46 protein-coding genes and 3 pseudogenes are annotated in these 57,671 nt (G+C 64.3%); 15 read left to right on the top strand and 34 right to left on the bottom strand.

Annotation, left to right across the window (positions count from 1 at the left end; translation table 11 throughout):
* The first annotated feature begins 88 nt into the window (after positions 1-88).
* Positions 89-958, top strand: coding sequence for an SDR family oxidoreductase (locus tag IE116_RS16840; protein ID WP_189614086.1), 870 nt, complete (start codon positions 89-91; stop codon positions 956-958).
* Positions 959-1,016: 58 nt separating this feature from the next.
* On the opposite strand, the gene IE116_RS16835 is transcribed toward IE116_RS16840, so the two are convergent.
* Complete coding sequence (locus IE116_RS16835) at positions 1,017-2,339, bottom strand: cation:proton antiporter (protein ID WP_189614085.1); 1,323 nt, start codon at positions 2,337-2,339, stop codon at positions 1,017-1,019.
* 255 nt (positions 2,340-2,594) lie between these two features.
* Here IE116_RS16835 and IE116_RS16830 point away from each other — a divergent pair, with 255 nt between their 5' ends.
* Positions 2,595-4,145 (top strand): CYTH and CHAD domain-containing protein, encoded by a 1,551-nt coding sequence (locus IE116_RS16830; RefSeq protein ID WP_189614084.1) that lies wholly within the window; start codon positions 2,595-2,597, stop codon positions 4,143-4,145.
* A gap of 58 nt (positions 4,146-4,203) precedes the next feature.
* On the opposite strand, the gene IE116_RS16825 is transcribed toward IE116_RS16830, so the two are convergent.
* From IE116_RS16825 to IE116_RS16810, 4 genes are all read right to left on the bottom strand, one after another.
* Entirely contained in the window at positions 4,204-5,859 is a 1,656-nt protein-coding gene (locus IE116_RS16825) for a thiamine pyrophosphate-binding protein (RefSeq protein WP_189614083.1), read from the bottom strand.
* Positions 5,856-7,304 (bottom strand): UbiD family decarboxylase, encoded by a 1,449-nt coding sequence (locus IE116_RS16820; RefSeq protein WP_189614082.1) that lies wholly within the window; start codon positions 7,302-7,304, stop codon positions 5,856-5,858. Before IE116_RS16820 ends, IE116_RS16825 begins: the two co-directional genes overlap by 4 nt.
* Positions 7,305-7,369: 65 nt before the next feature.
* On the bottom strand, positions 7,370-8,377 hold the full coding sequence (locus IE116_RS16815; RefSeq protein WP_229828231.1) for a Bug family tripartite tricarboxylate transporter substrate binding protein: 1,008 nt from the start codon (positions 8,375-8,377) through the stop codon (positions 7,370-7,372).
* Positions 8,378-8,404: 27 nt separating this feature from the next.
* On the bottom strand, positions 8,405-9,394 hold the full coding sequence (locus IE116_RS16810) for a Bug family tripartite tricarboxylate transporter substrate binding protein (protein ID WP_229828230.1): 990 nt from the start codon (positions 9,392-9,394) through the stop codon (positions 8,405-8,407).
* Positions 9,395-9,527: 133 nt separating this feature from the next.
* Between IE116_RS16810 and IE116_RS16805 the strand changes: the two genes are divergently transcribed.
* A complete protein-coding gene (locus tag IE116_RS16805) occupies positions 9,528-10,421 on the top strand; it encodes a LysR family transcriptional regulator (protein WP_189614081.1) in 894 nt (297 codons plus the stop codon).
* Between the two features lie 10 nt (positions 10,422-10,431).
* Here IE116_RS16805 and IE116_RS16800 read toward each other — a convergent pair whose 3' ends face one another.
* The gene (locus tag IE116_RS16800) at positions 10,432-11,205 is read right to left on the bottom strand and encodes a hypothetical protein (protein ID WP_189614080.1); all 774 of its coding nucleotides are present in this window, start codon (positions 11,203-11,205) and stop codon (positions 10,432-10,434) included.
* 143 nt (positions 11,206-11,348) lie between these two features.
* Complete coding sequence (locus IE116_RS16795; RefSeq protein ID WP_189614079.1) at positions 11,349-11,645, bottom strand: acylphosphatase; 297 nt, start codon at positions 11,643-11,645, stop codon at positions 11,349-11,351.
* Positions 11,646-11,806: 161 nt separating this feature from the next.
* Between IE116_RS16795 and IE116_RS16790 the strand changes: the two genes are divergently transcribed.
* Both IE116_RS16790 and IE116_RS16785 read left to right on the top strand, forming a co-directional pair.
* Entirely contained in the window at positions 11,807-12,724 is a 918-nt protein-coding gene (locus tag IE116_RS16790) for a cysteine hydrolase family protein (RefSeq protein WP_189614078.1), read from the top strand.
* Between the two features lie 15 nt (positions 12,725-12,739).
* Complete coding sequence (locus IE116_RS16785; RefSeq protein WP_189614077.1) at positions 12,740-13,801, top strand: bifunctional nicotinamide-nucleotide adenylyltransferase/Nudix hydroxylase; 1,062 nt, start codon at positions 12,740-12,742, stop codon at positions 13,799-13,801.
* On the opposite strand, the gene IE116_RS16780 is transcribed toward IE116_RS16785, so the two are convergent.
* The 4 genes and pseudogenes from IE116_RS16780 to IE116_RS16765 all read right to left on the bottom strand — a co-directional run.
* A complete protein-coding gene (locus IE116_RS16780; protein WP_189614076.1) occupies positions 13,786-14,823 on the bottom strand; it encodes an alpha/beta hydrolase in 1,038 nt (345 codons plus the stop codon). The two genes, IE116_RS16785 and IE116_RS16780, sit on opposite strands and share 16 nt — an antisense overlap.
* Before the next feature lie 115 nt (positions 14,824-14,938).
* Positions 14,939-15,916, bottom strand: coding sequence for an alpha/beta hydrolase (locus IE116_RS16775; protein ID WP_189614075.1), 978 nt, complete (start codon positions 15,914-15,916; stop codon positions 14,939-14,941).
* A gap of 114 nt (positions 15,917-16,030) precedes the next feature.
* On the bottom strand, positions 16,031-17,692 hold the full coding sequence (locus IE116_RS16770) for a UdgX family uracil-DNA binding protein (RefSeq protein WP_189614074.1): 1,662 nt from the start codon (positions 17,690-17,692) through the stop codon (positions 16,031-16,033).
* Positions 17,693-18,055: 363 nt separating this feature from the next.
* Positions 18,056-19,312: pseudogene (locus IE116_RS16765) on the bottom strand (putative DNA modification/repair radical SAM protein); the annotation flags it as partial.
* Between the two features lie 254 nt (positions 19,313-19,566).
* Here IE116_RS16765 and IE116_RS16760 point away from each other — a divergent pair.
* On the top strand, positions 19,567-20,430 hold the full coding sequence (locus IE116_RS16760) for a dioxygenase family protein (protein WP_189614072.1): 864 nt from the start codon (positions 19,567-19,569) through the stop codon (positions 20,428-20,430).
* Between the two features lie 91 nt (positions 20,431-20,521).
* Complete coding sequence (locus IE116_RS16755; RefSeq protein WP_189614071.1) at positions 20,522-21,181, top strand: bifunctional 4-hydroxy-2-oxoglutarate aldolase/2-dehydro-3-deoxy-phosphogluconate aldolase; 660 nt, start codon at positions 20,522-20,524, stop codon at positions 21,179-21,181.
* Between the two features lie 47 nt (positions 21,182-21,228).
* On the opposite strand, the gene IE116_RS16750 is transcribed toward IE116_RS16755, so the two are convergent.
* From IE116_RS16750 to IE116_RS16725, 6 genes are all read right to left on the bottom strand, one after another.
* Positions 21,229-21,624, bottom strand: coding sequence for a tautomerase family protein (locus IE116_RS16750; RefSeq protein ID WP_189614070.1), 396 nt, complete (start codon positions 21,622-21,624; stop codon positions 21,229-21,231).
* Between the two features lie 49 nt (positions 21,625-21,673).
* A complete protein-coding gene (locus IE116_RS16745; protein ID WP_189614713.1) occupies positions 21,674-22,090 on the bottom strand; it encodes a MarR family winged helix-turn-helix transcriptional regulator in 417 nt (138 codons plus the stop codon).
* A 162-nt stretch (positions 22,091-22,252) separates the two neighbouring features.
* On the bottom strand, positions 22,253-24,046 hold the full coding sequence (locus tag IE116_RS16740; protein ID WP_229828490.1) for an ABCB family ABC transporter ATP-binding protein/permease: 1,794 nt from the start codon (positions 24,044-24,046) through the stop codon (positions 22,253-22,255).
* A gap of 148 nt (positions 24,047-24,194) precedes the next feature.
* Positions 24,195-25,088 (bottom strand): LysR family transcriptional regulator, encoded by an 894-nt coding sequence (locus tag IE116_RS16735; RefSeq protein WP_189614068.1) that lies wholly within the window; start codon positions 25,086-25,088, stop codon positions 24,195-24,197.
* 29 nt (positions 25,089-25,117) lie between these two features.
* Positions 25,118-25,924 carry a DODA-type extradiol aromatic ring-opening family dioxygenase gene (locus tag IE116_RS16730; protein WP_189614067.1) on the bottom strand — a complete coding sequence of 269 codons (807 nt, stop codon included), beginning with the start codon at positions 25,922-25,924 and terminating at the stop codon, positions 25,118-25,120.
* A gap of 165 nt (positions 25,925-26,089) precedes the next feature.
* Positions 26,090-26,881, bottom strand: a complete 792-nt coding sequence (locus IE116_RS16725) for an AraC family transcriptional regulator (protein WP_229828229.1) — start codon at positions 26,879-26,881, stop codon at positions 26,090-26,092.
* A gap of 141 nt (positions 26,882-27,022) precedes the next feature.
* Here IE116_RS16725 and IE116_RS16720 point away from each other — a divergent pair, with 141 nt between their 5' ends.
* Complete coding sequence (locus tag IE116_RS16720) at positions 27,023-28,312, top strand: MFS transporter (RefSeq protein ID WP_189614065.1); 1,290 nt, start codon at positions 27,023-27,025, stop codon at positions 28,310-28,312.
* Here IE116_RS16720 and IE116_RS16715 read toward each other — a convergent pair whose 3' ends face one another.
* Positions 28,313-29,209 carry a LysR family transcriptional regulator gene (locus tag IE116_RS16715; RefSeq protein WP_189614064.1) on the bottom strand — a complete coding sequence of 299 codons (897 nt, stop codon included), beginning with the start codon at positions 29,207-29,209 and terminating at the stop codon, positions 28,313-28,315.
* A 348-nt stretch (positions 29,210-29,557) separates the two neighbouring features.
* On the opposite strand from IE116_RS16715, the gene IE116_RS16710 reads away from it, so the two are divergent.
* Both IE116_RS16710 and queC read left to right on the top strand, forming a co-directional pair.
* Entirely contained in the window at positions 29,558-31,120 is a 1,563-nt protein-coding gene (locus IE116_RS16710; protein WP_189614063.1) for an MFS transporter, read from the top strand.
* 156 nt (positions 31,121-31,276) lie between these two features.
* The gene (gene queC / locus IE116_RS16705; protein WP_189614062.1) at positions 31,277-31,972 is read left to right on the top strand and encodes a 7-cyano-7-deazaguanine synthase QueC; all 696 of its coding nucleotides are present in this window, start codon (positions 31,277-31,279) and stop codon (positions 31,970-31,972) included.
* A 33-nt stretch (positions 31,973-32,005) separates the two neighbouring features.
* Here queC and IE116_RS16700 read toward each other — a convergent pair whose 3' ends face one another.
* The 4 genes and pseudogenes from IE116_RS16700 to pcaB form a co-directional block, all read right to left on the bottom strand.
* Entirely contained in the window at positions 32,006-32,926 is a 921-nt protein-coding gene (locus tag IE116_RS16700; protein ID WP_189614061.1) for an Abi family protein, read from the bottom strand.
* A gap of 347 nt (positions 32,927-33,273) precedes the next feature.
* A pseudogene (locus IE116_RS16695) lies at positions 33,274-34,530 on the bottom strand (malic enzyme-like NAD(P)-binding protein); the annotation flags it as partial.
* A 243-nt stretch (positions 34,531-34,773) separates the two neighbouring features.
* Positions 34,774-35,964, bottom strand: a complete 1,191-nt coding sequence (gene pcaDC, locus IE116_RS16690) for a bifunctional 3-oxoadipate enol-lactonase/4-carboxymuconolactone decarboxylase PcaDC (protein ID WP_189614059.1) — start codon at positions 35,962-35,964, stop codon at positions 34,774-34,776.
* Between the two features lie 16 nt (positions 35,965-35,980).
* Positions 35,981-37,339 (bottom strand): 3-carboxy-cis,cis-muconate cycloisomerase, encoded by a 1,359-nt coding sequence (pcaB, locus tag IE116_RS16685; protein ID WP_189614058.1) that lies wholly within the window; start codon positions 37,337-37,339, stop codon positions 35,981-35,983.
* Positions 37,340-38,223: 884 nt separating this feature from the next.
* Between pcaB and IE116_RS16680 the strand changes: the two are divergent.
* Together IE116_RS16680 and IE116_RS16675 are read left to right on the top strand one after the other, a co-directional pair.
* Positions 38,224-38,910, top strand: a pseudogene (locus IE116_RS16680) (response regulator transcription factor); the annotation flags it as partial.
* 441 nt (positions 38,911-39,351) lie between these two features.
* Positions 39,352-40,005, top strand: coding sequence for a response regulator transcription factor (locus tag IE116_RS16675; RefSeq protein WP_189614056.1), 654 nt, complete (start codon positions 39,352-39,354; stop codon positions 40,003-40,005).
* 218 nt (positions 40,006-40,223) lie between these two features.
* On the opposite strand, the gene IE116_RS16670 is transcribed toward IE116_RS16675, so the two are convergent.
* The 12 genes from IE116_RS16670 to IE116_RS16615 all read right to left on the bottom strand — a co-directional run bounded on the left by IE116_RS16670 (position 40,224) and on the right by IE116_RS16615 (position 52,880).
* Positions 40,224-41,477 carry a glycosyltransferase WbuB gene (locus tag IE116_RS16670; RefSeq protein ID WP_189614055.1) on the bottom strand — a complete coding sequence of 418 codons (1,254 nt, stop codon included), beginning with the start codon at positions 41,475-41,477 and terminating at the stop codon, positions 40,224-40,226.
* A complete protein-coding gene (locus IE116_RS16665; RefSeq protein ID WP_189614054.1) occupies positions 41,474-42,034 on the bottom strand; it encodes a putative colanic acid biosynthesis acetyltransferase in 561 nt (186 codons plus the stop codon). Before IE116_RS16665 ends, IE116_RS16670 begins: the two co-directional genes overlap by 4 nt.
* Positions 42,031-42,930, bottom strand: a complete 900-nt coding sequence (locus IE116_RS16660; protein ID WP_189614053.1) for a glycosyltransferase family 2 protein — start codon at positions 42,928-42,930, stop codon at positions 42,031-42,033. The genes IE116_RS16665 and IE116_RS16660 overlap by 4 nt, the downstream gene beginning before the upstream one ends.
* 1 nt (position 42,931) lies before the next feature.
* Positions 42,932-44,077, bottom strand: coding sequence for a glycosyltransferase (locus tag IE116_RS16655; protein ID WP_189614052.1), 1,146 nt, complete (start codon positions 44,075-44,077; stop codon positions 42,932-42,934).
* Entirely contained in the window at positions 44,070-45,335 is a 1,266-nt protein-coding gene (locus IE116_RS16650; protein WP_179582907.1) for an O-antigen ligase family protein, read from the bottom strand. Before IE116_RS16650 ends, IE116_RS16655 begins: the two co-directional genes overlap by 8 nt.
* A complete protein-coding gene (locus IE116_RS16645) occupies positions 45,332-46,264 on the bottom strand; it encodes a glycosyltransferase family 2 protein (protein WP_189614051.1) in 933 nt (310 codons plus the stop codon). Before IE116_RS16645 ends, IE116_RS16650 begins: the two co-directional genes overlap by 4 nt.
* A gap of 6 nt (positions 46,265-46,270) precedes the next feature.
* Positions 46,271-47,629: an oligosaccharide flippase family protein gene (locus IE116_RS16640; RefSeq protein ID WP_189614050.1), complete on the bottom strand. Its 1,359-nt coding sequence runs from the start codon at positions 47,627-47,629 to the stop codon at positions 46,271-46,273.
* A gap of 2 nt (positions 47,630-47,631) precedes the next feature.
* Positions 47,632-48,585, bottom strand: coding sequence for a GDP-L-fucose synthase (fcl, locus tag IE116_RS16635; RefSeq protein ID WP_189614049.1), 954 nt, complete (start codon positions 48,583-48,585; stop codon positions 47,632-47,634).
* Positions 48,586-48,591: 6 nt separating this feature from the next.
* Complete coding sequence (gmd, locus tag IE116_RS16630) at positions 48,592-49,704, bottom strand: GDP-mannose 4,6-dehydratase (RefSeq protein ID WP_189614048.1); 1,113 nt, start codon at positions 49,702-49,704, stop codon at positions 48,592-48,594.
* A gap of 179 nt (positions 49,705-49,883) precedes the next feature.
* Positions 49,884-50,978, bottom strand: a complete 1,095-nt coding sequence (locus IE116_RS16625; protein WP_189614047.1) for a sugar phosphate nucleotidyltransferase — start codon at positions 50,976-50,978, stop codon at positions 49,884-49,886.
* Entirely contained in the window at positions 50,975-51,481 is a 507-nt protein-coding gene (locus IE116_RS16620) for a GDP-mannose mannosyl hydrolase (RefSeq protein WP_189614046.1), read from the bottom strand. The genes IE116_RS16625 and IE116_RS16620 overlap by 4 nt, the downstream gene beginning before the upstream one ends.
* Positions 51,471-52,880, bottom strand: coding sequence for an undecaprenyl-phosphate glucose phosphotransferase (locus IE116_RS16615; protein ID WP_308428241.1), 1,410 nt, complete (start codon positions 52,878-52,880; stop codon positions 51,471-51,473). The genes IE116_RS16620 and IE116_RS16615 overlap by 11 nt, the downstream gene beginning before the upstream one ends.
* 100 nt (positions 52,881-52,980) lie before the next feature.
* Between IE116_RS16615 and IE116_RS16610 the strand changes: the two genes are divergently transcribed.
* The 3 genes from IE116_RS16610 to IE116_RS16600 form a co-directional block, all read left to right on the top strand.
* Positions 52,981-54,291, top strand: coding sequence for a polysaccharide biosynthesis/export family protein (locus tag IE116_RS16610; protein WP_308428240.1), 1,311 nt, complete (start codon positions 52,981-52,983; stop codon positions 54,289-54,291).
* Between the two features lie 95 nt (positions 54,292-54,386).
* Positions 54,387-56,630, top strand: coding sequence for a polysaccharide biosynthesis tyrosine autokinase (locus IE116_RS16605; protein WP_189614045.1), 2,244 nt, complete (start codon positions 54,387-54,389; stop codon positions 56,628-56,630).
* Between the two features lie 258 nt (positions 56,631-56,888).
* Positions 56,889-57,671, top strand: a 783-nt coding sequence (locus tag IE116_RS16600) for a response regulator transcription factor (RefSeq protein ID WP_189614044.1), incomplete at its 3' end; no start/stop codon positions are given.

Here is a 57,671-nt window from a genome sequence, read left to right as displayed (position 1 = left end):
CAAATATACCGTCTATCGGCGCATGCGTGGGACGCCTACGATGCAAGCGTCAACCCCGCATTCAACCGACTTTCCAGGAGTGAACATCATGACCATCCTCGTTACCGGCGCCACCGGCACCATTGGCCGCACTGTCGTCGACCAGCTCGTCAAGCGCGGCGCCCACGTCCGCGCGCTGGTTCGCAAACCCGAGACGGCCAACCTGCCGGCAGGTGTGGACGTCGTCCAGGGCGACCTGCTCGACGTCGATGCGCTGCGCGCCGCCGTCAATGGCGTGTCGACCCTGTTCCTGCTCAACGCCGTTGTCCCGGACGAGTTCACGCAGGCATTGATCGCACTGAACGTCGCCCGGCAGGCAGGCGTCACCCGGGTCGTCTACCTCTCGGTGATCCACAGCGACGTGTATGTGAACGTGCCGCACTTTGCCGGCAAGTTCGGCGTCGAACGCATGATCGAACAGATGGGTTTTTCCGCGACGATCCTGCGCCCCGCGTACTTCATCCAGAACGACCTGACGGTCAAGGACGTCGTGTTCCAGCACGGCGTCTATCCGATGCCCATCGGCAGCAAGGGAATTGCCATGGCCGACGCCCGCGACATTGCCGAAGTCGCCGCCATCAAGCTGATCGAGCGCGGCCAGGCCGCGCAGCCCTTGCCGCTCGAACGCATCAACATCGTCGGCCCCGACACCCTGACCGGCGCCGATGTCGCGCAGATCTGGACGGACGTGCTGAAGCGGCCGATTCAGTACGGTGGCGACGACACGGTGCAGTTCGAACAGACCCTGCGCCAGTACGCGCCAGGCTGGATGGCCTACGACATGCGCCTGATGACCGAACGGTTCCTGAGCGACGGCATGGTGCCCGAGGCGGGAGATGTCGAGCGGCTGACCACAATTCTGGGCCGGCCGTTGGGATCGTATCGGGCGTTTGCGGAGGGGCTTGGCAAGACGGGGTAAGCCGGTCACCGTCGATGGCAGGATGGCGTCGTTGACCGCGGTGTTCTGATCACCTCGCCTACGTTTCCGACTGCGCCGCCTTCCCCTGCAATCCCGGCGGCGGGGTGGCGTCGTCGGCATCCGGATCCCGGCCCTGGCTCCGGTCAAAGTTGCGCATGATCGGTGTCACGGTCATGCCGTGTATCAGGATCGACACCAGGATGACCAGGCCAACGATGGACCACAGGCGTCCGGCATCCTGCACGTTCTCCATGTAGTTCAGGCCATATGCCAGGTAATAGATCGAGCCGACGCCGCGGATGCCGAAGAACGACAGGGTCAGCCGTTCCTGCCAGTCCGCCTTGTGTCCGATCAATCCAAGCAGGCCGGCAACCGGGCGCACGACCAACAGGATGACGATTACCGCCACCGCGTCGGTCCATTGCAGCGCGGACAGCAGGCCGCTGACCAGTGCGCCGCCGAACAGGATCAGCAGCACCATCATTGCAATGCGTTCGACCTGTTCGGTCAGGGCATGCATTTCGAGCTGGAATTCGTGGTCGCGATGGGCGTGGCGAAAGGTCAGGGCGGTGACGAAGACGGCCAGGAAACCGTAGCAGTGGATCAATTCGGTCAGGCCGTAGGAAACAAAGGTGGCCGATACGGCGATCAGGCCATCACCGGTCTTGACCAGTTTGGTCTTGGCGGGAACGTGAAAGGTCAGCCATCCGAACAGGCGTCCGACCAGATAGCCGCCGACCACGCCGGCGCCGATTTCCCACAGCACGTTGTAGGACAGCCATTTGGCAAGCCAGGGTTCGCCGGTCGTTGCGGCCAGCGACAGCACGATCGCCAGGTGAACGAAAGGAAACGCAAAGCCGTCGTTCATGCCTGCTTCCGACGTCAGGCCAAAGCGCACTTTGTCTTCGTCGCCGGATTTGGGGGGGCCGACCTGGACGTCCGCGGCCAGCACCGGATCGGTTGGCGCGAGAGCGGCCCCCAGCAGCAGGGCGGCGGTCCACGTCAGGCCCATCCATGCTCCGGCGATCAGCGTGATCGCAGCAATGCTCAGAGGCATCGTCAGGGCGATCAACCGCCACGTGACGCCCCAGGTGCGGAAGCTGAAGATACGGTCGAGTTTCAGGCCGGCGCCCATCAACGCGATGATCACCACGAACTCGGAAAATCGTTCGGTGATCTTGGGGTAGCGCATCGGAAGGGGATCCAGCGTTACCTGCGGGAGCAGAAAAATACCGGCGCCAAGTGCAATGCAGACGATGGGCAAGGAAAGCGGCAGCCGTCGCAAGGCAAGGGGCAGCCACGCCACCAGGGCTATCAGCAGCCCGGTGCCCGTCAGGACGAGGATGTAAGGGTCGGGGGAGAAATCGAAGGGGAGCTGCATGGGACCCTGGTCGGCGGCGGGTGGGAGTGCCTGGTTGCGCTCATCCGTCGTACTCAGCAACGTTCGTGCCAGCTTGCGTGCTGGCGTTCCACTTGCGCCCCCCATGGGCAAGTTTTTTGCTGCAGCCGGTCCATGCCCACGTCGGGACGTTACGCGCCACGACGTGGATCAACGCGTCCGTATTTTTATGACATGTCACAAACGTCAGCACACTGCGCATCGCTGCGTGCTGACCCAACTGCCCTGGTCGCCATCATGCATGAACAAGAAATCAAACTTGCCGTTCCGGCCGACACCCGTAAAGCGGTAGCCGATGAACTTACCGGGCTGGGCGCACAGCGGATCCGCCTGTGTGCCCGGTACTACGACACGCCCGACCGTCAGCTTGCCCGGTGCGACGCCTCGCTGCGCCTTCGGTTGGAGGGGCGACACTGGGTGCAGACCTTCAAGAAGGCCGGGCAGAATTCGGTGACGCGGGTCGAACTGAATCACCCCCGCACGGCACCCCAGCTGGACCTGTCGGTATACGCCGGAACGCCGGCGGAAGGCATCATCCGGCAGCTGAAGGGCGAGCTCGGCCTGCGTTACGAAACCAATGTCTGGCGCCTGAAAGCCGAGGTGCGAACGCCCGATGGCGTGGCGGAGGCAGCCTATGACGAAGGCACGATCTGCGCCGGCGACCTGGAGTTGCCGCTGCACGAGCTGGAATTCGAACTGATGTCCGGCACGGTCGACACCCTGTTCACGTTGGCCAAAGCGTGGACGGCGCGGCACCGGCTGGTGCTCGATGCACGCAGCAAGGCCGAACGGGGAGACCGTCTGGCCAAGGCAGCCGCCGCCATTCTTGCCGCGCCCGACGCCGACCGGGCGAGCGTGCGCCAAAGCCAGATCGACACGTATTGGGCGCCGACGATGGCAAGCCGCATGGCGTTGTCGCCACGGGCCACGCCCAGTCAGGCGCTGGATGTCGTCACGGCGGAGTGCCTGGACCAAGTCATGCGCAACGCCACCGCGCTGTCAGGGATCGACGGCGAACTCAGCATGACGGCCATCAACGCCAAGCATGTCCATCAGTTGCGCATCGGCCTGCGGCGGTTGCGGTCGGCCTGGCGGCTGTTCAAGGGGTGGGCGCCGCTGCCCGATGACCACGCCCAGAAAGCCGCGGCGGATTTCTTCGGGCAGTTCGGCGAAGCGCGCGACAGCGACGTGCTCAATGAAACGGTCGTTCCGCTCCTGAGCGCAGCCGGCATGGAGCCGGTGGACCTGGGGAGCTCGGGCAAAGGGGTCGATGCCGCGACGGTGGCGGCATCCGCGGCCTTTCAAGGGTGGCTGCTGGATCTGCTGGCGTGGAACGTGGGCCTGCGGGACAGTGCGTCGGCAATACCGTCGCCTGTCGTGGCCGTGCCGCTGCGGCCCACCAAGCTGGAGGTGCCCGTCGTGCGCCGCCTGAAGAAGTGGCACAAGGAACTGGTGGAGCAGGGCAGCCGGTTCCACCTGCTGGAAGACGAGGCCCGCCACGATCTGCGCAAGCTGGCCAAACGGCTGCGGTATGGCTTGTCGTTTACCGAGTCGTTGTTCGACCCGGACCATGTCAAGCCTTACCTGAAAAGCCTGGCCACGTTGCAAGACGTGCTCGGCAATATCAATGACCTGGTGGTGGCGCGAGAAACCTATCGCGAGCTGTCCGCAAATCAGCCCACCGCATGGTTTGCCGTGGGCTGGATTTCCGCAAAGCTCGAGACCCTGTACGACGACGCCGAAACGCAGTTCGCGGCGCTGGGGGACACGCGGCCGTTCTGGAAGTAGCGCACCACGGACGTTGTCAGGCGTTCGATGCGCGCGTGGGTGGGCCGGTCCGACCCGCCTAACCCTGCGCCCGCAAGGCCGCCACCGTCAACTTCGGCGACAGCGCCTCGCCGCTGACCTGCAGTTCGATCAGCGCCGGCCCGCCCGCCGCCCGGGCGCGTTGCAAGGCTTCGGGAAACTCCGCCGTGCGCGTGACCGTCGCGCCATGCGCACCGTAGGACCTGGCGAGCGCAGCAAAGTCCGGGTTGGTCAGCGCCGTGCCCCATACGTTGCCGGGGTAGTGACGTTCCTGATGCATGCGGATGCTGCCGTACATGCCGTTGTTGACCACGATGATCAATACGTCCAACTGATACTGCACGGCCGTGGCCAGTTCCTGCCCGCTCATCAGGAAACAACCGTCACCGGCAAAGCACAGTGCGGTGCGTTCCGGGTGGACCAGTTTGGCGGCAATGGCTGCGGGCAAGCCGTAGCCCATGGTGCCGCTGGTCGGCGCCAGTTGCGTGCGCAGGCCCCGATAGCGCCAGAAGCGCTGGACCCACAAGGTGTAATTTCCGGCGCCATTGCTGACGATGGTATCCGCGGGCAAGGTGTCGCGAAGGTGCACCATTACCAGGCCCAGATCGACCTCGCCGGGCATGGATGCGGGCGGTTCGATGTACTGGAGCTGGTCGGCGCGGGCCGCGCGCGTCCAGGCGCTCCAGGGCACGGGCTGGCGTGGGGCAAGCGCTCGGGCGGCGCGGGCAAAGGCGGGCATGGCGGCGTTGACCGGCACGTCGGCGTGGTAGACATGGCCAAGCTCGCTCGGGTCCGGATGGACATGGACGAGTCGCTGATGCGGACGCGGTACCTCCAGCAGCGCGTATCCCTGGGTGGATGTTTCGCCCAGTCGCGCCCCGACCGCGATGACCAGATCGGCATCGCGGATGCGTTGGGCGATCCTTGGATCCATGCCCAGCCCTGCTTCGCCGATGTAGTGATCGTCGTGATTGTCGATCAGGTCCTGCCGGCGGAAGGCGCAGGCGACCGGCAGGTCGAAACGATGCGCAAAGGCGGTGATGTCGTCGCTGGCCTCGCGCGTCCAGCCGCCGCCGCCCAGCACCAGCAAGGGCCGTTCGGCCGTTTCCAGTTCGCGCAGCAGGGCGTCCATGGCGTCCGGTGCCGGCGCGGCGCTGCTCCGTCGATAGCGCGGGGCGTCGGTAACGTCCACGAGGTCGGTCAGCATGTCTTCGGGCAGCGCAAGCACGACCGGCCCCGGACGCCCCGACGTGGCCACATGAAACGCCCGGCTGATGAACTCGGGCAGGCGCCGCGCATCGTCGACCTGGTCCACCCATTTGGCGATGTGGCCGAACATGTGCCGGTAGTCGATTTCCTGCCAGGCCTCTCGGCTGGTCGCATCGCGCCCCACCTGCCCCACAAAAACGATCAGCGGCGTGGAGTCCTGCCTGGCGGTGTGAATGGCAATGCTCGCGTTGGTCGAGCCCGGGCCGCGGGTCACGAAGCAGATGCCCGGTTCGCCGGTCAGCTTGGCGTGCGCTTCGGCCATGTGGGCCGCGCCGCCTTCTTGCCGGCACACGATCAGCCGCAGTGTGTCCCGCACTTGGTACAGCGCGTCCAGAACGGCCAGGTAGCTTTCGCCGGGCACGCAATAGGCGGTGTCGACGCCGTGGCCTACAAGCGCGTCAACCAGGATTCGGCCGCCGGTCCTCATAGAAATTCCACGCGGCCGGCGGGATCGATTTCGGCGTCGAGATCGATGTCGCTTTCTCCGGGCACACGCACTTTCGTGAACACGTGTTCGTGATAGACGACCGGGCGCGTTGCATCCAGTCCCATCTTGGCGCTGACGCCCTGAAGATGGGCCGGCGGGGCGCCGCCGCTGAAGTCGAGTCCGACCGTGGTGGACGGATCGAGCACCGACCCTTGCGCGCCGGCAATGACGACCAGGTCGCGATCCGCCTGAAAGCGCGTGGCGACGGCCCACTCGACCTGCAGCGGGTCATGCACCTCGACATCGTCATCCACCACGATCACCTGCTTGATGTCGTAGTGCGCACCGAACGCCGCGCAGATCACATTCTTGGGCTGCCCTTCGTGGGTCTTGCGAATCTTGACGTGCAGGTGATAGCGGCCGACGCCGCCTATCGCCAGATGCACGTCGAGCACATTGGAGAAGCTGCGCTGCAGATGCGCGAGCAGGGTCGCTTCACGCGGAATGGAGCCCAGCAGCAGATGCTCCATTTCGGCCGGGATGATGGTGTGAAAGAGCGGGTTCGCCCGATGCGTGATGGCGTCCACCTGGATGACCTCGCGGTATTCACGTGCGCTGTAGTACTTGGGAAATTCGCCGAACGGGCCTTCCGCATCGCGCTCTGTGGGCAGGATGCGGCCTTCGATCACGATCTCGGCATGCGCGGGCACCCGCACGTCGTGGGTCACGCACTTGACCACATCCAGCGGCGCGCCGTGCAGCGCGCCGGCGATCTCGAGTTCATCGGTATCGATGGGGGCGATCGCCTGCGAAGCCAGCAGCGTCAAGGGGTCCACGCCAATCACCACCGCGACTTCCAGGGCCTGGCCACGCGCCTCGGCCTCCTTGTAGAACGCCAGCAGATGCCGCGGCAGCATCAGGATCGCCATGCGCTGGCGATCGTGGACCTGGATGCGATTGATGGAAACGTTCTGCACGCCGGTGACAGGATTGCGGGCAATGACCAGGCCGGCGGTGATGTACGGGCCGCTGTCATGTTCGCTGTGCGTGGGGACCGGAAGCGTATTCAGGACATCGACGTCCCGATGAACGATCTGCTGGCACGGTGCCGTCGCGGCGGGCACTTCGGTCCACGGAAGGGGGTGCTCGGCCGCGTCGCGAAAGTGCGCAAGCAATCCCGACTCGGGCACGCCAATCGCTTCGGCGATCCAGGCGCGCCGGGCCATGAAGCCCGACACGACCGGGATGGCATGGCCGCCCGGGCGCGGGAAGTAAGCGACCTTGTGGCCGTCCAGCCGTTTGGCAATGGCGGCCAGGGTGTGTTGCAGGGGGACGCCTTCGCGCATCACGGCGACCCGGCCAGTGGAATCGAGATGAGCCAGCCACTGGCGCAGATCGGTAAAGGGCGCGCGGCGTGCGCCGGCGGACGTATCGGAGTCGGTCATCGAAGTTCTGCCATGAAAAGAGGCGGGTCCGCGTGTAGAGGATCCCGCCACGGGATCTTGCTGCGTCAGTCGGCCCGTATTCCGGCCTTGCGGATCACGGGCGCCCATTTGGCATCCTGGGCGGCGAAGAAGCGTTCGAAGTCGCCACCGGAACCGCCAAGGATCTCGACGCCTTGGGCGGCAAATGTCGTCTTGACGTCTTCGGCATCGAGCGCGGCCTGCAGTTCGGCGTTCAGCTTGTCCAGCAGGGGTTGCGGCGTGCCTTTCGGGGCGGCCAGTCCATACCAGACGGCCACGTCGAAGCCCGGATAACCCTGCTCGGCCACCGTGGGAATGTCTGGCAATGCGGACAGGCGCTGCTTGGACGTGACCGCCAGCGCGCGCATCTTGCCGGCCTGTACATGGGGCAGGGCATTGGGCAGGTTGTCGAACATGACGTCGACCTGGCCGCCCAGGAGATCCGTCACCATCTGCGCGCTGCCCTTGTACGGAATCTGGTTCAGATCCGTGCCGGTGACATTCTTGAAGTACTCCATTGCCAGATGCAGCGACGTTCCGCTGCCGGCCGACGCGTAGTTCAACTTGCCCGGCGTCGCCTTGGCGGCCGCGATCAGTTCAGCCATCGACTTGAAGGGCGAGTCGGCGCGGACCACGAGCAGATTGGGTGTCTGGCCCGCAAGGATCACGGGGCTGAAGTCCTTTTTCGTATCGTAGGGAAGCTTGGTGTAGAGGTACTGATTGACGACCAGCGGAAAGCCCGCAACGACCAGGGTGTATCCGTCCGGTGGCGCCTTGGCGCCGACTTCGGTGCCCAGGATCGTGCCTGCACCGGGCCGGTTTTCAACGATCACCGGCTGGCCCCATGCCTTGTGCAGCTTGCTGCCCAACAGGCGCGCCATCGAATCGTTGAAGCCGCCAGGCGTGTAGGGAACGACGATGCGTATGGGCTTGTCGGGATAGGCCGGCGGCGCGTTCTGTGCCTGCGCGCCCCCGGCGGCAAGGGTCAGGGCAAGGGGCAGGCCAAAAGTCAGGCCAAGAAAAGCGAAGCGATGCATGAAGCAGGTGTTGGACATGGTGTCTCCCGTCGTCTCGTGTCGGCATCATTCAGCGGTAATGGCCGCGTCCTGGACCACCTTCTTCCAGAGCGCCATCTGCCCATCGATGAATTGCTGGAACCGGGCCGGCGTGCCGCCGTCGGGAACAACGCCCTGCTGCGCAAATGTCTTCTTGACGTCCTCCATGGCGAAGATCGTATTGAGTTCCCGGTTGAGCTTGTCGATGACTGCCGGCGGCGTTCCCGCCGGCGCCACGAAGCCGTGCCAGGACGTGACTTCATACGAGGGAATGCCGGCCTCGCTGGTGGTCGGCAGATCGGGCATCAGGGTGGAGCGTTGCGTGCCGGCGATCGCCAGGGGACGCAGCCGCCCGGACTGGATGAATGGCAAGGCATGGGGCAACAGGTCGATGGCAAGGTCGACCTGGCCGCCTGCAAGGTCCGTCAGCAACGGCGTGCTGCCTTTGTAGGGGACCTGCGTCATGCGGGTGCCCGTGACGCTTTCGAACAGCGCCATCGCCAGATGATTGGACGATCCGGCGCCGGAAGATCCGTAGTTCAACGCGGCCGGCCTGGCCTTTGCCTGAGCCAGCACATCGCGCATCGAGCGCAGCGGACTGCTGCTGGGCACCACGAACAGCATGGGAGAGCGACCGGCCAGCACCACCGGCGCGAACGATTTGGCGGTGTCGTAAGGCAGGGATTTGTAAAGCCAGGGATTGGCTGCAAAGGGGAACTGCACGACAAGCAGGGTATAGCCGTCGGCCGGCGCCTGGGCGACGGCTTGCGTGCCGATGACCGTGCCGCCGCCAGGCTTGTTCTCGACGATCACGGTCTGCTTCCACGCCGTCGACAGCTTGGCTGCGACGATGCGCCCCAGCGTGTCGTTGAAGCCGCCCGTGGGATAGGGCACGACGATGCGGATGGGCTTGGAAGGGTAGTCGTGCTGGGCGTGCGCGGCAGGGGCACACAGTGCCATGGTCACCGCCGCGCAGGTTGCGGCCACGACGAAGGAACGTACGAAAGCGGCAGGCATGTTGCGTCTCCTGGAGCGGCTCTGAGCGGCCGCATGGAGAGCAGTCTAGAAACCCACCTATATCAGGTCAATTAATCTAAAGTGATAAGTCACATCAATAAATCTGATCGCGCAACAACGCTGCGGGAGCGTCATGGAATTCAGGCAGGTTCAGTATTTCGTATGTCTGTACGAAGAAGGATCGGTGACCCGCGCGGCCCGGCGGCTCAATATCGTGCAGCCCGCATTGAGCATGCAGATCGCGAAGCTTGAAGAAGAAATCGGCAAGCCTTTGTTCGTTCGCAACCCGAAGGGCATGGAGCCGACCACCGAAGGACGCCGCATGTATCGGCTCTTTCTTCCTGTGCTTGGCGACTATATGCGCGCGCGTGAACAGGTCATGCAGACCACCACCGAACTATCGGGCCAGGTGCGCATCGGCATGATCGAAAGCCTTGCCCAGGGTGTGCTGGTCGATGCGCTGCTGGAATTTTCCGAACAGCATCCCAAGGTTGAACTGTCGCTGACCGATGGCTTCAGCGGCACCTTGACGGACGCCGTGTCGGTCGGACAGCTCGACGCGGCGATCATCAACAAGCCGCGGCGATCGCTCGCCTTGATGTCTGAGTCGATCGCTGAAGAGGACCTGCTTCTTGTGACCGGTCCGACCTTCGCTCCCCTGCCCGAAAGCGTGCCGTTCCAGCACCTTGCAGACATGAAGCTGGTCCTGCCCAGCCGTCGTCATGGCTTGCGGGGAATACTGGAAAGTTTTGCCGAGGCGGAAGACGTGTTGCTGCAACCGTCGGTCGAGCTGGATTCGATCAGTGCGATCCTGCACCTGGTGGGTCGCAGCGACTTCGGCACGGTATTGCCACGGGTTGCCGTTCGCGGACCGCTGCAGCGCGGCCAGGTGCAAGGGTATCTGCTGGAAGCCCCGCGACTTTCCCGGCAGCTGATTTGCGTGTCCCATCCGCGAAGGCCGCTGTCACCCGCGGCATCGGCTTTTGTCAGCACCCTGATCCGGCATATTCGCGCCATCGGCGCCTGACGGATGAATCTCACTCCAACGACTGAGTCAGCCGCCAGATCCGTTCGCGCGTCCGCCGGATCGTGGCGCTCAGCACTTCACGCAGCCATCCACGGTCCACCTCGACTTGATGCAGCGTCGGCTCGCCATCTGGCGAGACGGCCTGCCCTTCGTATTCGTCGAAGTCGATGTAGTGGATGACGACAACGTTGCCGGTCGCAACGGTTTTTTCGCCGAACACGGCACTGGGCGCCGCGTCGACACCGGCTGCGTCGGCAGGCGCGGCGGGCAAGGACCAGACCACGGGCGTGTCGGTCACCGGCGCGTCAAGGTAGTCCAGCACGCGTTCCAGTTCGTCGAAGCTCAGCGCCATCAACGGGATTTCGCGCGCGCCGTCTTCGGCCTCGTCGTCGGCCACGAGCAGCGCAATGTCCCATGCTTCGAGGTTTTCGCGGCAGCGTTCACGCGCGGCGGGCGACAACGATTGCGCAGCGTCGTGCAACGCTGCCAGATAGGCGGTGAATTGCGCTTCGCCTTCGGGCGTGTCGAAGTAGCCGGTCAGCACCGACGTGCGCTCTTCGTAGCCGAAGCGGCTTTCGGTGCGCGCGGTGTAGACCACCGCTGATTCAGGCAGCGCGGGCATGGCCACGGGCAGGGTGCTATTGAGCAGCTTGAGCCACTTGCGGCGGGGCAGGGACGGCAAGAGGCCGATCTCCGCGCTCAGCGCTACGCCATCACCTACCTGCGCGTAGTGCGGAAAGGGGGAATCCTCGTCTTTGAGGGGAGAGAAGAACGGGTTGGACATGGTCACCGGTAGCAAGGACAAGACGGGCCGTCGAACGCGCGTGTGCGCTCGACAGCCCGCCTTACCTTACCGCGATCCGAATGCCCGCCCGGGTCGCCGGCCGAGGCCGAGTTGTTACCCGGCGTGTCGCCCGCCGAAAAGGTTTAGTTCTGCTCGAATTTTTCGTATCGCCGGTCGGAAAACTGCGTCTCGGTGGTGAGGTCGATGACGCGCGCGCCGGGCGGCCCTTGCCGCAGCCATTCGAGCATCTGGTCGACCTGGTCGGGCGAGCCCTGGACCAGTGCTTCGACCGAGCCGTCGTCGTTGTTGCGCACCCAGCCGCGGGCGCCGATCAGGTGGGCGCGGCGCACGGTGGCAAGGCGGTAGCCGACGCCCTGGACGCGGCCGGTGACGTGGACTTTGAGAGTTTCGACGGGGGTGTGAGGATCGATCTTTTTCATGGTGGCGGACCGGGCAAGCCCAAGGCGACCCGGTGTCGTCTGCAAGGAAGTCGTGTAGTGTACCCAGCACGCCTGTCACCAGCACCTTGCATGCCTTGCGCTATCGTTGCCCTTGCCGCGACCGCGCGCCCCTGACTTCCACGCCTTGATTGCCTGCCGCCATGCCTGATCTTGCCTCTGCGTCTGCAACCGCCTCAGCCATATCTGCTGTCCGATCCGATGTCCGATCCGCGGCCCGCCCCGACATCCGCCTGCTCGTCATCGATCCGCAGAACGATTTCTGCGACCTCCCTGCCGACGCCATCCCGTCCGGCGCGGCGCCCAGCCTGCCGGTGCCAGGGGCGCATGCGGACATGCAGCGGCTCGCTGGCGTGATCGATGCCTTGGGCACGACGCTGACCGCCATCGGCATCACGCTGGATAGCCACCACCGGCTCGACATTGCACATCCGCCCTTCTGGCAGCGGGGCGATGGCGGCGATGTCGCGCCGTTCACCGAGGTGACGGCGGCCGATGTCCGGTCCGGCACCGTGATTCCACGGGATCCCGCATCGCTGCCGCGCGCGCTGACCTATCTGGATGAGCTGGAACGACGTGGCCGCTACCGCCTGATGGTGTGGCCCGTGCATTGCGAGATGGGCACCTGGGGCCACCAGGTGCACGCCTGGGTGGGCGACGCGGTGAGCAGGTGGGAAGCCGCAACAGGCAAGCAGTCGAAGGCGTGGCGCAAGGGCATGAATGCGTGGACGGAACATTACAGTGCGGTGCTGGCCGAAGTGCCCGACGATACCGATCCGGGCACGCAGGTGAACCAGGCGCTGGTGGACTGGGCGGCAGCGGCCGATGTGCTGGTGTTGGCGGGGGAAGCGGGCAGCCATTGCGTCAAGGCCACCACGGAACATCTGCTGGACTACCTGCCCGCCGACCGTGCGCAGCGCATGGTGCTGGTGACCGATTGCATGAGCCCGGTCGGTCAGTTCGAATCGGCGCAGACGGCGTTCCTGGCGGCCATGCGGGCACGCGGCGTGCACCTTGCCGACAGTCACGCACTGGCGGGCGTTCTGACGGCCGCGTCTTGATGAATCGAGGACAGCATGACGTATGAACATGACCTGACGGTCTATATCGGGCGGTTCCAGCCCTTCCACCTGGGGCACCTGGCCCTTCTGCAACAGGCCCTGCAACGGGGTGAACGGTGTGTGGTGGTGCTGGGGTCTTGCCACCAGGCCCGCACGCCGCGCAACCCCTTCACGCGTGACGAACGGATCGCAATGATCAACCTGAACCTGTCGCCCGAGCAGCAGGCGCGCGTGGTGTTTGTGTCGATGCGCGACTATTACGACGATGCGCGATGGGTCGCTGCGGTGCGCCGCGAGGTCGGCAAGATCGCCGGCCAGGGCGCGCGGATCGGCCTGATTGGCCATTTCAAGGATGCGACCAGCGACTACCTGCGGCGCTTTCCGGGCTGGAACCTGATGCCGCAGGATCGGATGGGCGCCATCGACGCTGTGCATTTGCGGGACGCGCTGTTCCAGGGCAAGGAGGATCCGGCGGCGGCATTGGCGGTGGTGGCGCCGCATGTGCCCGCCGGGACGCTGGGCTTTCTGCGTGCCTGGCTGGCGCTGCCCTTCCTGCTCCCCCTGTCCGAAGAATGGCGCACGTTGCGGGCCTACAAGGCCGAGTGGGCCATGGCACCCTATCCGCCCGTGTTCACGACGGTGGATGCCGTCCTGCGCTGCAAGGACCACGTGCTGCTGATCCAGCGCGGGCAGGCCCCGGGCAAGGGCCTGTTCGCGGTGCCGGGGGGGTTTCTGGAAGCGCGTGAGACGGTCTATCAATCGGCCGTGCGTGAACTGCGCGAAGAAACCCATCTGGGCCTGCTGGAAAGCGATCTGGCGCAGGCCCTGCGCAATGTGGCGGTGTTCGATCATCCGGACCGCAGCCAGCGCGGCCGGATCATCACGCATGCCCATTACTTCGAATTGGACAGCGACGAGCTGCCTGAAGTGCGAGGCGGCGATGACGCCGCGTCTGCGCAGTGGGTGGCGATCGCCGATCTGGCGTCCATGGAAGACCGCTTCCACGACGACCACTTCCACATGCTGGACCACTTTCTTGGCATCACCGATGCCGGGGCAGGCTACCTGACCACGTAACCTGCGGCCGGCGCGGTGTCGGGCACGCCCAGCGCCGCCTTGAGCTTGGCGGCCACGGTGGCCTGGGCATGCTTTGCAGCCTGCACCACGGTGGCCATGCCGAAGAACTCGTGGGTGGCGCCTTCGTAGTTCTGATGCTCCACCGGCACGCCGGCTTCACGCAGGCGCTCGACCAGTTTTTCGCCATCGGTCCGCAGCGGATCGATGCCGGCGGTGATCACCGTGGTGGGCGGCAGGCCTTTCAGGTCCGCGGCCAGCACATTGATCAGTGTGCTGTTCTTGTCCTCGGGAGTGCGCACCACCTGCTCGATGAACCAGAGCATCATGTCCTTGCTCAGCGGCCGGGCATTGGAATTTTCGTGATACGAGGCCGTGCCGGTATCGTTGCCCGCCACCGGGTAGACAAGCACCTGGTGGGCCGGCGGCAACAGGTCGTAGTCGCGCGCGTAGATGGCAACGTTGATTGCAAGATTTGCACCGGCGCTTTCCCCCATCACGGCGACACGGTGGCCGTCTCCGCCCAGCGTGGCGGCATTGGCCAGCAGCCAGTCATAGGCGGCATTGGCGTCCGCGTGCGCGGCCGGGAATTTCTGTTCCGGCGCCTGCCGGTAGTGGGCCGACACCACGATGCAGCGGGTCAGTGTCGCGATCGCGCGGGGCGTTGCGTCGTAGGTCTCGATATCGCCGATCACCCACCCGCCGCCATGGAAATACAAGATGACGGGGAAGGGGCCGATGCCTTCGGGCCGATACACGCGGGCGGCATTGCTGCCGCCCGGGCCCGGGATCGAGATGTCCTGCGTGATCACGTCGCTGAGCGGCGGCGAGATCCCCTGCTCCAGCATGACCTTGCGCACCGCGTCGGCCGGACCGGGCTGGCGGCGGGCTTCGGGCGCCTCCAGGCTTTGCAGGGGTTTGGGCTCCAGGCGTTTGAGCGCATCCAGTACAGTCAACATGTCCGGGTCGGCATGCTTGGTTGGATCCATGCCGACGACAGACTTCAAGGTGTCGACCAGACTCATGTGATGCTCCAGGAAAAAGGGAGGCCGCGCGTGCGGCCATACGCCCGCACTCAGCAGATATTGTTCCCGAGAAAATGTGGGGCTATTCGGGGAGAAACGGCAGGCGTCGCCTGGGTCAGGGCAGGGCCGAAAACCGGGTGGCCATGGGCATCACGGCAAAGGGCGTGGTCATGTGATCCTGGTCGCGGATTTCGACGTAACGCAGGGCGTCGGCAGGCAAGCCCGCGGTCAACAGCGCCTGGCGCACCGCGCGCGCGCCGTCCAGCATCTCGGTGGATCCGTTGGGCCACCCGGGCCATTCATCCTGGCCCATGACCAACATCACCCTGGCGTTGCCGAACCTGGCCTTTGCCAGATCGGCAAGAATGCGACTGTCGTCCCACCAGACGGCGGGGCTGACCGCGACATAGCGTTGGAACGCCTCGGGTCGGGTCGCCAACACGTGCAGCACGTAAGAGCCGCCCAGGGAATGCCCGGCCAGCGTCTGGCGCCGGCCGTCGACCGGATACCGTGCCGCAATGGCATCGCGCAAGTCGCCTGTCAGGAAGGCCGTGAACGCGTCGGCGCCGCCTGGCTCCGGACCGCGCAGCCGCTCGAGTGACGCCGGATTGCGCGCAGGCTGCAGGAAGTCCCGCGTTCGCCGGACACCGTTGATGACCTGCCCCTTGGGGTAGCCGACGCCGACCACCAAGGTTGGCGCGGTTTCGACCAGCTTGCCGCCTTCCGGCACCAGGGGGAACTGGCGTATCAATTCCATGGCGTTGGCCGCCGTGCCGAAGTAGGCGTTGGCATCGAGCACGAGCATCACCCCGAAGCCGGACGGTGGCGGTTTGTCTGGCGGGGCCGAAATGGAAATCTGGTAGTCCTGGCCGTCGCGGGATGTCAGGACAAATTCCTGGATCGCCGGCTGGTTTGATGTCGTGCGCAACGGCGCGGACACGGCCGAATCCGCCTTGGACGCCGCTTCAGCAGACGCAGGCGCCGCGGCGGCCACGCCCGGCTCGGCCGCGTTGACGCCCTGCAAAGGCAGGCAGACTGCGATCATCGCGAGCAGGCTCACTGTGAAGGTATAGGGTCGAGCGGTGGCGAACATCAAAAGCATCCCCGGTAACTTGCCGGCACATCCCAGGTCCAGAAGCGGCCACGGGTCGGCACGACATACGACAAGCGCACCCTGCGCTACAGGGTGCGATTCTGACTCAAGACGTCAGGGCACCCGTTCGGCGTCGCCCGGGCGCATCGCATAGGGGGTCGCGACCGCCAGATCTTCCAGCCACTGGCGGAAGGCAGCGTCCTTGTCGCCGTCCTGCATGCGCAGCAACGCCGACGGATGCAGGGTGATCAGCACCGGGCGCGTATCCGCGCGCTGCAGCCACTGCCCGCGTTCCCGCGTGACCGCCACCGGATGCCGCATCAAGGACCGGGCCGCCGTGGCGCCCAGCGCAATGATGGCCTGCGGCTGCACCAGTTCGATCTCGCTTTCCAGCCATTGCAGACAGGCATCGGCTTCGGCCTGCGCCGGCGTCTTGTGCAAGCGGCGCTTGCCGCGCAATTCGAACTTGAAATGCTTGACGGCGTTGGTCACATACAGCGCGTCGCGCGACCATCCCAGCTGGGTCAACGCGCGTTCGAACAACTGGCCCGACGGACCCACGAAGGGTCTGCCTTGCAGGTCTTCATAGTCGCCGGGCTGCTCGCCAACCACCATGAGCCGCGCAGGCGTGCGGCCTTCACCGAATACCACTTGGGTGGCCGAGTGGCCGATCGGGCAGGCGCGGCATCGCTGGGCGGCGTCGTGCAACTCGGGCAACGACATGCCGCGGCTGGGCAGGGCCGCCCCGTCGCGCGGGGCGTGCGTCATCGTCACCACGGGGCGCGGCTTGCGGGGCGCAGTCGGCGCCTGCGCGATCATGCCGGCACTGCGGCGGCTTGCCTCGGCAACCAGGGGCTCGATCAGCACCGCTTCGGGCAGGTTATGCCAGTAGCGGCGTGGCATTTCGTTCTTCATCGCCTGGACCTTCAGGCGCGACGGATTGAAGATATTTTCGTAATAGGTCAGCCACAAAGCCTCGCCCGCGTCGGCCGGCGGGGCCTGATCGCGGCGCATGCCCGGGCCGAAGGACAGCGCCTTGCCGTCCCACTGCACCGACCGCTCGGGGGTCATGATGGCCCAGCGCATCTGCGCAAAGCGGCGCTGAAAGAAGGGCGCGGTCGCTTCGACGATATGGTGGTCGGGCTCGAACCACGCGACGTGCAGCGGCTGATCCGACGTGTCGTCGTGCACCGTGCGAAAACGCACGAATGCGGTCATTTTGTGTTTGTCGCGCCGCACGACGCGGGCCAGGTTTTCGAGATAGACCCGGTCGGGATCGAGCGTGTCGTGACGCAGCTCCGGCTGGCGCACCAGGCGCCACAGCAGGCGGTACAGCACGCCAAAGCGTTGCGGCGCACTGTGCAAGATCGCGGTCTTGCAAAGGGTCAGGAAGTCGGCCGGGACGCGAATGTCGAGCGCGGGGGCGTCGTGGGTGCCGGAAGCCGCCGAGGCCCGGCTGGCTTCGGGGGTCGATGCCGCAGCGCCATCCGCTGCGGTGGCATCTGCAGCGCCATCCTCGGGCATCACCTCGGTGAACAGGTCCGACGTGGCGATGTCGCGCACCTGCCAGCTCACGGCTTCGGGCGGAACCATGTCGCGAAGCAGGGCGCGCGCGTTGCGGCGAAAGCCCGCCAGGTCGACCTGGGAATCCAGGGTGATGACGCGCGGGGTATTGGCCTGCCCGCCGGCGCCAGGGTCAGACGACGCCGGCCCCTGACTCAGAGCCCCATCACCGAGCGGCGCGTCAAACAGATCCCCCGAAAATCCGCCTGCCATGCGTCAACCGAACAGGTCGGCCGTCTGTTCGGCGGCTTCGTTGACGACCGTGGATTTGCGACGGCGTGGTGCAGGTGCGGCCGCTGCGGCAGGCGGCGTCGTTGGCCGTTGCGATGCGGGGGGTGTCAATGCCCAGGGCGGCGGCGCGGTTTCGGTATTGCGCTCGAGCAACGCATGCATGGTGGATGCTTCGCACGTTTCCGCACCTTTATCTCGGGAGCCGCGCGCAGGCACGGTGTCATCGATGCCCCACGACTTCAGACCCGCAAGATCCACCGCCGCGGCAGCCATGCCGGCCGGCAACACAGGCAACGCCGCGGCCGCTGCCTGCGCTTCGTCCATCTCCACCCCCGCCGCCGCATCGAACAAGGACGACTGCACCGGCGGCGGCCGCAAGCGCTGCGCCAGGTTGGCGGCGTCCAGCGTGTTGCCCGGGTGATGGTCGATCACGGACACAAAGGGCATGACCTTCTTGAGCGGCACATGCAGGCGCAACAGGTCGTCCATGCGCAGGCGTCGTACGCGGCGCGTCTGCAGCAGGCGCAGCACGGTCTTGACGCCCAGGCCAGGCACGCGCAACAGCATTTCCTTGGGGGCCTTGTTCAGGTCCACCGGAAATTGCTCGCGGTGGGCCAGTGCCCAAGCCAGCTTGGGATCGATGTCGAGCGCCAGCATGCCATCGCCCGTCGGCACGATCTCGTCGTGCGCAAAGCCGTAGAAGCGCATCAGCCAGTCTGCCTGGTAGAGGCGGTGCTCGCGCACCATGGGGGGCGCTTTCAGGGGCAGGGCGTTGGACGAATCCGGGATCGGGCTGAAGGCGGAGTAATACACGCGCTTGAGCCGGTACGACCCGTACAGCGTGGCGCTGGTGGTCAGGATGGTGCGGTCGTCGGCGGCATCGGCGCCCACGATCATTTGCGTGCTCTGGCCGCCCGGCGCAAAACGCACCGGCTTGACGCGCGAGGGGGACACCCCGGCCATGGATATGGGCCGGGACGCCTGGGACGCTTCTTTCGCATCATCGATGTGGATGCGCAGGCGCGCCATGGACCGGCGAATGGCGGCGCTGTCTTTTTCGGGCGCCAGCGAATGCAGCGCATCCACGGTGGGCAGCTCGATATTGATGCTGAGGCGGTCGGCGTACTTGCCGGCTTTTTCAAGCAGTTCGGGGCTGGCGTCGGGAATGGTCTTGAGGTGGATGTACCCGCGAAAATCGTGGTCTTCGCGCAGGATCCGCGCCACTTCCACCACCTGTTCCATGGTGTAGTCGGGATTGCGGATGATGCCGGAACTGAGGAACAGCCCTTCGATACAGTTGCGCCGGTAGAAGTCCAGCGTCAGGTCCACCACTTCCTGTACGTTGAAGCGTGCACGCGGCACATTGCTGGTGACACGATTGACGCAGTACAGGCAATCGTAGATGCAGTAGTTGGTAAGAAGGATCTTGAGCAGCGAAATACAGCGGCCGTCGGGCGCGTAGCTGTGGCAGATTCCGGCGCCTTCGGTCGAGCCAATGCCGCGGCCACCGATCGAATTGCGCTTTTCGGTGCCGCTGGAGGAGCAGGACGCGTCGTACTTTGCCGCGTCGGCCAGAATGGCCAGTTTCTTGATCGTTTCCACTGTACGAATATACAGTCCTTGAAGCGCCCACGCCAATACACTTTGCAACCGGCGGCTGCTGTTGCAGGCTCTTTTCAGACGCTTGAGCACGGCGATAGTTCAGGCATTTACACGCCCTCACGCCCTGCCACGCACGCAGTTTGCATACCTTTTGGGTATGGAAGGGCACCCCATCGGTCTTGGACGAATTCAGGGGACGGGCAGACACTCGCGGAGATTGCCCGGAACACTTCCAACACACCCAGGAGACCCGCATGGCTGAGTATTCCCCCAAAGACCTGCTTGCCACGCTTGAAGCTGCGCAGACCGGCGAGCGTGACCCCCGCACCTGTCAGATCGTGAACCGCATCGTTGCCGACCTGTTTCGCACGATTGAAGACCTGCAGGTGCAACCGGCGGAGTTCTGGGCCGCGGTCAAATGGCTGAATGAGCTCGGGGCCGCCCAGCAGGTCGGCTTGGCGACGGCGGGTCTGGGGTTCGACCGTCTGCTGGACATCCTGGCCGACCAGGCCGACGAACGCGCAGGCGTGGCGTCCGGCACGCCCCGTGCGATCGAAGGTCCGCTGTACGTGGCCAACGCGCCGCTGAGCGACTATGAAGCGCGTCTGGATGACGGCACCGACGTGGGCGAAACGCTGGTCATGGACGGGGTGGTGTACGGCGCCGACGGCAAGCCGCTGGCCCATGCCATCGTGGATGTCTGGCACGCCGATTCCAAGGGCGGCTATTCACACTTCGATCCCACGCAATCCGAATTCAACCTGCGCCGCCGCCTGCGCACCGATGCGCAGGGCCGCTACCGCTTTCGCAGCCTGGTGCCGTCGGGCTACGGCGTGCCGCCTGGCAGCCCGACCGAACAGATCCTGGACCGCCTGGGCCGTCATGGCCAGCGTCCGGCGCACATCCACTTCCTGGTGACCGGCGACGGCCAGCGTCCGCTGACCACGCAGATCAACATTCCGGGTGACGCCTATCTGCAGGACGACTTCGCCTTTGCCACGCGCGACGGCCTGATCGTCGAACTGGACCCGAGCGATCGCACGGACGACGTCGCGTCGCTGGGCGTGACTGGCAAGCACACCCGCGTGCATTTCGACTTTCATCTGCAGCCGGCCTGAACCTTGAAGGGCAGGGCGCCCGCGGGCGCGCCAGGTCCGGCGGGGGCGGTGGGCTATGCTAGGTCCTTCCGTTCCCGCTGGAGATTCCGACATGCCGACCCATGCCACCTTGCCGCGCTGGGACCTGCTGCGCGCCGCGCGCGTGGTTCCGGTCCTGCGCTACCACGACAGCGCGACCGCTTTGTACGCCGCCCAGGTGGCCCTGCGCGCCGGCTGCCGCGCCATCGAATTGACGTGGACCATTCCCAATGTGCTGGACGTGCTGCAGGCCGTGCGCGCCGACAGCCGTCTTTCCGGACGTGACGATGTGCTGATCGGCGTGGGTACCGTGCTCGACGCCGACCAGGCCCGACTGGCGCTGGAAGCCGGTGCCGACTTCCTGGTTGCGCCGGGCGTGGTGCCCGACGTGGCGGAACTGGCTGCCGCAGCCGGCGCCATCAGCATGCTGGGCGCGTTCACTGCCACTGAAGTGATCGCCGCGCGCGCGGCGGGCGCCGACGTCGTCAAGATCTTTCCGGCCAGCTCGGGCGGGCCGGGGCATCTGTCTGCCTTGAAGGCGGTGTTCGGCGATACCTTCTTCTGCCCCACCGGCGGCGTGTCGCGCGAGAACATGGCGCAGTATTTTGCGGCGGGCGCCGACATCGTCGGCATCGGCAGCAACCTGTATGACAAGGACGCGCTGGCGCAGCAGAACACCGATGCGCTGGTGGCGCAGGTCAGGCAGGTGCTGGCCGAAGCGGGCGTGAAGTAAAAGCAGGCGCCTGGACGCATCACCCTGGACGCCTGACCCGGCAAGCATCACGCAGGGTGCTGATACCGGTATTCCTGCGTCGTGCCGCCATATCCGTAGGACGCGGCTCGCACGTCTTCCACGTAGATGTAGCTCTCGTCATGCACCGGCCCGAGCAGGCGGCCGAACCCCTCGAACACCGCCTTCAGGTAGCGGGCCTTTTCGTCCTTGGTGTTGGTCTCGTCCGTCACCTTGATGTCCAGGTAGAAGCTGGCCAGGCCCTGCTCGCTCAGCGGCCGGCCGGCAATGATCCAGTCCTGCGGATCAATGAACTGAAAGGTGATCGCCGTCACCTCGCGCTTCTTGCCCAGCACGGCCGACGTATGTTCAAGCAGCATGGCGGACACCTGTGACACGATGTCGGACCGGCGCGGGCCGGAGATCTTGACGTTCAGGATAGGCATGGTTGGCTCCAAGTGATTCGCTATACAACTATCTGGATAAAAAAAACGGTCAGGCCAGTTTGGCCTTGACCGCCTTGACGCCGGCGACGGTGCGGTCGAACACGCGTTCGCCCAGCTGTTCTTTCAAACGTGCGGTGACCTTGGCGCTGGCGGCATTGAGCGCGGTGACCATGCGCTTTGCCGTCGCCGTCGGGTGGATGCCGAGTTCGCGCCCGTCGTTGCCGGTGGGCCGCCGTTCGATCAGCCCCAGCCGCTGCAGGCCGTCCAGCGTGCGGGTGGCGGTGGACCGCGAAATGGCCAGGCCGTCAGCCAGCTCGCTTTGCAGCAGGCCGGGCTGGGCCACCACCATCCGCAGCATGAAACCCTGCGGCGGCGTGACGCCAACGTCGCGAAACGCCGCGGTCCATTCGCGTTCCAGGGTGCGGGCGAGGGCAGTGGTGTTGAAGTAGAGGCAGTGATCGAACATGACCGCATCATACGCCAAATGATTCGCTATGCAACTTGTCTTGCCGTGTTGCAACACGTTGTCGGGCGCACCGCGCGACAGGTGCCGGGGTACCCGTTGCAGCAGCACCCGTTGCAGCAGCACCCGTTGCAGCAGCACCCGTTGCAGCAGCACCCTTTTCGATCACACCGCCGGCGACGCGCCTTCCAGATCGCGTTTGGGCGCGGCGTACGCCGCTTCCTGCTGACGCCGCCACATCGTGGCATAGCGCCCGCCGGCGGCGAGCAATTCATGGTGCCGGCCGCGTTCGATCACCGTACCGGCATCCAGCACGATGATTTCGTCGCTGTCGATGATGGTGGACAGCCGATGCGCGATCGTGAGCGTGGTGCGGCCGCGGCTGACTTCGCGCAGATTGTTCTGGATCTCGCGTTCGGTATGCGTGTCGAGCGCGCTGGTGGCCTCGTCGAACAGCAGAATGGCCGGCTGCTTCAGAATGGTCCGCGCAATCGCGACGCGTTGCTTTTCGCCCCCCGACAGCTTCAGCCCGCGTTCGCCCACCACGGTCTTGTAGCCGTCGGGCATCGCCAGGATGAACTCGTGAATGTGCGCCAGGCGCGCGGCGTTCTCCACCTCTTCCACCGACGCGCCCGGACGGCCATAGGCAATGTTGTAGAGGATGGTGTCGTTGAACAGCACGGTGTCTTGCGGCACGATGCCGATCGCACCGCGCAGGCTGCCCTGCGTCACATCGCGGATGTCCTGGCCATCGATCAGGATCGCGCCACGGTCCACATCGTAGAAGCGGAACAGCAGGCGGCTCAGCGTCGACTTGCCCGCGCCAGACGAACCCACCACCGCCGTGGTCTTGCCCGCCATCACCGTAAACGACACGCCCTTCAGGATCTCGCGGCGCGGGTCGTAGCCAAAGTGCACGTCCCGGAATTCCAGGGTCGCGCCCGTGACGGCCAGCGCCGGCGCGCCCGGCTTGTCGGCGACTTCATAGTCCACCGCCATCAGCTCGAACATGCGGTCCATGTCGATCAGCGACTGCTTGATCTCGCGATACACAAAGCCGAAGAAGTTCAGCGGCTGGTACAGCTGCAGCAGGTAGGTGTTGACCAGCACGAAGTCGCCGATGGTCAGCCGGCCGGCCGCAATGCCCCGCGCGGCCATGTACATGATGACCGTCAGGCCCACCGAAATGATGGCGGCCTGGCCCACGTTGAGCAGCGACAGGCTGGTCTGGCTCTTGACCGCCGCGCGCTCGTAGCTTTGCAGCGCGCCATCGTAGCGACGCGCTTCGTGCGCTTCGTTGCCAAAGTATTTGACCGTCTCGTAGTTGAGCAGGCTGTCGACGGCCTTGGTGTTCGCTTCCGAGTCCGTCTCGTTCATCTGCTTGCGGAACTTGGTGCGCCACTCGGTCACCAGCAGCGTGTACGCGATGTACAGCGTGACGGTAATCAGCGTTGCCAGCGCGAACCAGCCATCGAACATCCGCCACAGGATGATGGTGACGAGGGCGATCTCGAACAGTGTCGGCAGCACATTGAACAGCATGTACGAGAGCAGCGTCTCGATGCCTTTGGTGCCGCGTTCGATGGATCGCGTCAGCCCCCCGGTCTGGCGGGCCAGGTGAAAGCGCAAGGACAGCGCATGCAGGTGCCGGAACACTTTCAGTCCGACCGCGCGAATCGAATGCTGCGCTACCTTGGAAAACACCGCGTCGCGCAGTTCGGAAAACAGTAGCGTCAGCACCCGCGCGCCGCCATAGGCCAGAATGGCGCCCAGGGGCACGATGATCAGGGCCGCGTCCTTTGCGCCGAGCGCATCGACGGCCGCCTTGTAGAACATCGGGATGTAGATGTTGGCGACCTTGGCGGCGATCAGCAGCAGGACCGCAACGACGATGCGCACCCGCAGCGACGGCGCGTCTTTGGGCCACAGATAGGGGGCAAGGGTGCGTAATGTGGCCAGTCCGCCTTTGGGACGGGCGGGGGTGGCAGGTGCGGCAACCGCCGGCGTCTCGGGCGGGGTGGCAGGCGCGTTGGCAGCCTTCGTTGCAGGTGCAGTCAAACCAGTCTTCCAGGAATCGATAGTGCGCACGATACGCCTGTTGACGGGCTCATGCAGGCGGGCGGCCAAACGCCTCGCTGAAAAAATCGATGAAGGTGCGGACCTTCGGTGACAGGAATTTGCGGCTGGTATAGGCCGCATACAGCGTGACCGAGGCGGCCGGATAGGCAGGCAGCACGCGTTGCAGCGCACCCGTGGCCAGGTCGTCGGCAATCTGCCATTCGGGCAGGAAACCGATGCCGATGCCGGCCAGGATGCTTTGGTGCGTCAGCGTCGAATCGTCGGATTTCATGGCCGCCCGCAACTGGACGGTGGTGCTGCCCTCGGCGCCTGCCAGGGTCATGCGCTGCGCGGACGGCAGATAGGACGGCAGCACGGCGTCATGCGACGCCAGGTCGGACGGCGACACGATCGGCGCGTGCCGCCCCAGGTAGTCGGGGCTGGCCACCAGCAGAAAGTCCAGCTTGCACAAGGGCCGCACGATCAGGGACGGCAGGTCGTGGTTGGTGGCGCGCAGGGCGACATCAAAGCCGCCTTCGGCCAGGTCGATCTTGTGATTGGTCAGCCGCAGGTCCATGACGACGCGCGGATAGCGCTGCCGGTAGCGCGACAGCATCCCGGCAAACCGCGCGTTGGCGCACCACACGGGCGCCGTGATCTTGAGCGTGCCCGACGGTTCGGCGCCGCTGCGGCCCAGCGTGGATTCGGCTTCGTCCAGCCGGTCCAGCGCGTCGACGCAATGTTCCAGGTACACCGCGCCGGCTTCGGTCAGGCTGACGTGACGGCTGCTGCGATTGAGCAGGCGCGACCCCAGGTGACGTTCCAGGTGCGCCACATGTTTGCTCGCCATGGCGGCGGACAGCCCCATCCGCCGCGCCGCGTCCGCAAAGCTTCCGCCCTCGGCCACCTGGCGAAAGACGCGCATGCTGAGCAAGGTATCCATTCGGGGGTCAGGCCTCGCGGGGTCGGCAATCAGCCAAAGCGGCTGGCCGACACGACCACATTCATGACCTCGTCTTCGAACACCTTTTGCCCCGGGTCGTTGCCCGCCGCGCCCGCCGCCACCATCAGCGGCAGCAGGTGGTCGGGATGCGGCTGGGTCGCGCGGGCATCGGGCGCGGCTTCCCAATGGACCAGCGCGTCGCGGCGTTCGGCCGGCGGCAGCGCGACGGCGCTGGCAAGCCAGTCATCGAAGCGGCGCGACGCGGCGTGGAACGCAGGCGTGTAGCCGCGCATGTTGTGAAAGCTCATGCCGCTGCCGATGATCAGCACGCCTTCGTCGCGCAAGGCCTGCAGCGCTTCGCCCGCGCGCAGGTGGTCGTCGGGGTCCAGGCCATTCTTCATGGACAGCTGCACGACCGGAATGTCGGCATCGGGGTAGATCAGCTTGAAGGGCACGAACACGCCGTGGTCGAAACCGCGCTGCGTATCCACGCCAGTGGGCAGGCCCGCTGCGGCTAGCAGTTCCTGCACGCGACGGGCCACTGCGGGTGAGCCGGGGGCCGGGTAGGTCAGCTGATAGGTATGTTCCGGAAAGCCGTAGTAGTCGAACAGCAGGGGCGGCGCCTCGCCCGCGTTGACGGTAAAAGCGTCCTCCTGCCAATGGCCGGAAATGACCAGCACGGCCTTGGGCCGCGTGCCGACCGAGTCCGCCAGGCCTTTCAGGAAGGCGGCCATGCGATCCCACATGTGCGGGTTGCCGGGCCAGTCCATGAAAAAACAGGGGCCGCCGCCGTGGGGAATGAAGAACGTGGGAAGCCGGGTCGTTGCGTCAGGCATGGTGCATCTCCTTGATGCATTCAATATAGGCGTCTACTGACAGGGGATCAACGGCCGGAAAAGGAAGGAATTGTTTCCTTGCAGTTGATGATTTAGCAGAGGGTTGCCGGCGCTTGGGCATCATCTTTGGCCTGATGACGACCCCTAACGGGTGACCCCCAGCCATCAAGGCTGACCTGCCATCGTCTCCACAAAAAACGCGCTGGGGGCGACCCCGAATTGCCGCTTGAACATCGTCGCAAAGGCGCTTGGGCTGCCGTAGCCCAGTTCCAGCGCCACGTCCACGATCTTGGCCTGGCAAGCCAGCATCTCCAGCGCTGCCAGCAGCCTTGCCTGCTGGCGCCACTGCCCGAAGGTCATGCCCATCTCGCGCAGGAACAGACGGTGGATGGTTTTCGGATCGACGCCGAGGCGCTGCGCCCATTCGGCGGCCGTGGTCCGGTCGTGCGGCTCGCGGGTCAGGGTCTGGCCGATCAGCCGCAGGCGGGGGTCGGTCGGATGCGGCAGGTGCAGCGGCAGGGTGGGCACCAGTCGGAGTTCGTCCAGCAGCAGACGCATCAGCCGGCCGTCGCGCGTATCGGGCGAATAGGGCAGCGGCACGTCGATGGCTGCCAGGATCAGCTCGCGCAGCAAAGCCGAAATGCCGATCACCGAACATTGCGTGGGCAGGTGCGGGCTGGCATCGGGCCGGATGAACGCCGCGCGCATCTTGACCTCGCCCACCATGCGCAGCTGGTGGGGCATGTCGGGCGGCATCCAGATCGCGCGGGTGGGCGGCACGACCCACAGCCCCTGCTCGGTGCTCACCACCATGACGCCATGCACGGCGTGGATCAACTGCGCGTTCGGGTGGCGATGGTGACCCGTGTTGTGCCCGTTCGGGAAATCGGTCGCCATGGCCGTCACCGGCAGGGCGCTGCGGTCGAACTGCGTGTACCGGGGAGGGGAGACGTCCATGTCCATTTCTCGAAGGGTTTCGCCAGAATCTCGCAAGACAGGCGGGAACTTGACGAGTAGGCTACGCGTATTCCCGGTACTCGACCAGTCCACGGGATGTCGACCGGCCGCACGCCGGCACCAGATCAGAACGAGACGCCCATGCAATCCAGCATCCCCACTTCTCCCACCACGACGCCGTTGCCGGCCGCCTCCGCCGCGACCTCGCCCACGCCCGCGGCCTCCGCCACGCCCGCCGCCGAGCGCACCGGCTTTCGCGTATTGGGCGCGATCAGTTTTGCGCACTTCTTGAACGACATGCTGCAGTCGCTGATCCTGGCGATCTACCCGCTGCTCAAAAGCGGGTTCAACCTCAGCTTTACGCAGATCGGTCTGATCACGCTCACGTATCAGATCACGGCGTCGCTGCTGCAGCCGCTGGTCGGGCTTTATACCGACAAGCATCCCAAGCCGTATTCGCTGGCGGTGGGCATGGGCTTCACGTTGTCGGGCCTGCTGGCGCTGGCCTTCGCGCCGAATTACAGCGTACTGATTGTTGCTGCCCTGCTGATGGGCATGGGCTCGTCCATCTTCCATCCGGAATCGTCGCGCGTGGCGCGGCTGGTATCGGGCGGACGCCATGGCCTTGCGCAATCGATCTTCCAGGTCGGTGGCAACGCGGGCAGCGCCATGGGCCCGCTGCTGGCCGCCTGGTTCATCATCCCGCGTGGCCAGGACAGCGTGGCATGGTTCGCATTGGCCGCGCTGACCGGCATGCTGATCCTGTGGCAGGTGGGCGTCTGGTACAAGCACCAGCATCTGTCAGGCCGCAACAAGGCGCGCGCCCGGCCCGCGGTGGCATCGCCCGTCAGCCGCAACGTGGTAATCGGATCCATGGCCGTGCTGCTGACGCTGCTCTTCTCCAAATACTTCTACATGGCCAGCTTTACCAGCTACTACACGTTCTACCTGATGCACCGCTTCAACGTCAGCGTGCAGAACGCGCAGATGCACCTGTTCCTGTTCCTGGCCGCCGTGGCCCTCGGCACCATCCTGGGGGGACCCCTCGGCGACAAGATCGGCCGCAAGCGCGTCATCTGGGGCTCGATCCTGGGCGTGGCGCCCTTTGCGCTGATCCTGCCCTACGCCGACCTGTTCTGGACCGGCGTGCTCAGCTTCGTGATCGGCCTGATCCTGGCATCGGCCTTCTCGGCGATCCTGGTATTTGCGCAGGAACTGATGCCGGGCAAGGTCGGCACCGTGTCGGGCCTGTTCTTCGGCTTTGCGTTCGGCATGGGCGGCCTGGGCGCCGCGGTGCTGGGCAAGGTGGCCGACACGCAGGGGATCGGGTTCGTGTATCACCTGTGCGCGTTTCTGCCATTGCTGGGCATGCTGACGGTTCTGCTGCCGGACGTGGGGCGGGCCAAGGTCAAGGCGGCCGCGGCGCGGTAATTACGGCATGTCCCCGCAGACCTCGCGCACGCAGGCTCGGAGCCAGCGATGCGCGGGGTCGGCGTCCATGCGTGGGTGCCAGAACATCGAGATCGTCATGCCGGGCACCTTGAACGGCAACGGGAAACGTGTCAGCCCACTGCGCATCGAGCCGGTGTGGCGTTCCGGAACGCTGGCAATCAGGTCAGAACCGGCAGCCAGCGCCAGCGCGGCGCTGTAGCCACCCACCGTGGTCACGATGTGACGCGTCTTGCCTCTCCGTTCGAGCGCATCGTCGATCGGGCCGCTGTCACGGCCGCGGCGCGAGACCAGGATGTGCTGCCCGGCTGCGTACCGCGTCAGGGTGATGCGGCGTTCGGTCAGCGGGTGCCCGTTTCGGACCACGCCGATGAAGCGGTCGCCGAACAGCCGCTGCGCGCGCACTTCAGGGCCCATGTCCTGGCCGATCACGCCGGTTTCCAGGTCCACGTCGCCTTGACGCAGGGGCGTGCTGTCTTTGTCCAGCTTGGGCAGGAAACGCAGCCGCACGCCGGGGGCATCACGAGCCACCCGGGCAATCAGCGCCGCCCCGAACGTTTCGACAACGCCTTCGCTGCAACGCAAGGTGAAGGTTGCTGCCAGTTCGTGCAGGATCAATGACGTATCGGGATGCAGCACGGCGTGCGCATCGCGCAGGATGGGGCCGATGCGTGTGCGCAGTTCGATGGCGCGTGGCGTCGGCACCAGGCCGCGGCCTGCCCGGACCAGCAGCGGATCACCGATCGTGGCACGCAGCCGGGCCAGGGCGCGGCTCATGGCGGACGGGCTCAGACCCAGGCGCTCGGCGGCGCGCGCGACGTTGCCTGCATCCAGCAGGACGTCCAGAGCAACGAGCAGGTTCAGATCAGGGCGGGGCATGCGCGCAAGGTAGCACGGCGGCGCGGGCGGCAGAAAGTGACATGGCGTCGTATGCATCATTGATGTGCAAGGCGTGCGTCTTCCGCCATGTCCGGAAGCGGCTTAGTCTGGGGCTTCCCGCATCTGCAGCCGCATCTGTCTCTGCACCTGCATCACGCTTTGAAGGTAGTCATGCGAACGTTTTGGATCCGTCGATTTTTTGTTGGGCAGTCCGCCGGGCGGTCCGGCGCGCAGTCAATTGGGCAGCGGATCGGGCAGTCGGTTGGGCGGACGACTTGGCTGTCCATGCAGCAGTCGGCTCAGCCGACCCCCCGCCATTCCGCAAATCATTCCGTTGCCGATCCCGTGATGTCGTCAGTACCGGTTGCGCTGGTATCGGGATCGGGATCACGGCAGGGGCCGGCGCCGGTCCCGCCTGTCCCGGCTCCCCACGTCAAGGCTGCCCTGGCGGGCCTGTCCTTGTCCATGTTGCTGGCATCGCTGGGCACCAGCATCGCCAACGTCGGGCTGCCTGCCTTCGCGCAGGCGTTTGGCGCCCCGTTCGGGCATGCGCAGTGGATCGTGCTGGCGTACCTGCTTTCGACGACCACGCTGATCGTGGTGGCGGGCCGGCTGGGGGACCGGTTCGGCCGGCGACGTGTGCTGGTCGCGGGCGTGGCCATGTTCACGGCCGCGTCGGGGCTGTGCGCGTTGGCGCCGTCGCTCAGTATGTTGATCATTGCGCGGGCGCTGCAGGGCGCGGGCGCGGCCGCCATGATGGCGCTCACGCTGGCCTTTGTCGGCGACCTGGTGCCCAAGGCCTCGGCGGGCCGTGCCATGGGTCTCCTTGGCGCCATGTCTGCCACGGGCACGGCACTGGGCCCGGCGGTGGGCGGCCTGCTGCTGTCGGTGTGGGGATGGCCGGCGCTGTTCGCGGTCATGCTGCCGCTGGGCGTGCTGGCGGCGTGGGGTACATGGAAGTATCTGCCCGCATCGGCATCCGCATCCGCACCGGCAATCGACCCTGCACTCAAGTCAACTGTCGCACCGGCAGGTGCACAGTCGCCGGCACCCACATCCAGACCATCGGCTCCGCCCGGCGCTCTCCAATCCTCTGCCGCCGCAAGACTGGATGCCAAGGGAATTCTGCTCCTGATGCTTACCCTGGCAGCCTACGCACTGGCCATGACCTCGGGTCGTACGCCGGGCAGCGCGTGGACAATGCCGCTGCTGCTGCTCATCGCAGCCATCGGCGCCACCGGCTTCGTCCGGGCAGAAGCGCGAGCCGCCTTCCCCTTGATTCGCCTCGACGTTTTCAAACGTCCCGACGTCGGCTCCGGGTTCGCCTTCAGCGCCGCCGTGTCCACCGTCGCCATGGCGACACTGGTCGTGAGTCCGTTCTACCTGTCAGCAGGCCTGGGCTTACGGCCGGCGCAGGTCGGGCTGGTCATGTCCGTGGGCCCGATTGTGGCGGCGCTGCTGGGAGCGCCGGCGGGCCGATGGGTCGATCGGCATGGCGCGGCCGTCATGACGCGCATGGGACTGATAGTCATGCTGGCCGGCTGCCTGCTCCTCGCGACGTTCCCAATATCCTTCGGCACCGCGGGCTACCTCCTTGCCCTGGTCACCCTGACCGCAGGCTATGCGGTGTTCCAGACGGCGAACAATACGGGCGTCATGGCGTCGGCAGGCTCGACTGAACGCGGCGTGATCGGCGGCGCGCTCGGCCTGTCGCGCAACCTGGGGTTGATCAGCGGCGCATCGTTGATGGGCGCCATCTTCATGGCCGGCGCGGCCACGACCGACCCGGCATCCGCATCGCCGGGGGACGTGGCGGCAGGCCTGCGCCTTACCTTTCTTGTAGCGGCAGCGCTGGTCGGCGCGTGCCTGGTGACCGGCCAGGTCATGCGCCGATCCCGCCAGCGCAGCTAACCTGTCACTCGCGCGGCGGACCTGCCTATAATTTCAGCTTGCCCACCGGGCACCGAAGCACGTCGTTGCCTTCCGATGCGCGGGCGTGGCCCCCTTTCCCAGGCCCCTTTCCCAGGCCCCTTTCCCAGGCCTCTTCTTCACCGACACCTCATCATCATGCGAAAAGCGCTCGTCTTATTTTCCGGAGGCCAGGACTCCACCACCTGCCTGGCCTGGGCTGCCGACCGGTATGAAGTCGTCGAGACCATCGGCTTCGACTATGGCCAGCGCCATCGGGTCGAACTCGACGCGCGCCAGCATGTGCTCCAGGCCATGCGAGCCCAATTCCCGGACTGGGCGCCGCGCATTGGCGCCGATCACATGGTCGACCTGGGTGTGCTCGGCGCAATCAGCGACACCGCACTGACCAGCGACACCGAAATCAAGATGGCCGCCAACGGCCTGCCCAACACCTTCGTGCCGGGCCGCAACCTGGTGTTCCTGCCGATGGCATCGGCCGTCGCCTACCGGCGCGGCCTGGACGTGATTGTGGGCGGCATGTGCGAGACGGATTTTTCCGGCTACCCCGATTGCCGCGACGACACCATCAAGGCGCTGCAAGTGGCCGTGTCCTTGGGCATGGGCCAGCGCTTCACGTTCGACACGCCCCTGATGTGGATCGACAAGGCCGAAACCTGGGCCATGGCCAATGACTTGGGCGGGCAGGCCTTCGTCGACCTGGTGGTCGAGCACACCCACACCTGCTACCACGGCGACCGCACCCAGCGCTTCGACTGGGGCTATGGCTGCGGCACCTGCCCGGCGTGCGAGTTGCGCAAGAACGGGTTCGAGAAGTGGCGCGCGGCTGCGTAGCGAGCAAAGTCAATCATCCGTGGCTTTGCAGGCTTATCGAGGCACGATCAGAAAGCCCGATGCCGGGTCGCTGGCAAGGTGTGCGGTCACCACGCAGTTGTGCCCGTTGCAGCGACTCACCGACTCAGCCAGGATATCCAACGATTCAATGGGGCTCGCCTTGGCAAGGTGCTGAAAGCGTCGGATCTCTGCGGCGTCACATGCCCGATAAGCTGTCTGCAGGAGTCCGTTGACCTCGAGCAATCTCAAGCTGTCCGGCTGGATCAGTCTCAACAGGTTTTCGGCTTTGCTCACTTTCTCGTGCAAGTGGGCCAATGCATCGGCCTCGGCCTGTACGCCGTAGCGTTTCCAGGCAGGTTCGTGATGGAACAGCCGATTGCGAAAGTCCCTGAGAGTCGCAACGCTTTCTTTGGCTTGGCTTAGGACCGTGCTGGCCTGGGGGGCTGGCCAAGGTCCGCAGAACACCGACGATAAATGTCGGGGCCAGATCAGGTTGCGCCCCATGAATTCGGAGTCCAGAAGACATCCCCAGGTCGAGAAGTCTGTCTTCGCCAGCACGCCTGCGTGGCTCGGTCGAATGTGTCCCCTGACCTGGTAGCGCTTGCGTGTGTCCGCGATGTATTTGCGGGTCGCCGCGATGAAGTTGTCATTCACGATCTGCACGGAGCGGGGAGGCGGCTTGCCCGCCTCATAGGAGCGGTAGCGCAGCTGTGCGCTGGACCACCAGAACGTCCCAAGGCCTTGCGTCAGAGCATGATCAATGGCGTTGCGCAGGCTGACTTCAACGGTGCTGATCAGGGGATACAGCGCACTGCAGACATGCGCGTTCCAGAGGTAGACACCCATCAGCTCGACGTCGTTTGTAGGCTTGAAAACAAGTTGGTAACTGGATAATCGTTCATTGCTGATGAGCTTGTCGATCAGCACGGGTCGGTAGCGCAGGGTGGTCGGCATTATAGGCACCTTCGGCATTCGCGTGCAGGGGTGGCGTCATTGACCGCTGCAGGCTGAAACGCCTAAAATCGTGGCAAGGTTGGTGATGGCTTCCAATGGGCGAAAGCCTACGACCCATCATGTAAGACCTGATTTCGCCCCGGCCACGAGCCGGGGATTTCATTTGTGGCGTGCAAATGTCCTGGCGACTTGTACTGACCCTCGCCGACTCCTATCGGCCCCTGGGCCGCAGCCATAAAAAAAGCGTCCGGTGCAGTTCATGCACCGGACGCTTTTTTATTCACCAGACCGCGCGCGCCGCAAGCCGCGCGCACGGTCCACCCGGCTTACGCCGAGAAGTTCTTCAGCAGGGCTTCGCGATACGCTTCGATATCGGCGATGGGACGGCGGGCGACGCCCGATTCCATGGCGGCCAGCGCGACGGCCGAGGCGATTTCGCTGATGAGGCGGGGATCAAACGGGGTCGGGATGAAGTAGTCGGGACCGAAGGTCAGGGTCTTGCCCGGGTAGGCCTTGGCGACCTGCTCGGGGATTTCCTTCTGGGCCAGACCGGCCAGGGCGTTCACGCACGCCAGCTTCATTTCGTCGGAGATGCGCATGGCATCGACGTCGAGTGCGCCGCGGAACAGGAACGGGAAGCACAGCACGTTGTTGACCTGGTTCGGGTAGTCCGAACGGCCCGTGGCGATCAGCACGTCGGACCGCGCGGCCTTAGCCAGTTCCGGCAGGATTTCCGGCTCGGGGTTGGCCAGTGCCAGGATCAGCGGACGCAGGCCCATGGTCTTGACCATGTCTTGCGTCAGCAGCTTGCCGGCGGAACAACCCAGGAACACGTCGGCGTCCTGGCAGGCATCGGCGAGCGAACGCGCGGTGCTGGAGGTCGCGTAGCGCGCCTTGTTGAATTCCATCGACTGGTCGCGGCCTTCGAACACGACGCCCTTCGAGTCGACGAGCAATACGTTTTCTTTCTTGAGGCCGAGGCGGACCAGCAGGTCCAGGCAGGCAATGGCCGCGGCGCCGGCGCCGGAGCAGACCAGGCGCACGCTGTCGAGCGACTTTTCAGCCAGCTTCAGGCCGTTGACGATCGCCGCGGAGGTCACGATGGCCGTGCCGTGCTGGTCGTCGTGGAACACCGGGATCGACATGCGTTCGCTGAGCTTGCGTTCGATGTAGAAGCACTCGGGCGCCTTGATGTCTTCCAGGTTGATGCCGCCAAACGTCGGTTCCATCATCGCGATGGCTTCAATCAGCTTGTCGGGATCGGTCTCGGCCAGTTCGATGTCGAACACGTTGATGCCGGCAAATTTCTGGAACAGGCAGGCCTTGCCTTCCATGACGGGCTTGGCCGCGTACGGGCCGATGTTGCCCAGGCCCAGCACGGCGGTGCCGTTCGAGATCACGCCAACCAGGTTCGAGCGCGAGGTGTACAGACGCACCGATTGCTGGTCGTTGGCAATGGCTTCACACGCCGCGGCGACACCGGGCGAGTACGCCAGCGACAGGTCTTCCTGGTTCGCGAGCGGTTTGGTCGGGACCACGGCAATTTTGCCGGGGATGGGAAACTGGTGGTAGGCGAGCGCCTTATCCGAGAGCGTGGAGTCCATTGTTTATCTGTAGATCGCCGAAGGGCACAAGGCGATCATTGTATGCCGTCGGAGGGATGCGCGTGCCGCAAACCATGTTGCAGCGCCGCATGGCGGCGATGTTCCGGCGGCGTTCCCGCTATCGGTGCATCCGGTATCCCACATGCCGATAAAACCGAACGGGGATGGCGGGAAGGGGCCGGACCTTGCACCGGATCGGTGCCGGGAAGCGTTGCGCAAAGACGTCGCCTTCGCTTCCCCCGCCTACTTCGCCGCCGCGTCCTTGCCGGCCTCGTCTGCCGCTTTGGCCAGGATCTTCCCGGCCAGCGCAAAGCCGGTATTGGCCGCCGGCACGCCGCAGTACACGGCCGCCTGCACCAGGGCTTCTTCGATCGCCTGGGCTTCGACCCCGGCACGCAGGGCGGCGCCCACGTGCAGCTCGAATTCTTCCCAGCGTCCCAGCGCGACCATCATCGACAGGACCATCATGCGGCGTTCGACATCCTGGAAGCGGCTGGACGTCCACAGCTCGCCCCACGCATAGCGGGTAATGAAGGCCTGGAAGCGTCGGTTGAACGGCGTGACCGAGGCTACGCGCTGTTCCACGTACTCGCGGCCCAGCACCTGCTTGCGGCGGTTCAGGCCGTACTCGTACCGATCGGCTTCGGTTTCCACCGGCGGTTCGACCAGGAATTCGATGACGGCATCGCAAAACTGCACGGGCGTCTCGGTCGCGGCGATGTGCGCGGCGGGCAGGGCGACCACCACGGCGCCGCCGATGGCGTCGGCGATCTGCTGGCCCACGGCCGGCGGTGTGGACAGGTCGCGTTCGCCCGTCAACACCATCGTCGGGACCTGGATGGCGGACAGGGACGAGGTCAGGTCCAGGTCCCGGATTGCCGCGCAGCAGCCGGCATAGCCCGGCGCCGACATCGACAGGAAGGTGTTGCGCACGCGCTGGAACTCGACGCCGTTGCGGGCGACGAATTCGGGGGTGAAGAAACGCGCCATGGCCATGTCGGCAATGGTGTCCATGCCCTTTTCCAGCACGGTGGCGATGCGGGTGCGCCAGATGGCCGGGTCAAATTTGGGCGCGGTGTTCGCCAGGATGAGGCGGCGCAGGCGCGCCGGGCGATTGGCCGCGTACCACATGCCGACCATGCCGCCGAGCGACACGCCGCAGTAGTCGAAGCGGTCCAGTCCGGCGGCAATCGCAACCGCGTCCAGGTCGGCGCCCAGCTGGGCAATGGTGTATTCGCCGGCCGGCGCGTCCGATGCGCCATGGCCGCGCGCGTCGTAACGCACCACATAGAAGTGGCGCATGAGACGCGGCATGACCGGGTCCCAGGCTGCAAAGTCGGTGCCGATGGAATTGCCAAGGACGAGCGGCGGCAGGCTGCGGTCGCCGTCGGCGCGCCAATAGATGCGGGCATCGCCGCTGAGTGCGTGGGGCATGGGATCTCCTGGTGTTTTATGAGTGGGCGTCGCGCCAGTGGCGCAGCACGGCATCGCACATGGGCTGGCAGGCAGCGACCTGCGCGGCGGGGCTGGCAAGGCGATCGAGGGTGGCATCGTCAAGGACGGCCGTCACGTCGGGCATGGCCTTGAGCAGCTCGGCCACGGGGGTGCGCTGCTGGATGGCCTGTTCGCAGACTTGCCCCACGATGCGCGCGGCGGCGGCGGGGCCGAGCTTGCCGGACAGCGTGAGCGAGATGCCTTCGGAATACACCACGCCATAGAGCCGGTCGATGTTGGCCTGCATGGCGTCGGTGTCGATACGCAGACCTTCGCCGATGTCCACGGCGGCCGACAGGCTGCTGCCCGCCAGATCGAACAGGTCTGCCAGGACCGGCAGCGCGTTGGGCCAGCTGCCCAGCCCGCGTTCGTGTTCGGACGCCAGTTCGCCGGTCAGGATGGCGGCCACCATGGGTGCGCGATTGGCGGCGTCGAGCAGATACATGCTGGACACGGGATTGCGCTTGTGCGGCATGGCCGACGATCCGCCGCGGCCCTCGCCGGTGGGCTCGAAGGCTTCCGCCACTTCGAACTGCATCAGCAAGGACACGTCGCGGCCGATCTTGCCAAGCGCGCCGCACAGGATGGCCAGTTCACTGCCCAGCCGCGCGATGCGGTCGCGCGCGCCGTGCCACGACATGGCCGGCGTGCGCAGGCCCAGCCGGCCGGCCAGGGCGTGAGCCACGGCGCCGGCCGCGTCGCCATGCATGGCGAGCGTGCCGTTGGCGCCGCCAAACTGCAGCGTGCACGCCTCATCGCCCGCTGCCTTCAATGCCTCCGAGCAACGCGTGACGGCGTCGAGCCATCCCGCCACCTTCCAGCCGAAGGTAACCGGCGCGGCCGGTTGCAGCAGGGTGCGGCCCAGCACGGGCGTGGTCCGGTAACGATCGACTTGGCTGGCCAGGGCATCGCCCAGCCGGCGCAGCTCGCGTTCCAGGACGTCCATCGACGCCCTGGCCTGGCAGAGCAGGGCCGTGTCGCTGATGTCCTGGCTGGTGGAGCCGAAATGCACATACGCCACGGCGGCGGGGTCCACGTGCTGGACGGCCGCCTTGAGCGCTTTCATGAGGGGGATGGCAAGGGTGCCGGCGTTGCGGGCTTCGGCCGCAAGCTGATGGGGATCAATGCGAAAGGTGCCGCAGGTCGTGACGATCGCGTCGGCGGCGCTGGCGGGGATGACCCCGCATTCGGCCTGGGACGCGGCAAGCGCCGATTCGAACCTGATCATGGCATCGATCACGGCGGCGTCGGTCCAGAGGGACCGGATGGCCGGTGTCGAGAAGAAGGAGTTCAGGGCATCCACGGTGTAGACCACTCGCAATTCGGGTAAGGGCTGAGGCGAGCCAGGTAAGGCGGGTCGGCGAATCGTGTGGACGATAGCACGCGTCCCGGGCGTGGCTGGGAGGAGAAAGGTGCAGTAGGGAAATGCGCGAGGATGAGGGCGCAACATGCCTGGGAAGGGTGAGCTCCATGCCAGGGGCGGCGATGGCAAAGGTTGAGCCGTTTACTGCGGCGCAACATCGAAAAAGGCTGAGCAGGCCCACCCTCCCCTCATCTACCCGAGTGAATCCGACTCGCTAATCTTTGTCCTGCATTCGCTCTGTGGGAGGCGCGGTGTGTGCATGGTAGTTTGGAGGTGTCGCAAATCGTAAGCGTGAGAACGGGCTATCCGAAGGGGGTGCTCATCAGTAATTCGGCGCGCTCCGGGTTGATTCGACCCTTCGTTTCCGGTTGAAGAGTCAGCCCTGCGTCAGCTTGATTGCGTGTAGGCGTATTTCTGACTGCAACAGGAGAAATTAAATTGTTACTGCGCTGGGCTGAATACCGCACGATTGGAAGGTCCAATCCTGTTTTAGGCGTCGACAATGACGTGTTCATGCGAATTAATGCATCCCTTTTTCCATGCATTTGCATGCTCTCCCTAGCAAAATTAGGCAGCGAAAACCTGTCTCAGTCTTTTGATTGAGGTTTGGTGATGGACCTGATGGCGTAGGTAAGCATTACGTCTGAGATGCATTGATTTAGAGGATTTCGCAAACTAGTATCTACTCGTCGATCCTCTTCAGGCTAATCACAACGACGGTTGAGTCAACCGCGAGCGGCCAGATGCCCCCAATACGAATCGGACTGATGAGGTGGGGCTTCATGAAAAAAATCAACACTTTCCCTACTCACGTTTAATCTCGCCTCGAGGGCAAAATGGCAAAAGTCTTGCTGGTAGAAAGCCAACCACTGTTGATGCATGGCCTGTGTCAGATCCTGACACGCGCCAATAGCGCGACGGAAGTTGTCGTGATCAACATGGCCCGTGCGGAACAGGATGCTGCGGCGCATCAAAACGCCGATCTGGTCATCCTGAGTGTGCTGCCCGATGTGGCCGCCACCGATGCACTGCTGGAACGAGTGCGTACGCTGCTTGATCCCCAGAAGATGCTGCTGCTGTCGGATGACGAATCCTTCAAGCTGTCGGCCCTTCGCTCGTCGCAAAAGATTTTTGGTTGCGTTCGCAAGACCGAATCCCTGGAAGTGCTCGAAGCCGCGATTCGTCTGGTCATGGTGGGTGGCTATTGCTTCCCTGGCGAAACTGCCGCACCTGCACCATTCAACGCCATGCAGCCCTTCCAGCTCGGTCACCCGACACGTCAGCCCAGCGCCGATGGCCGTGCTGCCGTCGCCGGCGCCGAACTGCTGAACATTACGCCCCGCCAGTACCAGGTTCTGGTGCTGCTGGCCCGCGGTTATCCGATCAAGACGGTCAGCCGCATGCTGAACATCTCGGTCGCAACTGCCAAGACCCATGCCTGCACGCTGTATCAGCGTTTGAATGTGAAGAACAAGAGTGAAGCGGTGTACGCAGCACTGCAACGCGGTGCAACGCTCGATTGGCAACCCGATCGTGTGACCGCCGACCTGACGCCGGAGCCGCCCGTAAATTTTAAGCGCGCCGACGACCTCGGGTGGCGCTCGCCATCTAGCTTTTCCAGTGTGGAGCTTCCCGGGACGGCGGGTGGCTTGGACATCCGTCGTCCGTTGGCCGCGAACTCTTGAAATTCACCGACCCGGGACTGCAACCGGATGCCTTGACCACAGGCATCCCCCATAAAAGTCCCGGCGTCCGTCAACCGTTGGTCATCCACATGCAGGAGATACACCGCCCCTACACGCTAGCTATGATCGGTCTCACTAACGCGATCATGGCCTCATGGTATCGGGATGTTTCGAACGATAGGTCGCGCAATGGTGTAGCAGCCCTGGGTTGATGCTCCCAAGAAGAGTATCGAGCAGGACTGTGCAGCCGCCGTCTAGCCCCATACCTGGATTTCCAGAATGAATGTTTTGCTGATCGAAGACCAGCCTGTTTTCCAGGCGGCCGTGCGCCGTGTGCTGGAAACCATCCAGGGCGTAAATAACGTCACGCTTATGACGCCCGACAATGTTGCAGAGCAGGCCAGCTCTGGAACCGTCGAACTGCTGGTGTTCGGATGCACCTCGCGCAGCGATACCGACCTTCGGTTGCTGTCCGACGCCGTGCGCAAGTTCATGCCATACCGCAGTCTGGTGTTCTATGACACGCCGGACCCCAGCTTCATCTACGGCGCCGTGCTGTCGGGTGTGTCCGGGTACGTGCCCAAGTCCGCCACGCCGATGGCCGTGTGGGCCGCCATCAACCTGGTGCTTGCCGGGGGCTATTGCTATCCGCCAATGGCGGGTGGAATGGCGCCTGCGATGTCCAGCATGGGGGCGCTCAATCCGGCGTCGGGCCCGATCGCGCTGCGCGCCGGACCGCGTTCCGAACTGACCAAACGGCAGTACGAGCTGCTGCGTCTGCTGGCCTCGGGTGTGAACATGCGCATCATTGGCGAGCGCATGGGGATTTCTGTTGCAACGGTCAAGAGTCACGCGCGCAGCCTGTATTGGAAGCTGAGCGCAAGCAACCAGACCGAAGCGGTATTCAATGCGATCCAGCGCGGCCTGCTGTAAGGCCGGCGCTGTCTGAATGCAGGACCAGGAACGCGGCTCAGGCCGCGTTTCTGTTGTGGATGGATGCATGCCGCCACGCAGGGGTTGATGCGGGCGCGCCGCGCTCCATGCGGGCGCGCCGCGATTCCTGCGCCAAGAAAAAGCCCGGCCCCGAGAACATCTCGGGCCGGGCTTTTTTACGTCTGCCCTAGGCGGTCAGGACCGCCGGGCAGACGCGTTCAAGGCTTGGACTGGTGCTGCGGTTCGCGGGGGTCGGGCAGCGTCTGCAGCAGGGCTTCTTCGAAGCGGCGAAAGATGGTTTCCGCATCGAGCCAGTTGCGCGCATAGGTGCGGCCGGCGGCGCCGAGCACCGTGCGGCGCGCCGGGTCCTGCGCCAGCTTGAGCAGGGCGTCCGCCATGGCGGCTGCGTCTTCAGGCGGCGTGAGCACACCACAGTTCGCCACCACGTTGGCCAGTTCCGTGCCTTCTGGCGATGCGCAGATCAGCGGCTTGCCGCTGGCCAGGATGCCGGTCAGCTTGGACGGCATGACCAGGTCCGCGGCGTCCTTGCGTTGCGGCAGCAGATGGATGTCGGCCGCGCCCAGCAGTTCGGACAGGCGTTCGATCGGCTGCAGCGGCAGGAAGTGCACATTGGGCAGGTCGCGGCAGGCGGCCTGCAGCACCGGCTTGGTCGGGCCTTCACCACAGAACACGAAACGGATATCGGGCTGCGCGGCCAGCAGGTGCGCCACTTCACCCAGGATCTCGAGCCCCTGCTTGCCTCCCATGTTGCCGGAGTACAGCGCCACCACGGCGTGCTCGGGAATGCCGAGTTCGGCGCGAATCACGCTGGGCCGGTCCAATGGCTTGACCGCATCGAGGTCGACCCCGTTGGGGAACAACACGACACGATCCGGTTCCACACCTTTGGCCAGCAGACGCTCGCGCATCTTGGACGAGATGGTCGAGACGCGCGTGAAGCGGCGCATCAGGAACCGTTCGACACCCAGCACGGCCTTGCGCAGCGTCTTGCCCGAGAGCATGCCCAGGTCAAATGCCGCGTCGACTTCGAAGTCCTGCACATGCAGCCAGCTGCGGCTGCCGACCACGGCTGCGCCAAGCAGCGTGGCCGGGGCGCAGAACAGTGGCGGCTCGACCACCAGCACCGCATCGGGGCGGTGGGCAAGCCGCCACCACGCCACGGGCAGGCTGGTCGCCGCAAAGCTGGCCAGGTGCAGGATGCGCTTGAGGCCGGACGGCCGCTTGGGCACCCACAAGGGCACGCGGTAGACCGTCACGCCCTTCCAGATTTCCTTGCGGTAGCGTCCGGCCTTGTAGCCATCATGTACCTGCCATTCAGGGTAATAGGGCGGCGCCGTGACGACGCTGACCTCGTGGCCGCGTGACGCGAGCCAGGCCGCGAGTTCGCCGGTGTACTTGCCGATGCCGGTCAGTTCGGGCGAAAAATTGATGCCGTAAAGCAGGATCTTCATGGGGCCGAGACCGTGCGTTGCCGCACGACCTTGCAAGGATTTCCGTGGTTGACGGTGCCGCCCGGAACGTCCTTGAACACCGAGCTGCGTGCGCCGACGATGGCGCCGTCACCAATGCTGACGCCGGGGCCGACGAACACGTCGGTCGCGACCCAGGCCTGCTTGCCCACGCGGATCGCGCGGGCACGGATAGGGAAATCGACCTGGGTTGCGTCATGGTCGCCGGCGCACAGATAGCTGCGCTGCGAGACCACCGCGTGATCGCCAATGGTGATCTCGCCCAGGTTGTAGAGCACCACGTCATCACCGACCCAGGCGTAGTCCCCGATGGTCAGGTTCCACGGATAGGTGATGGTCGCGCTTGGGCGGATCACGACGTTCTTGCCGATCTTCGCGCCGAAGCAGCGAAGCAGGAAACGCCGGAAGCCGTAGGCGATCTGCGGGGACCCGCGAAACAGCGACGCCTGCGTCAACCACCACAATTGCACGGTCAACCCACCCCGCCGCCGAAAGCCGGCCGGCATGGTGAACAGGTCCAGTCGCTGAAAATCGCTCATGTCGCCGATTCCTTCGTGGCGGGGCGAGCGGTGACGACACCCGGGCGGACCAGCTTGGTCTGCTTGCGGGCGGCCAGCTCGTCCATCTTCAGGCCGATCTGCCAGTAGTAGGTCGCGCGCGCCATGGCGTAATGGAAGCCGGCGGCGCCATCCAGGAAACCGAACTTCAGGATGTAGCTGTGCAGGAAACTGATCAGCGGCTTGAAGGGCAGGTTGTCCAGCACCTTCTTCATCATCGAACGCAGGCCCAGGTTGGCCTCGCGCGGATCATTCATCAGGCCCTTGCTGCGCAGCTGCGCTTCCCAGTCCGAGTAGCGGTTGTGCTTGTCGAAATAGTGATAGAGCGAATCATGGTCGTCATGCAGCATGCGATGCTTGAGCGCGAAGGTGCGGCCCTTGATCGCGGGCTGGTAGTGGCCTTCGACTTCCCACATGTTGGCGGCGTCCAGGTCGTCATAGTCCAGGAATTCGGACGACGCCTGGTGCACCAGCACGAGCTTGAAGACGCGGTGGCCATAGGCCAGCTTCTTGCCGGCGAACACATAGTCGAAGCCCACGAACGCGCCGCCGTAGCCTTGCGAGAACTTGGGCAGGCAGGCGCGGATTTCGGCGGCCAGCTCGGGCGACATCTCTTCGTCGGCATCGACGTAGAGCAGGATCGGGTAGGTGCAGGGCAGCTCTTTCAGGCACCACTGCTTTTTCTTCGGATAGCGGCCGTTCCAGTCGAACTGGACGACCTTGGCGCCATACGATTCGGCGATCGCGCAGGTGTTGTCGGTACTGCGGGAGTCGACGACAAAGACCTCTGCGAAGTCGGTCAGGCCGGCCAGGCACTTCGCGATATTGGACTCTTCGTTCTTGGTCATCACGATGACCGAAACGGGAATGCGTTCCATCTCAAACTCCACGGGGTTGCTTGCGATCGGCGATCAACGTGCGGAACAGGTCGACCACGCGTTGCGCGTGCTGATTCAGGGAAAAGTCGTTGGCGCGCAAGGGGCCCAACGAACGGAGGCGTTTTGCGGGTTCGCGCTCGTACAGCAGCCTGCGGATCGCTTCGGCAATGGCGGCGGCGTTGCTGACCGGAACCAGCACGCCGAATTCGCCGTCGCTCAGGATCTCGGCCGGGCCGGACGGACAGTTGGTGGCCAGCACCGGTACGCCCAGGCTCAAGGCCTCGACCAGCACGATGCCGAAGCTTTCGTGCACCGACGTCAGCAAAAAGATGTCGGCGGCGGCAACCGCGGGAAAGGGGTTATCGAGGTGGCCCAGGAACTTCACGCGCGAACGCGACGGACTCGCTTCATTGAGCACGCGCAGTTCTTCTTCCAGCGGACCTTCGCCGATCACCAGGAACTGCACGTCCGGATCGTCCAGGATCTGGGCCGCGGCCACCAGGGTCTTGTAGTCTTTCGACGGCGCAAGCCGGCCCACCGACACCACGCTGAATTTGGCGTCGTCGGCTTGCGGGGGCGGCGCTTCCTGGCTCTGGCGGCTGACTTCTTCCACCGGCAGGCCGTTGTAGATGTGGCTGCACTTGCCCTGCAGGTCCGGCACCAGCGTGACCAGGTCATCGACCACGCCGCGCGACACGCCGATCACCACGTCATGCCGCGGATACAGCGTGCGCAGCAGGAAGGTCTTGAGCCCCTTCATCGTAGTGGTCGAATAGTGGCTCGACGGCGCGTTGTGCTCGAAGGCCACGGTGCGAAAGGGCCGGCGCGACATCATGCGCATGACCGCGACCGCGGCGTTGCACAGCAGGCCGTGCGAGCAGACGATCTCGGGCTTGGTCCGCTGGATGGTGCGCCAGAGCCGGAACAGCGCAACGGGCAGCATCGCGGCGAACTTGGGCTTGGATTCGCCCACGTTCATGCCGCGTTCCACGTCGGGGTTGTTGACCTGGTATTCATGGTCGAGACCGCGCAGCAGGAACAGCGACGTGTCGAACCCGTGGCGCGGCACTTCGTCGACGATGAAGCTCACGCATCGTCCGACGCCGCCGCGGTGCAGGTCCGGTGCTACAAACAGCACGTCAGCCATGGTGGGGTACGCCTTCTGGAGTGTAGTAATGGACCGGTTGAGGCGTGGTTTCCCGGTTGGCATTGCGGATCAGCGACAGACAGTAGGTGAGCAGCACGCCGACGAACGCCGTCTTGGGTGCATACGCCAGGCCGCCCGACAGCGGGTCCACGATCAGGTAGATCGGCACGGTCGCCAGGATGTAGCGGCGATGCAGTTCCAGTTGCGGATCGCGGTAGCTGGGCAGCATCGACATCAGCAGCACGAACACGGCGGGCAGGAACACCAGCACGGTGCCGACGATGCCGAACTTCATCAGGTAGAACATCCAGGAGTTGTGCGCGAAGGTGCTCAGCTCGAAGCCGTTTTCACCCATCACCCAGCTCTTGAAGCCCGCACCCTGACCCAGGATCGGCGCCTGCTGATACAGCTGCACCTGGCCTTCCAGTTCCTGGATCCGCGCGCCGTAGCTCGAATCGCTTTCCAGGTCATTGACCGAGATGATCCGGTCGATGAGCACGTCGGCATAACCGATGGCGTAGAACAGGGCGAGCACACCGATCAGCGCCGGCACGAAGTACACGATCGACTTGCGCATGGCGCCAACCCGGCTGCCCAGCAACGCGGCAACGGCCACGGCCACGCCCAGCTGCAGGTACTGGCTGCGGTTGAGCGAGAACACCAGCGCGGCCAGCATGAACAGCGTCATCATGTAGGCGGTGCGTTTCTTGATGCCGAGCTGTTCCTGGAAGTACAGGACCGACACGATCGAGAACGGAATCACCCACACGCCGATTCGCAGGTTACGCACCGGGTTTGACGCGCTGAAGACGAACAGCTGTTCGATCGCGATCCAGGCGGCGACTGCCATGCCGGACCAGATGAAGAAACGCTGCAGCGTCATGTAGTTCATGTGCGACTGCAGGTCCTTGTAGCAAAGGAACGGTATCGACAGGAAGTAGATCAGGACGCGAAAGTCCCGCACCGCGTCACCGGTTTCGATCGTGTTCGTGTGACGGAACTGCATCATCACGACGAACAGCAGCGCGATCAATTGCAGGGCAAGCAGAAAGCCGATGCGGGCGCTGGGCAGCGCATACGCGGTAGGTTCCGCCAGCCGGGCGAACTTCACGGCCACGATGGCCAGGAAGATCGCGTCCCACGGGCTGAGGTTGAACGAGCCGATCTTGAGGAAGAGGGCGTCGTTGTTCATCACCAGGGCGGTGAACATGAACCACCCCAGCAACGGCAGCGTGGAGAACTGGCGGTAGTTGGTCATTTGGGCTCTCGCTGCCAATCATCGACACCGACCAGCTTGGTCAGGAACTTCTCGGTCAGGTAGCGGGTGTCGCCCTGGCGGGCATGCGCCAGCATCTTCTGGGCGACCACCCGCAGGTCATCGACTTTCGTGCCCGACCGGCCTTCTTCTTTGTTGAGACCTGCAACGATCTGCTCGCGCTCCGAACGATGGATGTGATCCATCGTGGTCGTCTTGGTTTCGGCATGCACGGTGTAGACGCCATAGGCTTCGGGCACGACGACGTTGCTGCCGGCGCGCAGCAGGCGGCTCCACAGTTCCAGGTCCATGCAGTACTGCTTCTTCTCGTCGATGAAGCCGTACTTTTCCATCAGGTCCCGGCGCCACAGCGCGGCCTGGTTCGGAATGGAAGCCTTCACCACGGCCAGCGACTTGCGGGTCATGGGCGTGTAGCGGACTTCACGGTAGATCTGGTTGTCGTGGTTGGCCACATACAGGTTGCCGCTGACGATCGGCGCGCCGGTACGCATGGCGGCTTCAGCCAGGGCCATCAGGGCGCCGGGGTAGAACAGGTCGTCCGAGTTCTGCCAGCCGACGTAGTCGCCGGTCGCCCGGCGAAAGCCCTTGTTGAGCGCGTCGGATTGACCGCGGTCCTTCTCGCTGACCCAGTAGGCCAGGCGGTCTTCGTATTTGCGGATGATGTCGACGCTGCCGTCGGTCGAGCCGCCGTCGATGACGATCAGCTCGAGGTACGGATAGTTCTGGTTCAGGATCGACAGCAGCGTGCGTTCCAGGAACTTGGCCTGGTTGTACGACGGTGTGATGATGCTGATCTTGGGCAGCAAAGACGGGAAGGCCGGACGCGCGACGGGCTCGTGCAGACGGCTGACGAAGGCGCGCAGGGTCCGGGTCGTGTCATCGTGTCTGTGGGCAATGTAGGCTTCAAGCATAGCGACTCATCCAGCGGTTGCAGGCCGGGACGCAACAATGCTCCCGTGCAGGTATCGAAGAACCAGCCACACTCCACCGAGCGTGACTGCCGAATAAAGAATGCGGGCCCAGGCCGCGGCGCTTTCGCCGAGCGGACCCACGAGCAGCCAGAGCGCAAGCAGCGACACCAGGCCCGCGCCGCCGTTGAGCAGCGCGACAGCCTTGCTGTTGCCCAGCCCCAGCAGCGAAAAGTGCGAAGCGACGTTCAGCGACAGCATCCCCGAAGCCACCACCAGCAGCTGGAACAGCGGCAGGTGGGCTTCGGCCAGATCCGCGCTCAGCATCAGGCGCAGGATCAGATGGCTGAACACCATCACGCCGGCGGTCATCACTGCCGACAGCAGCAGGTTGGTGACCAGCAGCTTGCGGATCGTGTTCGCCGCGGCACGCATGTCGCCCTTGGCCGCCGTGGTCATGCGGCTCACCATCGGCATGGCCTTCTGGAACAGCGCCACGGTGACGGTGTGGATGATCTGGCCCACTTGCGCGCCGACGGTATAGATCGCCAGGATGGTCGGGCCCAGGAAGGCACCGACCAGCACCCGGTCGACGGAACCGTAGGCCAACGCACTCAGGCTGTTGAACCAGGACCATCCTCCGAAACGGAACGCGCTGGACATTTCCTTGCGATCCGATTTCGGCCATACGAACTGCCGGCCACTGGTGCGGGCAAACAGGTTCATCTTCAACATTGCGGTCAACAACAGACCGAGAGCCTGCGCCGTACTGGCCCAGGCGGCGGAATGCGTCAGCGCCGCGGTCGCGCAGGCGGCGCCGAGCGTGGCAGTCTTGCCCAACGTCTCGCAGATCGCCGTCGTCTGGAAATCTTCCCGGCCTTTCAAACAGCCGGTGAACAATTGATCGAGCTGCTGGCACAGGTACATGGCCAGCGCCGGGACGGCCAGTGTCGACACCTTGATCCCGCCGAACGTGAGCGAATCGCCCAACGCCAGCGTGATGCCGATGCCGATCACGGCCACCACCGTCACAAAGACCAGTGCGATCGCAATCAGCGCCGCACTGATGGCGGCGCCACGATAGGCGCCGTCTTCTTCATGACGTTTTTCCGAAACAAGCTTGGTGGCCGTGACGGCCGCGCCGATATTCGCGGCGTTGCCGAAACCGGCCAGCGCCATGACCATGGCGTACTGGCCGAAGCCCACCGAACCGAGCTGCCGGAACAGCAATGGGGTCGAGACCACGGCAAGCAGCGGACCGATGCCGTATTCGAGAAGACCCCATATCGAGGCGTTGTTCCTGAAACGCGCAGTCGCGCGTTGCCACCTGCCGCCCTTCGGCGGCAGTCCGGCTTGCTCTGGTCGCATGGTCAGGCCGCTTCGGTTTCTGGAGAGGTCGACCGCGACAGGAAGTGCTGGTAGGTCATGGCAATGCCTTCCCGCAATTCCACCTCGGGACGCCAGCCCAGGCCGTTCATGCGATGAGAATCCATCAGCTTGCGCGGCGTGCCATCGGGCTTGGACGGGTCATAAACGAGCCGCCCAGTGAAACCCACGACTTCGGCGACGAGCATGGCGAGATCGCTGATCGCGATATCGGTGCCCGAGCCCACGTTGTACAGACCGTCGGCGGATTCATGGTTCATCAGCTTGACGCAGGCGCGTGCCAGGTCGTCCACATACAGGAACTCGCGGCGCGGCGTGCCCGAACCCCAGATCGGCACGACGCGGTCGTGACGAATTTTGGCTTCGTGCAGACGGCGGATCAGCGCCGGCAGCACGTGGCTGTTCTGGAGGTCGTAATTGTCATTCTGACCGTACAGGTTGGTCGGCATGGCGCTGAAGAACTTCACGCCATGCTGCTTCGCGTACGACTCGCACATCTTGATGCCGGCGATTTTCGCGACGGCATACGCTTCGTTGGTGGGCTCCAGCGGCCCGGTCAGCAGGGCCTCCTCGCGGATGGGCTGGGGCGCCATCTTCGGATAGACGCACGACGAACCAAGGAACAACAGCCGGTCCACTTCGGCCAGGTAGGCCGAGTGGATCAGGTTGCTCTGGATCATCAGGTTCTGATACAGGAAGTCCGCAGGATAGGTGTTGTTCGCGTGAATGCCGCCGACTTTCGCCGCCGCCACATACACTTCGTCGAACTTCTGTTCGGCGAAGAACGAACGCACCTGCTCCTGGTTGGTCAGGTCCAATTGCGACCGGCTGCGCGTGACGACGTGCTCATACCCCTGCTTGTGCAGTTCACGCACGATCGCCGACCCGACCATCCCACGATGGCCGGCGACAAAGACGCGTTTGTTTGAAGACGTCATGGCGGCTTATTCCTTGTAGGCGAAGGTTTCGTAGCCGTGTTCTTCGACCAGCGCGTCGCGCTTGGCATCGCTCAGGTCGGACGCGACCATTTCCGCAACCAGTTCCTGGAACGTCGTGCGCGGTTCCCAGCCCAGCTTTTCCTTGGCCTTGGTCGGGTCGCCCAGCAGCGTTTCCACTTCGGTCGGACGGAAGTAACGTGGGTCGACGCGAACGATGACCTGGCCTGGCTGCAGCTTGCTGTGCACGGGGCTCAGTTCGACAACCGCTTCTTCCGTGACGCCCTCACCGCGCCAGCGGAGCATGATGCCCAGCTCGCGTGCAGCGGTGTTGATGAAGTCACGCACGCTGTACTGGATGCCGGTGGCGATAACGAAGTCTTCTGCCTTGTCCTGTTGCAGCATCAGCCATTGCATTTCAACGTAGTCGCGGGCATGGCCCCAGTCACGCAGTGCCGACAGGTTGCCCATGTACAGGCAATCTTCCAGACCCAGGGCGATACGAGCCAGGCCGCGGGTGATCTTGCGGGTCACGAACGTTTCGCCGCGACGGGGCGATTCGTGGTTGAACAGGATACCGTTGCAGGCATACATGCCATAGGCTTCGCGATAGTTCACGCAGATCCAGTAGGCGTACATCTTGGCGGCGGCGTACGGGCTGCGTGGGTAGAACGGGGTCGTTTCGCGCTGGGGCGTTTCCTGCACCAGACCGTACAGTTCCGACGTCGAAGCCTGGTAGAAGCGGGTCTTGTCGGCCAGGCCCAGAATGCGCATGGCTTCGAGCACACGCAGCGTGCCGAGTGCATCGGTGTTGGCGGTGTATTCGGGTTGTTCGAACGACACGCCGACGTGGCTTTGTGCGGCCAAGTTGTAGATTTCGTCGGGTTGAACGGCCTGGATGACGCGCGTCAGGCTGCTCGAGTCGGTCAGGTCACCGTGATGCAGGACAAAGTTGCGCGGCTCGGCATTCGGGTCCTGGTACAGGTGGTCGACGCGGGCCGTGTTGAACATCGAGGCACGCCGTTTGATACCGTGGACTTCGTATCCCTTTGCCAAAAGCAGTTCGGCAAGGTAGGCGCCGTCCTGGCCAGTAATTCCGGTAATCAAAGCCTTCTTCGGCATGGTGCGATCCTTCGAGCAAGTCGTGTTGGTGTGGTAGGCGCCACGCTTAGGAAGACAAAGCGCCGTGGTCCCGCGAGTGGGGTGCGGTGAAGACTGAAGATTAGTTTTTCGTGGGGTCCAACCGATATCGGCCAGAGCGATTACAGAAACTCATCCTTCAGACGTAATGCGGCAGCGCATCATGCGTTGCTGAAAGCGTCGACAGGCCCAGCCAGCGCGGGTTTGGCGCGTTCGGTGGACGTGTAGGGGTCGGTGGTGGGGATGGATCCGCCGTCATTCATCCGATGGGCGCCTGAAGGCAGGATCAGGTCGCTTGCATCCGCGCTGGCGATCAGGTCGCGTGTCGCGTAAACGACAGTGCCACGCGTGTCACCGGAATGTGAATGCGCCGCGCCGTCCTGGTCGGCCGACAGCGTCGGCGGGGTCACGCCTTCGATCTGCCAGGCCACATCCAGGGGGACGATCGCCGCAATGCGCGAACGCGGAAGCAGCATCGTTTCGATGGGTCCGGTCGGGCTTTGCGAAAAATTCATGAGTTCGAGCTTGAACACCAGTTCGGCGTCCGTGCCGTGCTCGACGGCAAGCCGGGCGCAGTCCAGCACTTGCGGTGCATGGCGGCTCAGCTCGGCAATCCAGACCGAGGCCTTGGCCACCAGGATGCCCGCATGCCAAAGATCGATCTCGTCATCATTCGGGGCGCGATCGGTCCCGGCGGCGTCGATATACCGCAGCATCGGCAGGAATGCCGACGGCGGCGTCGTGTCGTCGGATTCGCGCGGCACCCGGAAACCAGGCCGCCGCGGTGTCGGTTGGCTGCGCGTCATGCCAAACGCCACCATGCGGCCCGCCGTGGCCGCGCGATGCGCCGTGGCCAGTCCCGCAATCAACGCAGGATCGCTGTCGATGCCAAGTTCGGCCGGACACAGCAACATGACCGGATCCGTGCCCTTGCGCACCGCCATCAGCGCTGCGCAGGCAACGGCGGCAGCCGTCCCCCTTCCGCAGGGCTCCAGCAGCAGATGCGCATTGAATATCCCCATCTCCTCGAGCTGATCGCTGGCCACGAAGCGGTAGGCTTCGCCGCAGACCAACGTGGCACGATTCAGCGCCCCGACCGCCCGCAAGGTCAGCAACGTCTGCTGCAACAGGCTGCTGCCGTCGTCACCGGTGGTGAAGGGCTGTGGCAGCTGTTCGCGCGACAGGGGCCAGAGCCGCGAGCCGCTGTCACCGCACAGCACCACGCTATGGAAGTCGGGAGAGGAGGCTTGAGTCACGGGTGCTCCAGGAAGTAGGACTTCGTGTATCGGTGCACATCGTCGCGGGCGAGGATGGCATCGCGTTCAAGCCAGGTGTATTGCGAGTGCTGCGACACCGGCAGCTCCAGACCCGTATCCGGCAAGGTCATCGCGTAGGCAAGCACGACGTAGTGCGTCGACGCCGTCGTGTCGCCCGAAAAATCGGTGTCGTAGAAATGTTCGTAGGTGCCGCGCGGCGTGGCCGGGGGATGATCGTGGGGCAGGCCCAGTTCTTCCTCCACCAGGCGCCTGAGCGCTTCGCCGATCAATTCGTTCTTGCGTATTCGCCCGCCCGGCACGAACCAGGAGTTCTGCGCGGGCTGGTTGGTACGCAGGCCGAGAAGGTAGCGATCGCCGCAGCGAACCACGAGGTCGATCGATACCAGTGGTACGGAACCCACGGCTTCTTTGAAACGAGGTGTGTCGAGACGGGCGAGGGTCGGCTGGCGGTCGCGGTGGAGCGGCACATTCTCAATAGGCATTCTTGCCCACCCAGCCGGCCACGGCGGTGCGAAGGATGATCTTCAGGTCCATCCAGAACGTCCAGTTCTCGATGTAGAAGAGGTCATATTCGACACGTGCGCTCATCTTGCCGACCGTGTCGGTTGCGCCACGCAGGCCATTGATCTGGGCCCAGCCGGTAATACCGGGCTTCACACGGTGACGCATCATGTAGCAGTCGACGATGTTCTTGTAGATCTCGTTGTGCTCCATGGCGTGCGGGCGCGGGCCCACCACCGACATCTCGCCCTTGAGCACGTTCAGGAATTGCGGCAGTTCATCCAGGCTGGTCTTGCGCAGGAAAGCGCCGACCTTGGTGGTGCGCGGATCCTTGCGGGTGGCCTGCTTGACCACGCCGCCTTCCTTGTGCGGACGCATCGACCGGAACTTGTAGAGATGGAAGGCCTTGCCGTCGATGCCCAGGCGCTGCTGACGGAACAGGACCGGACCCGGCGACGACATCTTGACCGCAATGGCAATCGCCAGCAGGACCGGACTCAGTGCGATCAGCACGCCAGCGGCGAACACCCGATCGAAGGCTGCCTTGACCAGGCCACGCACGCCGTCATCCGGAAAACTGTTCAGATCGACCGTGGGGTGACCGAAGAATCGGCCGACACGATGGCGCGACAGGTGATCCGGTTGCACATCGGGGATCCAGCGCAGGTCGACCAGTTCGTTGCGCAGATGCAGAACGACGTCCTGCACGCTGGCACCAGGCTGCATGGCCTTGGTCAGCCAGATTTCCTTGATGCCCTTGTTGCGCACCAGCTGGCGCAGGCCATCGAGCGACGCGACGCGTTCCACCGACCCGGGCAGTTCCTTGGCGGTCTGGTCATAGATACCCACGACTTCATAGCGGCGATCCACGGCCTGCAGCGCGCGGCGATACAGCTCGCTGCCCAGGTCGCCAAAACCGAAGATGACGATGCGTGTTGGCGAATTGTCTTTCTGGCGTGCGGCGCGGCGGGTGTAGTGCAGCGCCAGGCGCATGCCGATCATGCCGGTCGCGGCCGAGACCAGCCACGTGCCGGCCCACAAGGACGACACGGGACGGCTGGCGTCGATCATCGTGGCCAGCACGACGCCCAGGCTCAATACGAGCAGCCAGGCCGACGCACAGCGCAGGATGTCGGATGCGCAGCGACGTCGGCTGGAACCATATAGAGCGAACAGCGGAAACAGGGCCAGCACGCCCATGCTGCAAAGACACAACACAAATAGATGCACAACCGGGATTTGTCCCGGCTGGTTGGCAAGCAATGCTGCGCTTAGCCAACCCGTTGCGGCGACCAACATGAAATCAGCCAATCGTCGAAGGCCATGGAAACCGGTGGGCGCCGACGCTGCGTCGACCACCAGTTCGCGATCCTGCGCCATGGGGGTGCTCCTGAAGCGTTATTAGTAGATAGAGGGGAAGTAGGCGAGCGCCGGCAATAGGGGGGCGCGTCGCTCCGCCGTGGGCGGTTAATGGATAGTAGTGACCCGGGGGGTGCCCGTTAACAAGGCAAATGATCTAGTCAGTTGGCTGACCCTATGGATTAGGCCATCCGCCCAACTGTTAGGCCCCTCTGAAAAAGCGTGCAATCGCATCTCACCAAATTGCAGGACTAAGCCGTCGCTTTCTCCGCCTACGCACCTATACCACCGGGACACCATGAACACTTCGCTCAAATCTGCGGGTCGTATTGCTACGACGATCGCCCTTGTCACGCTGCTGGGGGCGTGTGCGTATGCGCCAGGCATGCGCTTCGAACGCGACGCCCAGTCGCAACCAGGGGATGCTACTTCCGTTCCCCAGGTCACGCCTATCACCCCTTCGTATGTGCTGGAACAAAAAGCCATACGCGAAACGGCCGCCGATGACACCGTCCGTACCCTGTTCGGCACCCCCGAGCCGTATCGCATCGGACCTGGGGACATTCTGTCGGTCGTGGTCTGGGACCACCCCGAACTGGTCCTGCCTTCGGCAACGTACGCCATTCTGGGCGGCACGACCGGTATCAGCATCGGTGATTCCGCTGCCGGTATCCCGGGTTACCTGGTTTCTGCAGATGGTTATGTGCAGTTCCCCTATATTGGTATGGTGCGTGTCGCCGGCATGACGGAAGTCGAAGCCCGCGACCTGCTGCTGCGCGGCGCCCGCGACCACATCGAGAATCCGCAGATCACCCTGCGTATCCTCGGCTTCCGCAGCAAGCGGATTTACGTGGAAGGCGAAGTCAAGACGCCAGGCTCGGTCGCTATCAACGACGTGCCCATGACGCTGATGGAAGCCCTGAACCGGACCGGCGGCGTGTTGCCATCGGCCGATCGCAGCCAGATCAATGTGACACGCGGTGGACAGACCATTCGTGTCAGCCTTCCGGATCTGTTGCGCCGCGGTCTCAACCCTTCGTCGATTGCGTTGCAGTCCGGCGACATCGTTCGGGTTGTGCCACGTGAAGAAAGCAAGGTTTTCGTGCTGGGCGAGGTGACTCGACCCACGACGCTGGTGCTGCGTGATGGCCGTCTGAGCCTGAACGAAGCACTCGGTGAAGCCGGCGGCCCGAACCAGGCAACGGCAGACAGCAGCCAGATTTTTGTTGTGCGAAGCAATGCACAAGCCCGTCCCGAGGTCTATCACCTCGATGCCCGATCGGCGAGCGCACTTGCTGTGGCGGAGAATTTCGAACTGAAGCCCAAGGACGTTATCTTCGTCGATGCCGGAGACCTGGTCCGCTGGAACCGCTTCATTACGCTGCTCTTCCCCAGTGCGCAGACCGTCCAGACCATCCGCACGATCAATTGATCGGCGCGGACAGCACAGGCGCATGGGAGTCGTAACTTGACCACATCCTTCATCCAAACACCCACCACTTATCCTACTGATACCGAGAGGTCGCAATGAGCTTGCCTATCCAGCCAGCCGGGGGCGTAGTTCCGCGTGACGCCGAGACCCCGCTCGCTTCGTATATCGACGTTCTGGTCTCCCAGCGTTGGGTCATCCTTTCCGTCATCGTCCTGTGCACGCTCATCGGTGCGGCGTATGCGTTGTTTCGCACACCCGTCTACCAGGCGGACATCGCGGTGCAGGTAGAAGAAGAAAGCCCGACCGCCACCAAGAGCTATCTTGGCGACGTGTCGTCAATCTTCGACATCAAGCCGGCTGCGTCCGGCGAAATGGAAGTGCTGCGGTCGCGTTCGGTGGTTTCGACCGCCGTCGATACCTACGCTCTCTATATCCATGCCCGTCCTCGCTATCTGCCGCTCGCCGGTGAATGGCTGTCGCGCCGCAAGAGCCCGCCTGCCGTCGCCGGCAAGACGCAGCTCGGTGGCTACGTCTGGGGCAAGCAGGAAATCTCCGTCAGCCGCCTGGACGTTCCTCAGGACCTGATCGGCGAGAACCTGCGCATTGAATCCGCAGGCGACAACAAGTACGTGCTGACCGATCCCGCATCGGAAAAGCGCTTCCAGGGCACGGTCGGTTCGGCCGTCCGGTTCGCAACGCCTTCGGGTCCGATCGACATCCAGGTCGACGCCCTGAGCGGTGAGCCCGGCTCGACCTTCGTGGTCCGCCGCAATTCGAAGCTGCAAGCCACCGAAGCCCTGCAGGCTCAGATGGCCATCTTCGAACGCGGCAAGCAATCGGGTGTGATCGGCGCGACCCTGAAGGGCAGCGACCCGGTGCTGATCGCCAGCGTGCTGAACGAAATCGGCCGCAGCTACGTGAAGCAGAATGCCGACCGCAAGGCCGCGCAAGCTCGCAGCTCGCTCGCTTTCATCGAAGGCCAGTTGCCTGACCTGAAGCGCCAGCTGGAAACTGCTGAAAACCGCTACAACTCGCTGCGTAACCGCCGCGGTACCGTTGACCTGAGCGAAGAAGCCAAGCTGGTTCTGGGTCAGTCGGTCGAAACACAGACCAAGATCTTCGACCTGAAGGCCAAGCGTCAGGAACTGATCGGCCGCTTTACGCCGACCAGCCCGACCATCGTCGCCATCGATCGTCAGATCGCGTCGCTGTCGACCGATGTGAATGCCCTGGGTGGCCGTATCCGTGGTCTGCCCGACCTGGAACAAGACGTGGTCCGCCTGCAGCGTGACGTCAGCGTGAACACTGCGCTGTACACCACCCTGCTGAACAACACGCAGCAACTGAAGCTGGTCAGCGCCGGCAAGGTGGGCAATGTCCGCCTGATCGACGAAGCCGCGATTCCTGAAGAGCCGCTGGCACCGAAGAGCTCGACGATCATTGCGATCGCTCTGCTGGTGGGCGCCATGCTGGGTGTGCTGGCTGCACTGATGCGCAATGCCATGTTCGGTGGTCTGTCGAACCCGACTGAAGTCGAACGTTTCACCGGTCTGCCCGTGCTGTCGGCCATCCCGTACAGCCCGTTCCAGGACAAGCGCTGGCGCAAGCAGACGGCCAAGGCAGGCAATACCGCTGCTGCGCCGATCACTCCGCCGCAAATGCAGCAGGACGCCGTGATTGCCACGTTGCGTACCTTCCGCACTGCGCTGGGCGTGCAACTGCGTGACCGTCCGAGCAATGTGGTTGCCATCACCGGTCCGGTGGCGGGTGTGGGCAAGTCCTTCCTGTCGGCCAACTTTGCGATGGTGCAGGCCGCCGTCGGCAAGCGCGTGCTGCTGATCGACGCCGACTTCCGCCGTGGCCGTCTGAACCGCTACTTTGGCGTGGACGAAAAGAACGGTCTGGCCGAGTACCTGACGGGCAAGCTGCCTTTCGAACAGACGATCCGCAAGAACCTGCAAGGTGGCGTGGATCTGGTGACCGCAGGCCGTTCGCCTGAAGACACCTCGGAATTGCTGTCGTTGCCGGCCTTTGGCCAGTTCCTGCAGCGCGTTTCGAAAGACTACGACATGGTCATCATCGATACGCCGCCAGTGCTGTTCTCGGGCGAGGCCTCGATGGCTGCCTCGTACGCCGCGGCAACGCTGATCGTCGTGCGCTCGGGTGTCAACACCGTGGGTGAAGTCGAAGAAACCGCGAAGCGTCTGGCCCAGGCCGGCGCCCGTGTCGAAGGCGTGCTGTTCAACGGCTTCAAGCTGATGCCTGAACGTTACGGCTACCGTCCGAAGTACGGCCAGTATCAATATGCCCGTTCGGCTTATTATCTCGCCGACCACTGATCGATGCCTAAATGGCGCGCCCGGTTCGCCGGGTGCGCCAACCAATAATATTCAGCGGTGGTTTACCCCTGACATCGATACCGATGGCTGGATCGTTTGCACGGTCCAGCCCGCCGAATACCCCGCCAATCCGCGCGGGGGCTTTCGGTAACCGTTTTCCTTGAATCGTCAAAGAAACCACGGTTTATGTAGAGCGCCCCGAATGAAGGCGATATTATCGGCCGACGTTCCTCCCTTACGAGCAGAGATTCCGGCGTCATGACCAAGGTCGTCCTCATCGAAAGACATCCTATCCTGCTGCGCGGTTTGCACCAGGTATTGGCTGGCATCGATCCCGCGTGGGACGTCGTGGGTGTCGACATTCTCGACCTGACCGATCCGCAGGTTTACAGCGGATCGCAACTGGTCATCCTGTCATTGCCGAATGATGCCCAGGCCGCGCAAGCGTGCCTGAGTATTGTCCAGCGCGTGATCCGGCCATCCAGGATTCTGATGTTGTGCGACGTGGTGGACGGTAACTATCCCGACATTCCGCCGCACGACAATATCGTCGGATATATCAGCAAGGCTGCGCCCATCGACTTGCTCGAATCGGCGATTCGTATGGTCCAGGCGGGCGGATATTGTTTTCCGGCACGGCAGGTGCGCGATCCCTTGCCGGCCGACGCCGATATGACGGATCCGGTCATGGCGCTGGATGATGGCGAAGTGGATTCGGCCGATGCCGATCTGCTGAACATCACGCCGCGGCAATATGAAGTGCTGGTATTGCTGGCGCGTGGCTATCCGATCAAGACGGTCAGCCGCATGCTGAATATATCCGTGGCGACCGCCAAGACGCATGCGTACACGCTGTATCGCCGGCTCAATGTGAAGAACAAGAGCGAAGCGGTGTATGAAGCGCTGCGGCGGGGCGCGACCCTGGACTGGGTCCCCCCCACGCCCCCGAGCGTGCAGCCCAAGACGCTGCTGCGCCGGACCTCGGACCGGGATGTCGTCGTTCCCGTACACGACGTCGACGGCCGTCAGAACGCCTTGTTC

Source organism: Pigmentiphaga litoralis (genome assembly GCF_014651835.1).
GTDB classification, from domain to species: domain Bacteria; phylum Pseudomonadota; class Gammaproteobacteria; order Burkholderiales; family Burkholderiaceae_B; genus Pigmentiphaga; species Pigmentiphaga litoralis.
Note: the sequence above shows the minus strand (reverse complement) of the source record. Positions and strands in the feature narration are given on the sequence as shown.

Coding starts and splice junctions, on each gene's coding strand:
- IE116_RS16665 (WP_189614054.1), bottom strand. CDS start 42,034: ATGAGCGATTTTCAGCGACTGGACCTGTTCACCATGCCGGCCGGCTTT.
- IE116_RS16735 (WP_189614068.1), bottom strand. CDS start 25,088: ATGGATACCTTGCTCAGCATGCGCGTCTTTCGCCAGGTGGCCGAGGGC.
- IE116_RS16715 (WP_189614064.1), bottom strand. CDS start 29,209: ATGCCCCGCCCTGATCTGAACCTGCTCGTTGCTCTGGACGTCCTGCTG.
- queC (WP_189614062.1), top strand. CDS start 31,277: ATGCGAAAAGCGCTCGTCTTATTTTCCGGAGGCCAGGACTCCACCACC.
- IE116_RS16755 (WP_189614071.1), top strand. CDS start 20,522: ATGCCGACCCATGCCACCTTGCCGCGCTGGGACCTGCTGCGCGCCGCG.
- IE116_RS16775 (WP_189614075.1), bottom strand. CDS start 15,916: ATGTTCGCCACCGCTCGACCCTATACCTTCACAGTGAGCCTGCTCGCG.
- IE116_RS16655 (WP_189614052.1), bottom strand. CDS start 44,077: ATGGCTGACGTGCTGTTTGTAGCACCGGACCTGCACCGCGGCGGCGTC.
- IE116_RS16750 (WP_189614070.1), bottom strand. CDS start 21,624: ATGCCTATCCTGAACGTCAAGATCTCCGGCCCGCGCCGGTCCGACATC.
- IE116_RS16645 (WP_189614051.1), bottom strand. CDS start 46,264: ATGCTTGAAGCCTACATTGCCCACAGACACGATGACACGACCCGGACC.
- IE116_RS16805 (WP_189614081.1), top strand. CDS start 9,528: ATGGAATTCAGGCAGGTTCAGTATTTCGTATGTCTGTACGAAGAAGGA.
- IE116_RS16815 (WP_229828231.1), bottom strand. CDS start 8,377: ATGTCCAACACCTGCTTCATGCATCGCTTCGCTTTTCTTGGCCTGACT.
- IE116_RS16700 (WP_189614061.1), bottom strand. CDS start 32,926: ATGCCGACCACCCTGCGCTACCGACCCGTGCTGATCGACAAGCTCATC.
- IE116_RS16820 (WP_189614082.1), bottom strand. CDS start 7,304: ATGACCGACTCCGATACGTCCGCCGGCGCACGCCGCGCGCCCTTTACC.
- IE116_RS16670 (WP_189614055.1), bottom strand. CDS start 41,477: ATGAAGATCCTGCTTTACGGCATCAATTTTTCGCCCGAACTGACCGGC.
- IE116_RS16620 (WP_189614046.1), bottom strand. CDS start 51,481: ATGCCTATTGAGAATGTGCCGCTCCACCGCGACCGCCAGCCGACCCTC.
- IE116_RS16675 (WP_189614056.1), top strand. CDS start 39,352: ATGAATGTTTTGCTGATCGAAGACCAGCCTGTTTTCCAGGCGGCCGTG.
- IE116_RS16780 (WP_189614076.1), bottom strand. CDS start 14,823: ATGAGTCTGGTCGACACCTTGAAGTCTGTCGTCGGCATGGATCCAACC.
- IE116_RS16830 (WP_189614084.1), top strand. CDS start 2,595: ATGCATGAACAAGAAATCAAACTTGCCGTTCCGGCCGACACCCGTAAA.
- IE116_RS16660 (WP_189614053.1), bottom strand. CDS start 42,930: ATGGAACGCATTCCCGTTTCGGTCATCGTGATGACCAAGAACGAAGAG.
- fcl (WP_189614049.1), bottom strand. CDS start 48,585: ATGACGTCTTCAAACAAACGCGTCTTTGTCGCCGGCCATCGTGGGATG.
- IE116_RS16810 (WP_229828230.1), bottom strand. CDS start 9,394: ATGCCTGCCGCTTTCGTACGTTCCTTCGTCGTGGCCGCAACCTGCGCG.
- IE116_RS16720 (WP_189614065.1), top strand. CDS start 27,023: ATGCAATCCAGCATCCCCACTTCTCCCACCACGACGCCGTTGCCGGCC.
- pcaDC (WP_189614059.1), bottom strand. CDS start 35,964: ATGCCCCACGCACTCAGCGGCGATGCCCGCATCTATTGGCGCGCCGAC.
- IE116_RS16785 (WP_189614077.1), top strand. CDS start 12,740: ATGACGTATGAACATGACCTGACGGTCTATATCGGGCGGTTCCAGCCC.
- IE116_RS16840 (WP_189614086.1), top strand. CDS start 89: ATGACCATCCTCGTTACCGGCGCCACCGGCACCATTGGCCGCACTGTC.
- IE116_RS16795 (WP_189614079.1), bottom strand. CDS start 11,645: ATGAAAAAGATCGATCCTCACACCCCCGTCGAAACTCTCAAAGTCCAC.
- IE116_RS16605 (WP_189614045.1), top strand. CDS start 54,387: ATGAGCTTGCCTATCCAGCCAGCCGGGGGCGTAGTTCCGCGTGACGCC.
- IE116_RS16640 (WP_189614050.1), bottom strand. CDS start 47,629: ATGCGACCAGAGCAAGCCGGACTGCCGCCGAAGGGCGGCAGGTGGCAA.
- IE116_RS16650 (WP_179582907.1), bottom strand. CDS start 45,335: ATGACCAACTACCGCCAGTTCTCCACGCTGCCGTTGCTGGGGTGGTTC.
- IE116_RS16800 (WP_189614080.1), bottom strand. CDS start 11,205: ATGTCCAACCCGTTCTTCTCTCCCCTCAAAGACGAGGATTCCCCCTTT.
- IE116_RS16835 (WP_189614085.1), bottom strand. CDS start 2,339: ATGCAGCTCCCCTTCGATTTCTCCCCCGACCCTTACATCCTCGTCCTG.
- IE116_RS16770 (WP_189614074.1), bottom strand. CDS start 17,692: ATGGCAGGCGGATTTTCGGGGGATCTGTTTGACGCGCCGCTCGGTGAT.
- IE116_RS16790 (WP_189614078.1), top strand. CDS start 11,807: ATGCCTGATCTTGCCTCTGCGTCTGCAACCGCCTCAGCCATATCTGCT.
- IE116_RS16825 (WP_189614083.1), bottom strand. CDS start 5,859: ATGAGGACCGGCGGCCGAATCCTGGTTGACGCGCTTGTAGGCCACGGC.
- IE116_RS16730 (WP_189614067.1), bottom strand. CDS start 25,924: ATGCCTGACGCAACGACCCGGCTTCCCACGTTCTTCATTCCCCACGGC.
- IE116_RS16615 (WP_308428241.1), bottom strand. CDS start 52,880: ATGGCGCAGGATCGCGAACTGGTGGTCGACGCAGCGTCGGCGCCCACC.
- IE116_RS16710 (WP_189614063.1), top strand. CDS start 29,558: ATGTCGTCAGTACCGGTTGCGCTGGTATCGGGATCGGGATCACGGCAG.
- IE116_RS16725 (WP_229828229.1), bottom strand. CDS start 26,881: ATGGACGTCTCCCCTCCCCGGTACACGCAGTTCGACCGCAGCGCCCTG.
- IE116_RS16745 (WP_189614713.1), bottom strand. CDS start 22,090: ATGTTCGATCACTGCCTCTACTTCAACACCACTGCCCTCGCCCGCACC.
- gmd (WP_189614048.1), bottom strand. CDS start 49,704: ATGCCGAAGAAGGCTTTGATTACCGGAATTACTGGCCAGGACGGCGCC.
- IE116_RS16760 (WP_189614072.1), top strand. CDS start 19,567: ATGGCTGAGTATTCCCCCAAAGACCTGCTTGCCACGCTTGAAGCTGCG.